Genomic DNA, 57,387 nt, shown 5'->3' on the forward strand with positions numbered 1-57,387 from the left:
CCGCTGCCGGGCAGTCCGGTGATGACGACGACGTCGCCCGGTCCGAAGGTCAGCCCGCGCGGGCCGGAGCCCGCGCGGTCGCGCAGATCGCGGACGCAGGCACCGGGGGCAGTCCGTTCCTCATGGCGGGTCCCGGAGGTCGGCGTCTCCGCCTGGCGGGTCCCGGAGGTCGGCGGCTCCACCCGGCGGGCCCCGGAGTCGACCCGCTCCGCCCGGCGGGCGCCCGAGGTCGGCGCGTCCTCCCGGCGGGTCCCGCGGGCCGGGGACCCCGGCCCGCGGGGCGCCGCGATGGCCGGGGGCGTCGCGGTGCCCGGGGTCGCAGCGATGCCCGGAGTCGTCGCGATGCCCGGAGTCGTCGCGTATGCCGTCGTCCTGTCCACCGTGATCGTCCTCCCCTGGGGGTCAGGAAGTCCCGTCCCCATCGAGTGTAAAGAGAAGGTAATGCGGAACAGGGGGTGACGGTGTCGCCGTTCTGCCACGGGCCGGTAACGGACGGGGCCCTGCCGCTCCCGGGCGAGGCGTGCAATGATGTGCCCGCCAACTGCATACCGGCCGCTTGAATCCGCGCGGGAGAGTCCCGGTCCGTACGTCGTCCGACGTACGTCCCCCGGGCGCCGAAGGAGCAAGTCCCTCCCTTGAATCTCTCAGGCCCCGATACCGCGCGGGCGAGGCACATCTGGAAAGCGGGCCGCCCCGGGCGGCCCCACCCAAGGTGCAAGCCGTGACATCCCCGCCCGGCGGGGTCATGGCGAACCTCTCAGGTTCCGATGACAGATGGGGAGGAACGACCTCGCCCGCCCCTCCCCCGCCCGGCCCCGCTCGCGCGAGGGGACCCATCGCCCTGGGAGCACAACCGATGAGCAGCAGCCCCCTGCGCCGTACCGCGCTCGACGCCCTGCATCGTTCGCTGGGCGCGACGATGACCGACTTCGCCGGCTGGGACATGCCCCTGCGGTACGGCTCCGAGCGCGACGAGCACCTCGCCGTCCGGACCAGGGCGGGTCTCTTCGACCTCTCCCACATGGGCGAGATCACCGTGTCCGGCCCCGGCGCGTCCCGGCTGCTGGACCACTCCCTGGTCGGCAACATCGGCTCCGTCGGTGTCGGCCGCGCCCGCTACACCATGATCTGCCGGGCCGACGGCGGCATCCTCGACGACCTGATCGTCTACCGGCTCGGCGAGCAGGAGTACATGGTCGTCGCCAACGCCTCCAACGCGCAGGTGGTCCTGGACGCGCTGGTGGAGCGGTCCGGCGGTTTCGACGCCGAGGTGCGCGACGACCGGGACGCCTACGCCCTGATCGCCGTCCAGGGTCCCGAGTCCCCCGGCATCCTGAAGTCCCTCACCGACGCCGACCTGGACGGCCTGAAGTACTACGCGGGCCTGCCCGGCACGGTCGCGGGCGTTCCGGCGCTGATCGCCCGTACCGGCTACACCGGCGAGGACGGCTTCGAGCTGTTCACCGCCCCCGAGCACGCCGAGAAGCTGTGGCGGGCGCTGACCGAGGCGGGCGCCGCGGTCGGTCTGACCCCCTGCGGTCTGTCCTGCCGGGACACGCTCCGCCTGGAGGCGGGCATGCCGCTGTACGGGCACGAGCTGACCACCGCGCTGACCCCCTTCGACGCCGGGCTCGGCCGGGTGGTGAAGTTCGAGAAGGAGGGCGACTTCGTGGGGCGCGAGGCGCTCCTCGCGGCCTCCGGGCGGGCGGCGCAGAACCCGCCGCGGGTCCTGGTCGGCCTGGTCGCCGAGGGGCGTCGGGTGCCGCGGGCCGGGTACCCCGTCACCGTCGGCGGCGAGGTGGTCGGCGAGGTCACCTCCGGGGCGCCCTCCCCCACCCTGGGCCGTCCGATCGCGATGGCGTACGTGGACGCCGCGCACTCCGCGCCCGGCACCGCCGGTGTCGCGGTGGACATCCGGGGCAGCCACGAGCCGTACGAGGTCGTGGCGCTGCCGTTCTACAAGCGCCAGAAGTAGACGCTGGGCCGCCCGGACGGGGCTCCGTGCCCTCCCGGCGCGCTCACGCACGTCCCAGCAGTCCCCCCTTCACCACCACTCCCGCGCGTACAGGAGAATTCAGGCCATGAGCAACCCCCAGCAGCTGCGTTACAGCAAGGAGCACGAGTGGCTGTCGGGCGCCGAGGACGGCGTCTCGACGATCGGCATCACGGAGCACGCGGCCAACGCGCTCGGCGATGTCGTCTACGTGCAGCTCCCGGAGGTCGGTGAGACGGTGAGCGCGGGCGAGACCTGCGGCGAGCTGGAGTCGACCAAGTCGGTCAGCGACCTCTACTCCCCGGTCTCCGGCGAGGTCACCGAGGTCAACGAGGACGTGGTGAACGACCCGTCGCTGGTGAACTCCGCGCCCTTCGAGGACGGCTGGCTGTTCCGGGTGCGCCTGTCGGAGGAGCCCGCCGACCTGCTCACCGCGGACGAGTACACCGAGTTCTCCGGCAGCTGAGGAAGGCAACCATGTCACTTCTGAACACGCCCCTGAACGAGCTGGACCCGGACGTCGCCGCCGCCCTCGGCGCCGAGCTGCACCGCCAGCAGTCCACCCTCGAGATGATCGCCTCGGAGAACTTCGCCCCGGTCGCGGTCATGGAGGCGCAGGGCTCGGTCCTCACCAACAAGTACGCCGAGGGCTACCCGGGCCGCCGCTACTACGGCGGCTGCGAGCACGTCGACGTGGTCGAGCAGATCGCCATCGACCGCGTCAAGGAGCTCTTCGGCGCCGAGCACGCCAATGTGCAGCCCCACTCGGGCGCGCAGGCCAACGCGGCCGCGATGTTCGCGCTGCTCAAGCCCGGTGACACGATCATGGGCCTGAACCTGGCCCACGGCGGGCACCTGACCCACGGCATGAAGATCAACTTCTCCGGCAAGCTCTACAACGTGGTCGCGTACCACGTGGGCGACGGCGGTGTCGTGGACATGGACGAGGTCGAGCGCCTCGCCAAGGAGAACCGGCCCAAGCTGATCGTCGCGGGCTGGTCGGCGTACCCCCGGCAGCTGGACTTCGCCGCCTTCCGCCGGATCGCGGACGAGGTCGGCGCCTACCTCATGGTCGACATGGCGCACTTCGCCGGTCTGGTCGCGGCGGGCCTGCACCCGAACCCGGTCCCGCACGCCCATGTCGTCACCACCACCACCCACAAGACGCTGGGCGGCCCCCGCGGCGGTGTGATCCTCTCGACGGCCGAGCTGGCCAAGAAGATCAACTCCGCGGTCTTCCCCGGCCAGCAGGGCGGTCCCCTGGAGCATGTGGTCGCCGCCAAGGCGGTCGCCTTCAAGATCGCGGCGAGCGAGGACTTCAAGGAGCGCCAGCAGCGCACCCTGGACGGCGCCCGCATCCTGGCCGAGCGCCTGGCCGGGGACGACGTCCGGGCCGTGGGCGTGGACGTCCTGTCCGGCGGCACCGACGTCCACCTGGTCCTGGTCGACCTGCGGAACTCCGCGCTGGACGGCCAGCAGGCCGAGGACCGCCTCCACGAGGTCGGCATCACGGTCAACCGCAACGCGATCCCGAACGACCCGCGCCCCCCGATGGTCACCTCGGGCCTCAGGATCGGCACCCCCGCCCTGGCGACCCGCGGTTTCACCGCCGAGGACTTCGCCGAGGTCGCGGACGTCATCGCCGAGGCGCTCAAGCCGTCCTACGACGCCGAGGCGCTGAAGTCCCGGGTGAAGGCCCTCGCCGACAAGCACCCGCTCTACCCGGGTCTCACCCCGTAAGTCACCTTCCGGCCGGCACCGCGCACACTGGTAGGAGGCGCGGTGCCCGGCCGGGCCCAGCACCACCCCCGTATTGAGGAGTACCCCGTGGCCATATCGGTCTTCGACCTGTTCTCGATCGGCATCGGCCCGTCCAGCTCCCATACGGTCGGCCCGATGCGCGCTGCACGCATGTTCGCCCTGCGGCTGCGCAACGAGGGCCTGCTGGAGTCGGCCGCCACCGTGCGCACCGAGCTCTACGGCTCCCTCGGCGCCACCGGACACGGCCATGGCACGCCCAAGGCGGTGCTGCTCGGCCTCGAAGGCTCCTCGCCCCGCACCGTCGACGTCGAGAACGCCGACCGGCGGGTGGAGGACATCAGGACCACCGGGCGCCTCCGGCTGCTCGACGAGCACGAGATCGCGTTCTCCTTCGACGACGACCTGGTACTGCACCGCCGCAAGGCGCTCCCCTACCACGCGAACGGCATGACCCTGTGGGCGTACGACGCCTCGGGCGCCGAGCTGCTCAGCAAGACGTACTACTCCGTGGGCGGCGGCTTCGTCGTGGACGAGGACGCGGTCGGCGCGGACCGCATCAAGCTCGACGACACCGTACTGAAGTACCCCTTCCGCACCGGCGACGAGCTGCTGCGCCTCACCCGGGAGACCGGTCTGTCGATCTCCTCCCTGATGCTGGAGAACGAGCGGGCCTGGCGCACGGAGGAGGAGATCCGCGCGGGCCTGCTGGAGATCTGGCGGGTCATGCAGGCGTGCGTGGGCCGCGGCCTGGCCAAGGAGGGCATCCTGCCCGGCGGCCTGAAGGTGCGCCGCCGCGCGGCCGTCACCGCGCGCCAGCTCCGCGCCGAGGGCGACCCGCTGGCCCGCGCCATGGAGTGGATCACGCTCTACGCGATGGCCGTGAACGAGGAGAACGCCGCGGGCGGCCGCGTGGTCACCGCCCCGACAAACGGCGCCGCGGGCATCATCCCGGCGGTGCTGCACTACTACATCAACTTCGTGCCCGGCGCCGACGAGGACGGAGTGGTCCGCTTCCTGCTCGCCGCGGGCGCGATCGGCATGCTCTTCAAGGAGAACGCCTCCATCTCCGGCGCCGAGGTCGGCTGCCAGGGCGAGGTCGGCTCGGCCTGCTCGATGGCCGCGGGCGCCCTGGCGGAGGTCCTCGGCGGCACCCCCGAGCAGGTCGAGAACGCGGCCGAGATCGGCATGGAGCACAACCTCGGCCTGACCTGCGACCCGGTCGGCGGCCTGGTCCAGATCCCGTGCATCGAACGCAACGGCATGGCAGCGGTCAAGGCCGTCACGGCGGCCCGCATGGCCATGCGCGGCGACGGCTCCCACAAGGTCTCCCTCGACAAGGTCATCAAGACGATGAAGGAGACCGGCGCGGACATGTCCGTCAAGTACAAGGAGACGGCCCGGGGCGGGCTCGCGGTGAACATCATCGAGTGCTGACCCGGATGGGCCCTGCCCAGCGCCTTCATGTCTTTCAGCGCTGTCGGGGCCTTCCTTGCTCCTCTGACGAGAAAGTCCCCGGGATCTCCCTGAGACAGACGTGAAAGTCCCTGGGACGTCCCTGTCGCGTCCCCATCTCGAAGCGGGGCGCGGCACCCGAAGCCAGCCATGCCGCCGCAAGCGTCGTGCCCTGCTTTGTGACGCGCGATTCGAGTCGCATCATCCGCTGCTTGACCGTCCGCTCGCGCACCGCTCACAGATCCGCCCGCGAAGCGGCCCCGTGAACTCCAGAGATCAGATGCGTCGATGGCACTTGCCTTGCCACGGATGACGCCAGTCAACGAGGTTCTTCTTCGCATCGATCTGCGACCGCGGACATGCCCGGTCGGCCGCTTGACGCGCAGTCCCTTTCCCGTTCCCTGGCAGCCCCTGAGACGTCGTTGGGATGCCCTCCGGCAGGTGATCCATCAGATAGCGCTGAGGACCCGATACTCCACCCCCGCGGAGCACGCCGCAGAGACGTTCGCGTCGCCGGTCCCGACCACCGCCAATTTGCGAATCTCGAGCGGGAGCGCATGGCGCCCCCGAAGCACCAGACGCTGACTGCCGCGTCGAGGGTCCTTTCCGGTCGCCCCAGGGCGGGTTCCAGTCAACGGCTCGCCACTCCGGGGCATATACATGACACGCTCCATATGATCACAATCCGCTACTAAGTGATCACCTTGAGCTTCATGTTGCAGTTAGGGAAGGCAAAGTGACCGGTTTAGAAACGCGCGTGAGGCTTATTGTCGGGTTCGTCGTCGCCTGGTCGATGTTGTTCACGGGAGCTGCGACGGCACTTCCAGCAGTCGCACCTCAGGTGCAGGCCATGCCTCCTGCTGTGCCCGACGCCCATGGCTCAAGGCAGGCACACGAGCAAAGACCTATGACGCTGGCGCAGCGCCATAGGCAGGTGATGAACGAGCGTTACAGTGCACCATATCGGGGCACCAAGGCCGCCCGGCTGACTGTGTCTGAGGGGGTGGCGCAGGCCAACAAGGCCTCTACCCGGGCACGCGCGTCTTGTTGACGTGCGGCATCAGGTCAAGGTGACCTGGATCGTTCAATGCGGCACGAACCAGAAAACCTATGACCTGGGCCAGACGGTCACGGCTTCCTCGGGTGCTTGGGCTGCGCTCAACCCAGGCCATGAGCAGGTCGTGAGCTTCAGCGCGGTCGTCGATCCGGTCTTGTGCGCCAATGTTTCCGATTATTGGACCAACTTCTTCGTGATGCCCCGGGCCACTGTGGTGGACGAGAGTGATGGCGGCACAGGCGGCGTCGACACCCCCATGTATCTGGCATCGGACATTCCCGAGTCGCAGACATATGGCTGCGCCTCGGACTGCTCATCGTCGAGCACCGCCTTCGCGCAGCCGCAGGCGCAGCGTGGGGCGTCTGTGAACACCGCGACGGGGGCGTTCTCCGGTACGTACACCGATATGCAGCAGCCTTCTGTCGGTGGGGGTCTGGATCTTTCGCGCCGTTACAGCTCGGACAACACCGCTTCCGGTTCGCTGGGGGCGGGGTGGTCGGTGCCGTGGGATGCCCACCTGGCCGTGGATGCCAGCGGGAACGTCACCTACACATCCGAGACGGGTGCGACATACCCGTACACCAAAGCGCCGGATGGATCGTTCACCGCTCCCATGACCACGCGGTCGGTGCTGGCGTCCCGGTCTGATGGCACGTACACGCTGTCCACGCCGGACAAACGGACGCTGAGTTTCGATGCTGGCGGCCATCTGGCGTCGGTGAAGAACCGCTCCGGGCAGGGCGTCACCTACGGCTACACGGGCGGTCACGCCGCGTCGGCGACTGACTCTGCCGGGCGAACGTCGACGCTGACCTACAGCGGCAGTCTGCTGTCTGAGGCGAAGCTGGCTGACGGCAGGCACGTCGACTACGGCTACACAGGCGGCCGTCTGACGAGCGTTACCGGGACGGACGGTAAGCAAGTCGCCTACGGCTACGACACTCAAGGCCGCCTCAACTCCGTACAGGACGCCGACGGGCACTTCCCGGTACGCAACACCTACGACACCCAGGGCCGGGTCAGCTCGCAGCAGGACGCTCTGGGGAACAGCACCGCGTTCACGTACAAGTCCGGTGAGACCGACACGACGGCCCCGGACGGCGGGGTGTGGACGGACATCTACGCGCACAACTACCTGCTCGTCCAGTATGACCCGTTCGGCAACCGCACCTTCAACAACTATGACGGCTCGGGAAACGTCAGCAGGATCTCCGACCCGCTGGGCCACGCCACCTCGTACAGCTACGACAGCAGCGGTCTGCTGAAGTCGCAGACGTCGGCATCCGGGAACACATGGCAGTACAGCTACGACACCAGCAGTAACCTGACCAAGGTCACGGACGCCAACGCGCACGCCACCTTCTACACCTACACGACCGGCAACCTTCTGGCCTCGGTCAAGGACGCGCTCGGCAACACGACGTCCTACACCTACGACTCGGCAGGCCGGATCTCGTCGGGAACGGATCCGCTGAAGAACGCCGCCACCTACGGCCACGACACGGCCGGTGACCTGACCTCCGTCACGACGCCGAGCGGCGCCACGGCCACACAGGCCTTCGACGCTTCGGGCCGACTGGTCAGCAGCACCGACCCACGGGGTAACGCTTCCGGCGCGAAGGCGTCCGACTACACCACCGGCTACACCTACGACGACGCCGACCGACTGCTCACCGTCACCGATGCGAACGGGCGTACTACCAAGCGTAGTTACGATGATGCCGGGAACCTCACCTCGCTGACCGACGCGGCGGGAAAGGTGACCTCCTACGGGTACGACGCGGCCAACCGCGTCACCAGCGTCGCCGATCCGGCCGGAAGCTCCACCCGGCAGTCCTACGACGCCATGGGCCGCCTGATATCCGCGACTGACGCAACCGGCGGTACCACCACTTACACCTACGACAAGGCTGGCCGCACGGCGTCGATGACCACGCCGCGAGGCAACGCCCAGGGGGCCACTGCCTCCCAGTACACCTGGACGTACGGCTACGACGCGGCAGGCAACCAGACCTCGGTCACCGACCCCGCGGGTAACACCACCACCACTTCCTACAACGCCGAGAACCGGCCAGCCTCCGTCACCGACCCGCTCAGCCACGTCACGCAGTACTCCTATGACGGGGTGGGCGACGTCCTGCGGGTGACCGACGCCCTGAACCGGACGACGACCAGCACCTACAACGCTGACAACCAGCTCGCCACCGTCAAGGACGCAGCGAGCCACACCACCACCTACAGCTACGACGCCGACGGCCGACTCGCAGCGGAAACCTCACCGCTGGGCGATAAGACCACCTACGCCTATGACGCCGACGGCCGCCTCAGCGACACCGTCGAGCCCCGCGGCAACGCCTCCGGCGCTGACCCGACCCAGTACACCTGGCACACCTCCTACGACGCGGCTGGCAACGCCATCAGCCAGAAGGACCCGCTGGGCAACAACGCGACCCGCACCTACGACGCGGTCGGCAACCTCACGGCAGCCACCGACGGGCGTGGCAAGAAGACCACCTACGCCTACGACAGTCTGAACCGCCTGACGACCGTATCCACGCCCGACAGCAGTACCACCACACTCGGTTACGACGCCGTGGGCGACATGACCTCACGCGTGGACGGCAACCAGCACACCACCACCTACGCCTACGACAGCAACGGACGCCTGACCAAGGTCACCGACCCGCTCAAGCGGTCCACGTCCTACGCCTACGACGCCGACGGCAACCGGACCATCGTCACCAACGCGCGCGGCAAGACCATCACCACCGCCTACAACGGCCGCGACCTGCCCACAGGGGTGACCTTCTCCGACGGCACGCCCGCCGTCGCCTACACCTTTGACGCGGCAGGCCGCATCGCCACCCTCGCCGACGGCACCGGCACCCGCACCCTGACCTACGACGCCGACAACCGGCCCCTAACCATCACCTCGCCTGGCGCCACCAACCCCTTCACCTACACCTACAACAACGACGGCACCGTCAAAAGCCGTACCTACCCCGACAGCTACGCCACCAGCTACACCTACGACGCCGACGCACGTCTGACCGGGCAGACCACCGGCGGCAAAGCCATCACCTACGGCTACGACGAGGCCGGCAACCTCACCTCCACCAAGCTGCCCACCACCACCGCAGTCACGGAAGCCCGCACGTATGACCGGGCCGGGCGGCTCGCCACCGTCTCCGACGGCACCGGCGTCCGCCAGCTCACCCGCGACCCCGACGGCCGACTCACCGCGGACACACCGACCACGGGCCTGGCCAACCGATACAACTACGATCCCGCAGGCCGCCTGACCCGCACCTGCACCGATGCAACCACCAGCACCTCATGCCTGGGCGGCACCACCGGCAGCACCTACGCCTACGACAAAGCCGGCAACCTCACCACCGCCACCACCGGCAGCAGCACCACCACCACCGCCTACGACGCCGCGAACGAACTCACCACCATCGCCGCCACCGGCAAGAGCACCGTCACCGACACCTACGACGCCGACGGCAACCTCACCAAGGACACGAGCGGCAGCTACACCTACGACGCCCTGAGCCGCATCGCCTCGGCAACCCTCGGCTCCAACACCTACGCCTTCACCTACGACGCCGACGGCAACCGCACCACCACCAAGAAGGACGGCACCCTCGACCGCACCACACGCTGGGACGTCAACAACCCGCTCCCGCAGATCGCGACCGACACCAACGCCTCCGGCGCGCTGATCGCCGACTACACCTACAACCCGACCGGCGCTCCCGAGACCCTCCACAACACGACCAGTACCTATTCCCTCCTGCACGACCGCCAGGACTCCATCCGCTCCGTCCTGGACGCCACCGGAGCGACAACCTCCACCAGCAGCTACACCGCCTGGGGCCGGGCCACCACCACCGGCACCGGGCAGACCAGCCCCTTCGGCTTCACCGGCCAGTACACCGACCCCTACCTCAGCGGCCGACTCGCCCTCCGCGCCCGCAGTTACGACCCCACCACCACCCGCTTCGCCACCACCGACCCCGTCATCGCCGACCCGGCAAACCCGACCTCCAGCGCCTACGCCTACGCCAACGACGACCCCGCCAACCAATCCGACCCCTCAGGACAGTGCCCCGAGTGCGTCAGCGCAGGCATCGGCGCAGCACTTGGCGCCGTCATCGAAGGCGGCGCCTACTCCTGGCAACACCGCCACAGCGGCTTCACCTGGGGCGGCCTCGCCGTCGCCAGCGGTGAAGGAGCCATCACCGGCGCCGCAGCCGGCCTCCTCATGCCCGGCGCAGGCAACGCCGTCGCAGACGCCTTCGAACTCACCGGAGCCCGCGCATTCGCCGCCTCGGCCTCGGTCAACGCAGCCGTCGGAGCAGGCTTCACCTGGGCCAGCAACCAACTCCATTGCCAGCCCACCACCCCCGGCGACCTCCTGTTCGGCGCCGCGGGGGGAGCCGCCAGCAGCCTCTTCGAACCAGCCCTCAACTGGCTGAAGAGCAACCGGCTCTTCATGCCGTCCGTCATCGTCTCGGCGCACACCGATCCCAATGCCCTTAGGCTTCTCTTCCGGACGCTGGGTGAGGGAGAGACAGCCACATACATTGCCCGGCCTGGGGCCAATCCCAACATCGAGCCGTGGGAACACGTCGCAGGCTGGGGCCGGGCAGAGTCACCGTGGATCTCACTGACCGGCAACGAGAAGGTGATGTACGGAAGGTACGGAACGCCCACAGCTCAGTATCCTCAAAACGGATCGTGGGGGTACGTAGCCATCAATCGCGATGCGCTCACCGGCATCACCCACGATGCTGCGGCAAACCTGCCGACTCCACAACACATCACTGATATGGGACTGTACCCGGCAGAGGACGCGCGACGGGACTCAGAGTTCCTGGTGAAGGACTCAATCAACCCCGACGCTATAGTCAAATCCTGGCCTGCCGGTACAAGCCAAGAGGAAATAGCGAGAGATATCCGTGAACTACGAGGATACTGAGAGGGGAGTTCGGTGATAGCAGCAGGCTGGAGACTACTCCAGGACGGAGAAGTCGTATGCACCTTGCACTATCTGAGATCCGACCAGCCGTTCTTCATCTGCCGCGTCGAACCCTCGGCTGCTTGGTCATCCATCAAGCCGTACTTCGATGAGCTGTCGGCGGTTCCCCGCCCGGACAAGGATGGCCTCCGAACCGCGCAGGCGCTGAAACGGATTCGCGCCCTTCAGCTCGTCTTGGAGGATGCGGAAAGCGGAAGCACAGTCGATCGGTACTATCTCTCCATTAATGGAGATGTGGCTACTCTTCGGATCAGTACTCCCTGAAGGAGTTCATCATGACGGAAGGCGCTACTCGATGGCGCCTTCCATCATGGATTCCACCAGTGGAGTACTGCGGGACCGAGACGCATTTTGGGGACCGAGAGACGGGGAGGCATCTCTCGGAGTCCTGTCGCTTACCGAAATCGATCACTATTCAGATCCGAGGCAACAAGGCGAACTTCCGCTACTGAGTGCCAACTGCCCCATGACTGGCGACCCGGCCAGTGGGGGTCAGTGGCCGAGGCGGGACATGGCCTGTTCCGGGTAGCGGCCGCCGGCCACCGCGCCGTCCGGTACCGCGTTCCGCAGCAGCTCACGGTGTTCCTTGGTCAGGGTCACGTCGCAGGCCGCCGCGTTCTCCTCCAGGTAGCGCCGCTTCTTGGTACCGGGGATGGGGACGATGTCGTCGCCCTGCGCCAGCAGCCAGGCGAGGGCCGCCTGCGCGGGTGTGCAGCCGATCTCGTCGGCGGCCCGGTGCACGGCCTCCACCAGCGTCAGGTTGTGCCCGAGGTTCTCGGCGGCGAACCGGGGCCAGCGCCTGCGGTTGTCCCCGCTGCTCAACTCGTCCACCGACGTGATGCTCCCGGTGAGCATGGCGCGCCCGAGCGGCGAGTACGCCACCACCGAGATGCCGAGCTCCCGGCAGGTGTCCAGCATGTCGCCCTCCACCACGTCCCTGGTGAAGAGCGAGTACTCCAGCTGGACCGCGCTGATGGGGTGGACGGCGTGGGCCCGGCGCAGGGTGTCGGCGCCGACCTCGCTCAGGGCGAGGTACCGGATGTCCCCCGCTTCCACCAGTCCGGCCATCGCACCGACCGTCTCCTCGATGGGCGTCTCGGGGTCGCGGCGGTGCATGCAGTAGAGGTCGATGTGATCCACGCCGAGGCGGCGCAGCGAGGCATGGCAGGCGGTCCGTACGTACTCCGCCGAGGTGTCCACCCCGTCCACGCGGCCCGACTCCGGGTCGTGGCGCAGCCCGAACTTCGTGGCCAGCACCACGCGGCTGCGCTCGGAGGCCCGGCGCCGCAGCCAGGCGCCCAGGAGTTCCTCGTTGGCGCCGCGCCCGTACGCGTCCGCCGTGTCGAGGAAGTCGACCCCGAGATCGAGGGCGCGGTCCAGGGTGCGTTCGGACTCGGCGGTGTCCGGGACGCCGTAGGCGACGGACATGCCCATGCAGCCGAGCCCCACGGATGACACCCGCGGTCCGTGCGTGCCGAGCGTGCGGTATTTCACCGGGAACTCCTTCTGTGGGAGGGGAGGTTCGCATAAGCCCGGGCCACGCTCAGCAGCCGGGCGACTTCCGCGCCGTAGTCGCCGCTCCTGCTCACGTACGGCTCCACGGCGGACGGCCTCTCTCCGGCCTTCGGCGCGCAGCCCTCGCGCTTGGCGCGCAGGGCCTGACGCACCACCGCGGCCTGCGCCTCCGCCTGGAGGGCCTCCCCCGACAGGCCCGCCTGCCGGGCACGCCGACCGGCGCGCGCGCTGATCTCCGGGTCCATGTAGGGCCGCAGGGCGAGGAGTCCGTCCTGGATCTCGACGACCTCGCGGTAGAGGCGGTAGCTGATGTTGCCCGGCAGGAGGCGGGCGAGCGGGGCGGAGCGCCGGGGCTCCAGGACGACGTGCGGATACGCCTCGGTCACGGCGCGCCACAGCCCGTACAGCCGCTGGTAGTTGACGAAATTACGCATCCTGCGGTGCCACTCCGAGGCGGCCGGCCCCCACGAGGGCATGGTCAGCCCCACCGCGAGGAAGGAAATCCCGATGCCGTTGGCCAGAGGTGTGATCAGCTCCCAGTTCAGCGGATCGAGGCCGAACTGTTCGGCGAGCACCGCGGACAGGCGATGGATGCAGTAGACGAGATACGCGGCTGCGCCGATCCCGGTGCAGTACAGCCCCCGGGACAGCCACTGGCGCCCCGCCACGCGGCGGAAGCGTTGGCACAGCCGGATGATCTCGACCATTCCGGAGCCGAAGGCGCTCACGTACACCAGCAGGTAGACGGCGACCGGCGGCCGGCGCGCCTCTTCGAGCAGATAGTGGGTGTCCCGCCCGCCGCCCTTCGAACCGGCGACGCACCACATCGTCACCATGACGGCGGCGCACAGCCCGCTGATGACCAGCCGTCCGACGGCCTTGCGGCGTGCCTCGGCAGGCGGATGCACCCAGTGGGCGATCGCGATGAGGATGGCCGCGCTGGACGCCACTCCGCCGAAGAGGTGGATACCGAGCGCGCCCAGATTGGGAATCCCGGTACGGGCGTCGACGGCCGCCGACACGGCCGGGGTGGACAGCGCGAAGGACGCCCCCTTGCAGGAGAAGGCGATGAGCAGGGCCGAAAGCGCCGGGTCGCCGGAATGGGTGCGTATGGCCCGCACCTTGTAGAGCAGAACCAGCAGACATATCGCGGTGCAGAGGGGAAAGACCACACCCTTCACATCGTTCATTCCGTTGGCCTCAGCGACTGGGCGATCCGTGCGACGGTGGCCGCGTCGCCGGAGGGCACTGCCCAGGTGAACTCCATCGGAGGGCGGGTGACCCGCTCCAGTATCAACGAGCCGACCATTTCGGCCGCTTGCTCGTCCTCGGTGGAGTAGGCGGTACGGCCCAGTATCTCGATCACACGCTGGACGTCGAGGTGGGGGAAGAGCAGGGCCATGCTCTCCGGTTCGGGCTTCAGCGGGTCGGAGTGGGCACACAGCATGTGCGCCAGCTCGTGCGCGATGATGTGGTCCTGGTGGAACGGCGTGGTGTCGGCCTCGACGACGATGATGTCGACGGTGTCCGTGGCCAGCCATATTCCGCACGGCTCGTCCGCGCCGAGCACCATGGGCATGACGTGAATGAGGCGGTCGCGCCGACGGCTCTGCTGGTCGATGAGCGTGGAGATGCCGCTTCCGGTGGGCAGGTCCAGGCGGTCGAGGAGTTCTTCGGCCGTACGGTGCAGCCTCCTGAACCTCCTGCGGTCGGACCACCAGCGGGACAACCGGGATATGTCGAACACCGTTACCGCCACCGCCTGCCGCCGCCCGCAGGAGAGTCCAGGCGGCCTTCTCTGCGGAGAAGCGGTTCCCGGATCCGCGCCTGCGGCATGCGTCCTCCAAGCCCGTGGAAGTCCTTGGCCCGCACCAAACAATTGAGCCCCGGGATCCTACCCGGCGCCGTCGGCTCCCGCCCGGAGACGATGACCGGGCCCCGGCCTCGCCCGGCGTCGTCTGCGCTACTCCTCGACGGGTGGCAGACCCTGGAGTTTTCTTATCTCGTCCAGCACCGACATCACCGCGGTCAGACTCTCGGGCGGGAGCCCCGCCGCGCGCAGGGCGATGGAGCGCACTCCGGCCTGGTGCAACTCGTCCAGCATGGCGAGCTGGTTGAGGGCCTGGTCCGCGGAACCCTGGTCGAAGAAGTACGCGGACTTCACTCCGAAGAAGCGGGCCAGCGCCGCCAGCAGTTCGGGGGACGGGCGCTCCCGCTTCCCGTTGCGCAGGGCCGACAGATAGGCGCCACTGACCCGGAGTTTGGGGTTCGCCTGCTTGAGCCGGGCGGCCACCTCGTCGTTGGTCCACGGACGCCCCTCAGGGCGACTCGACCGGAAGAGGCGGTCCAGACGCTCGGCGAGCAGCGATTCGTTCTTCTCCGCAGCCATTCCCACTCTCCGTGGTGAGCGACGTGTGCCAGGGAAGGCACCGGACTACTCGGCCCGACCTGCCTGTGGTGGGCATCACAATAGGGGAGGCGCCCTTGCGGGCGGTACTCCCAAATCGTCTACTGGTTTTCATCTCTCAACTGCCAGTTGAAGCAGAGCGAGGAGGGCACATGACCGTCCAGACGCCTACGGAGACGTTACTCGGCAGCCTCACCACCAGGGAGCAGCAGGTCCTCGAACTCGTCGCCGACGGCAGGTCCAACCTGGCGATCGAACGGGAACTGCGCCTGCGACCCAAGACGGTCGAGGCACATCTGCGGAGTCTGTTCTGCAAGCTCGGACTGGAGCAGAGCCCCTATGAACACCGCAGGGTCATGGCCGCGGTCACGTACCACGGCCACCGTCCCGCCGCGTGACGCGGCGCCGGAACGTGCTGCGCGTTCTCGGCCTGAGCTGCGCCCTCACCGTCGTCGCGGCGACGGCAGGGGGTGACATGCCCGGGGGCGGACGGGCCGCGTCCGAAGGCTTCCCCGCCGTGGAGGCGCGGATCGTGACTCTGGTCCAACAGGTGGTGCGAACAGGCGGGTTCACCGTCGACCCGCGTCGGGGATCGGCCCCCACCACGGGATACGCCGTGGCGACCGGGCGCTCCACCGCGCGCGTGGAACCGGCGGCCGCCTTCTTCGACGGCGACGGCCCCCAGGCTCTGCGCACATACCTGCTGGACCACGCCGCCGCGCTCACCCGGGATCCGGAGCTGATGCTCGGTGCCTGGTACGACCGCGCCGCGCGACGCGTCGTGCTGAGCCTGGTGCGCATCGTGTCCGACCGGGCGGCGGCGGTGCGGTGCGGGCGGTCGCGCCACCAGCGCTCCGTGTACGACCTGACGGCACGGCGGGAGGTGCCCACGGGGCTGCCCATGTCCTGACCGCGCTTCACGGTGCGGTCTTCAGCTGGGTGTGGAACTCCTTCGCCAGCCCGGTCAGCCACTCGACCTCCTCGTCGAAGTCCCGGTCCTGCGACACCGGCACGAACCCGGTCCGCAGGTCCGCCCGGTGCAGCACGGCGAGCAGCGCGGACCTTCCCCGGCCCATGCAGGGGGGCGCCGCGCGGTCGTCACCCGCCGACGCCGCATGCAGGGCACGACGGGCGTCGTGGATCTCGATGACCCTGCGGTGCAGCCAGAAGTCGATGCGCCGCAGGCGCAGCCGGTCGGCGAGCCTGGACGGCGGCGGGTCGAGCGCGACATCCGGGACCTCGTCCTGGAGGGCCCGCCACAGCGGGTAGAGATGCCCGTGCGTCCGATAGGCCCGCACCCAACGGGCGGCCGAGGACAGCCGCTCACCCACCGTGGGCAGCACCCAGCCGATCAGCGAGAGCATCGAACCGATGTCCCCGCACAGCCACACGGTCGGCTCCATCCCCCGCAGGTCGTAGCCGAGGGGGCCCGCGGCGAGGTCGGTGACGCGCAGCACCGCGTAGCAGAGGATCAGCGCCCCTCCGACGGCGGTGGTCACCATGCCCCGGCGCAGCCAGGTGCGGTGGGAGATCGCGGCGTAGCTCCAGCAGTGCCGCACGACATCGGCCTGGCCGACCAGGCAGGCCAGCGTGTAGAGGACCAGATACGGTGCTTGGAAGAGGCGGTGGGCGTAGGCGAGGTAGAAGTCCTGGAACCGCTCCTGGCGGGGAGCGAACGCGAAGAAGGTCACCACATAGGTGGCGATCATGACGAGTCCGAGAGCGAGTCGGCGCCGGAACCGGCGTCGCGCCGTGTTCGTCGGGTACGTCCAGTGCACCAGCAGGTACTGCTGGGCGATGGTGAGGCCGAGCACGCTCACACCCGAAGCCATTCCCGCGCTGTTGCTGAGACCGGTCCACCGGTCGATCACCACGTACACCGGCGGCAGCAGGAAGAGGTAGCTCGCGGCGGACAGACCGACGTAGACGCAGAAGACAACAGCGGCGGTGTCGCGTGCTCTGAACGGCAGCACCCACACCTTGCACAGGAAAATCGTGGCGCCGACCACCAGGCACGCCAGGTGCAGCGCGTTGGTCACTCGGCGCTCCCGCCGCCGATGGAGAACAGCTGCTCGAGCCGGTGCAGGATGCCCTGCGACGCGGGGTCGGGGGCGGACGGTCCCTGCGGCAGGCGGGAGTTCATGCGGCAGAGGATCACCGAGGCCATCACCTCCGCCTCCCGTTCGTCGCCGTCGGTGTAGGTGGTCCTGTGCAGCATCTGCTGGACGAGCCGGGGGTCGAGATCCGGGAAGACCCGGGCGGCGGCGGGTGTCCCTGCCCAGGGGCATCTCCCGGGTGTGCTCGCACAGGATGTGGGCGAGCTCGTGGGCGATGATGTGTTCCTGATGGGTGCGGCTGGTCTGCGACTCGTGGATCACGACGTCCAGGGCCGGAAGTGCCAGCCAGATCCCGGACGGCCGGTCGGCACCCAGTTCGGTCGGGATCAGGTGGATCGGCCGGTTGCGCGTACGACTGAGGTGTTCGACAAGTCCGGTGATGGTGAAGGGTGCCGGTACCTCCCAGTTGGTGAACCGCGTCTCGCACGTGCGCAGCAACTGCCTGATCGCCCGCGCATCTGCCGACTGCCCTGCCCTGGCCACGAATTTCATCGAGCGTGCGCTCCCTCATGAGACACGCGCGACAGATCGACGAAACGCCGTTGCGGGGGACGGCATGCCCTCGGGGAACCCGCTCGGCCCGACTGGCCGGGCGGATGCTCCGACGACAACCCGCGCCCCTGACGCACCTCGCCAGTCCCCCGGTTTCCGTGACGACCGCGCGCACATGCCCTTTCGAAGAGTGCAATGCTGCCAAAGGGCGTCTGCGCCAACAAGGCGTCCCGGTCACACAGGCTGGAAACATTCGTTCGCCTGGGCGACTTGCACGACTGCTCTCATTCCGGCGGCCTCACCACCCGCCGTCGCGCAGGTGACGCGGCCATATCCCCTGTTTGCCGGGAGCGAGGACGCCCGCCGGGTCGAGCGCGTCCTTGATCTTCTCGCTCAGGCGCAGCAGGGCGCCGTCGTTGTAGCTGAAGGTGGCGGCGATGTCGTCCATCAGCGCCGGGTGCACGCGGTACTCGCCATAGCCGAGATCCGCCGCCTCCTTGATGAGGGTCCGGCACAACTCCAGGGTCGTCAGACGGTCTTCGGGGAGGGCGGTGTCGAACATCAGCATGCAGATGTGGTGCATCTCGCGTCGCCCGACGATGAAGTTGCCCATGTAGTCCTTGCCCGCTTCGCGACATCGGTCGCGGGCCAGTTCGTACTGGCGCATCGCGTCCTCACCGGTGGCCGGCGAGACGGGGGCGAAATCGATGTGGCCGCCATTGTCGTGCCACTGGAGGATGTCGTACGTCTCCAGGTTGGGCAGGCCCGCCATGATCTTCGCCCGGGTGGCGAGCACCGGGCTCGGATGCTCCCCCGCGAAGTGGAAACCGGCGCCCGGGATACCGGAGAAGGCGTCCCGGATCACGGACCAGGTGGCGGCGCGTACGGCGTCCGGGCCGTACAGGGCCCCGTAGTAGTTCCAGCGCCCGATGCCGAGATCGTCCGCGATCCGCCGGGCCACGCTGTCGGGGACCGGGCCCGGGCCCGGGTGGAACGCGGAGCGGGGCCCCACAGCCGCGGCGTCCAGGAGCAGGCTGCGCAGCGTCGGCACATGCGTGATGGTGCCGTCGAGGCGGAGCGGGCGCAGCGCGTCGACGAAGGGGCCGAGGTCCTCCTCCCTGGGCAGCGTGATCATGTACGCCTGATAGCCCGCGGGCCTGGGCATCAGCCACACACCGATCTTCGTCACGATTCCGAAGTTCGACTGGGTGAACATGGGGTCGAACTGCGGCCCGTAGCCGTACTTGAAAAGTTGCCAGGTGTTGCTGCCCGGGAGCGCGCCCATGCCGGTCCTGACCACGTCCCCGTCGGCGAGCACCACCTCCATACCGCATTGGACGGACAAGTGGTCCCCGTACGGGGTGTAGCCCACCCCGCGTTCCAGCGTGTTGCCGACGATGCTGCCCCACGCGAGGTCGGGCACGTCGAGCATCAGCCGGCTGCCGTGCTTCTCCAGGTGTTCGTACAGGTCGAAATAGGTGACGCCCGGCTCCACGAGTGCGTAGCCGAACGTCTCGCTGACGTCCAGAATGCGGTTCATCCGCCGGAGGTCGACCACCACCGCGCCGGGCAGCCGAGGTGCCGCGCCGCCGAATCCGAGGTTCTTCCCCGTGGAGATCGGTGACAGCGGGAGGCCGAGCGAGGTGGCGGTCCGGACAATCGCCTGCACCTCTTCCACGGTGTGCGGAAGCACCGCGGCCGACGGGCTGAAGTGACCGGCTTCGACGATGGGGAACGGGTCCCGGTACGGGGCGAGTTCGGATTCCTCGGCGAGTACCCACTTCTGGCCGAGGACGTCCCGCAGGGAGTTCAGCGCGGACGTCAGGTCACTGTCGCTGAACCGGGGCGGAAGGGGCTTGGTCATCGACGGGGCTCCTCTGTCATGACGAGGTATCGGTGAGCTGGGCCGGTGAGTTGCTCGACTCGGCGAAGGCGGTCACGGTGACCTGGCGCCACACCCCCTTGACCATGAACGGGTCCTGTGCGACGTACCGTTCGACCGTCTCCCGGTCCTCGGCGCGCATCAGGATCAGGCTGCCGACGGGACGGTCGCCGTCGTCGGACGTGAGCATTCCGTAGAAGACGGGTTCCACGATTCCCGAGCGGAGCCCGGCCGAATGCTCCGCCCTGGCCTCCTGCCTGATCTCCAGAACGTCGTCGGCGTCAAGACAATGGACGGCCCAGAGCATCGGAATCACCTTTGCTGACGAGTGAGCGGAAGGGTGAGGCTAACCCCCACGCAGCCTCGGTACATCAGGGCTGACCCTTACTCCGGATCGCGGGAGATGGCCCAGTAGGCGCAGAAGAAGGCTCCGAGGAGTGCCACCGCCGCGCAGACGAGGGGGATGGAGCGAAAGCCCGTCGTGGACAGCAGCGCACTGCCCGCCGCCGCTCCGAGCGCCGTTCCCAGATACATGGAGCTGCTGTTCCACGCCAGGAGCGAACCGCTGTGCCGCGGGTAGGACGCCACCAGGTGAGCCTGGTACGAGGGGAGACAGGGGTAGGCGCAGAGGGCGAAGAGGAAGAGCGCGCCCATCAGGAGCGGTACCGGGGCGCGCACCGCCAGGTCGAGCAGGAGCATCATCACGGCGACCAGAGCGAGACTGGTGGTGGCGACACGCCTCGCCCCGTACCGGTCCGCCAGCCTGCCGCCGCCGAAGCTGCCGGCGACGGCGCCGGCGCCGAAGACGATCAGCGCCAGGGCCACGAGGCCCGTCGAGAGCTTGGCCTCCTGGCGCAGCCCGGTGCCGAGGTAGGTGTAGAGGGCGTAGACGGCGAAGGCCCACAGTCCGGTGACCGTGACCGCCCTGGCCCGGGTGAACAGTCCGAGGGCGGCGGCAGCGGGGGCCGCTCCGGCAGCCGGCTTCGGCGTGTCGGGCCACACGGCCAGGTTGACAGCAGCGAGGACCGCTGCCGGGAGGGCGAGGATCACAAAGACGGCGCGCCAGCCCCACACTGCGGCCAGGGCGGTGCCGCTCGGTGCGCCGGTGGTCAGGGAGATCAGAAAACCCGCCACGGCGGTGGACATCCACACACCCCGTTTGTGGGCAGGGGCCGCTGCACCCACCAGTGCGTAGACCGAGGGGCTCACGGCGGCTGCCGTCAGTCCGGCCAGCACCCGGGCCAGCAGGAGCACCGCAAAGGAGGGCGCAACCCCGGTCAGGACGTTCGCCAGCGCGAAGCCGACGAGACCTGCGGCCAGCACCTTGCGGCGTCCGATCCGGTCGGCGAGGGAGCCGAAGACGGGTGCTCCCAGGACGTAGACGACCGAGAAGACGGTGACGGCGCTGCCCGCGGCGCCCGGTGAGACGTCGAAGTGCCGTGCGATGGCCGGCAACAGGGGGGACACCACGAACAGATCGGTTCCCACGATGAGCAGGGTGATGAAGCCGACCACCAGAGTGCCGCGACCGCCGTCCCGCCGTGCGGGAGGAGGGGGTGCTAACCGCTCTGTGTCCGGGGGGGTGTCTGCACGGGAAGCTCGCATAGTTAGCACGCTAGCTTATATCTTTCTGAGAAGCAATTTACCAGGAAGGTACTTGCCGGGAAGGCAGCTGTTAGCCTGGGGAGCGTGGACCGTGACGACGCCATCGATGTGCTGCTCCGACAGTGGCAGCAATCGCCGTACGAACTTCCACTCGCCTCCATGGCCGTGGGCAAGCGGATCACGCGGGTGGCGCGCAACCTCGAACAGCGCCTCGCCGAGGTGCTGGAGGAGTTCGACCTCGATCCCGGCGAGTTCGACGTGCTCGCCACACTGCTGCGCAGCGGGCCGCCGCACGAACTGGCCCCGGCAGCGCTGAACCGCTCGCTGCTCATCTCCTCCGGCGGCCTCACCAAGCGCCTCACCCGGCTCGAGAAGCGCGGATTCGTCTCCCGCAGGCTCGACCCCGACGACCGCCGCTCACTGCTGGCCGCGCTGACCGGGCAAGGCCTCGCGGTGGCGGGCAAGGCCGTTGTCGTCCACGCGCAGGCCGGGGCGGGCCTGGTCGACCCCCTCTCGGACGCCGAACAGGCCCAACTGGTCCTGCTCCTCAGGAAGTTGCTGCTGCACCAGGAGAGCTGAGGCCCCCGATGTGCCAGAACTTCAGCTCCAGGAACTCCTCGATGCCGTGGTGGGATCCCTCCCGGCCCAGGCCCGACTCCTTCACTCCACCGAACGGCGCCGTCTCCACGGACAGGAAACCGGTGTTGAGCCCGACCATGCCCACCTCCAGCGCCTCGGTGACCCGCCAGGCCCTGGCCAGGTCCCGGGTGAAGACGTAGGCCGCCAGCCCCGAACGGCTGTCGTTGGCCAGGTCCACGGCCTCCCGCTCGGTATGGAACGACGCCACCGCGGCCACCGGCCCGAAGGTCTCCTCGCGCATGACCCGCATGGCCGGAGTGACCCCGCGTAGCACGGTCGGCTCGAAAAACGTCCCCCCGGCCCGGTGTGGACCGCCCCCGACCATCACCTCCGCACCCTGGGCCACGGCGTCGGCCACATGGTCCGCCGCCTTCGCCAGTCCGTCCGCGTCGATGAGCGGCCCCACGTCCACACCGGGCTCATCACCGCTGCCGACCGTGAGCCTGCCCACGCGCTCGGCGAACCGCTCGGTGAACTCCGGGTACAGGTCGTCGTGGACCAGAAACCGATTGGTGCACACACAGGTCTGTCCGCTGTGCCGGAACTTCGAGAGCACCGCCGCCTCCACCGCGGCCTCGGGATCCGCGTCCGGGAAGACCAGGAAGGGGGCGTTGCCGCCCAGTTCGAGGGACAGCTTCTTCACCGTGGGCGCGCACTGGGCCGCGAGAAGTCTGCCCACCTCGGTGGATCCGGTGAACGACAGCAGCCGCACGGCCGGACTCTCGCACAGGGCCCGGCCAATGGAGGGCGCGTCCCCGGTGATGACGTTGAGGACACCGGGCGGTATCCCGGCCTGCCGGCCGAGCTCCGCGATGGCCAGTGCCGACAGCGGAGTCTGTTCGGCGGGCTTGACGACCGCGGTGCAGCCGGCCGCGAGAGCCGGTGCCGCCTTGCGGGTGATCATCGCCGCCGGGAAGTTCCAGGGCGTGACGCACCCGACGACTCCGATCGGCTGCCGCAGCACCACGATCCTGCTCTCCCGGGTCGAAGCCGGGATCACCTCCCCGCGCACCCGCTCCGCCTCGGCGGCGAAGAAGGTGAGAAAGGACGCGGTGTACGCGATCTCGCCGCGCGCCTCGGCCAGCGGTTTGCCCTGCTCACGGGTGAGGATCCGGGCCAGCCGTTCGCGGTGCTCCAGGAGCAGCGCGGCCCAGCGCGAGAGGACCGCGGCACGCTCCTTCGCGGTGCGGGCACGCCAGGCGGGCAGTGCCGCCTCGGCCGCGCGGATGGCCGCTTCCGTCTCGCCGGTGGACATGAGAGGCACCGAGGCGATCACCTCACCGGTCGCCGGATCGGTGACCGCGAAGGTCCGTCCGTCGTCGGCACCGCGCCACTCGCCGTCCACCAGACAGGCGTCCTGGAGCAGTGGTTCCTCGTCCTCGAGTGTGTCCGTGTCGGACCTGGGGGTCTTCATGGGCTCCTTCCTCGGCCAGGCGGTGCAAGAGGTGCGGGGGTTTCACGGCTCCCTAGGGGCGGATCAGCCGACAGCCGTGCGCGTCGGCGAGTTCCGCGATCTCCGGCTGGTCGGAGACGAACACGGGGTGGCCGACCTCGGCCAGCATCGGCAGGTCGGACCGGTCGTCGCCGTACGCCCAGCAGGCGGCGGCGGACGCACCCGAGGCGTCGAGGAACGACCGGACCGCCTCCGCCTTGCCGCGGCCGATGGTCTGGGGTGGCACGATCCCGCCGGTGTAGCGGCCGTCCCTCACCACCAGCCGGGTCGCCAGCATCCTGGACACACCCAGCTCCTCGGCGATCGGCCGCAGGATGTCCACCATCGAGCCGGACACGAAGACCACCTCCTGCCCGGCCGCCTGGCGCTCCCGCAGCGCGCGCAGCCCTCCGGGCAGATACAGTCCGCCGTCCCGGTGGCGCGCCTCCTCGTACCAGCGCCGGGCGAGCGCGGCCACCTGCTCGGGGCGCCTGCCCCGGAAGGTCTCGTAATACGTCCGGTTGATGAACTCCCTGGGGCGGCCCCGCGCGAGGTGGAGCCGTCGGCCCGCCTCGTACTTCTCCGCACGCCACCGCCCCAGAACAGAGGGGAGCAGGCCGGTGTGCGTGTAGTAGTAGTACTGGAAGCTGAACATTGTCTTCAGCCGTACGAGCGTGTCGTCGACGTCGAAGAACGCGTAGGTCCCCGTACCCGACCGCGCGTTCGTCACGGCTTGGTCGCTCCGACGGCGAATCCGGTGAACGAGGCGAAGAACATCCCCTCGTCCGCGGCCCGCAGGAGCGGCCGCCACCACTGTTCCAGTTGCTCGGGCGACAGTTCGAGCTGCCCGCTCTCCTGGGCGCTCCTGAGCCGGCCGGCAGCGAGTGTGCGGAAGAAGTCGAACGGCATGACCACGGTGAGCGGCGTGACCGTCACGTCCCTGAGGCCCCGGACCCGCATCCGGCGGAACAGCTGACGGCCGCTCCACTTGTTGCGGTGGCCGTCGGAGAAGCAGCGCATGGCCCGGCGGGTGGCCTCGGTGTCCGGGTGGTCGACGATGGTGGTGTCGAAGTCGTAGTCGAAGACGGCGATCCTGCCGCCGGGCCGGACCACCCTGATCAGTTCGTCGATCGCTGTCTCGATGTCCTCGCAGTGCATCAGGACGAGCTTCGCGCGGGCCGCGTCGAAGGAGTTGGCGGGGAAGTCGAGACCGCTCAGGTCCGCGACCCGGAACTCGACGGGCAGGGTCGATCCGGCACTGCGGCGACGCGCCTCGTCCAGCATGGCGGTGCTCAGGTCCGTCGCCACGACCTTGCCCTGCGCGCCGACCAGGCCGGCGACCTCCCTGGCGTCGTCCCCGGTGCCGCAGCCGACTTCCAGCACAGTCTTGCCGCTCAGGTCGCCCATGACGGAGGCCAGTTCGTCCTTCATGGCGCGGTACTCGGGGAGGCCGTTGGCGATGTCCATGAAGTCGATGAACCAGCGGCTGTCCGGGGCCGTGTCCACGGTTGTGAAGTTTCCGATGTTTCCGGTGGCGCTCACGGGTGGCTGACTCCTTGTTCGATTGAGTGAGGGATGGCGGGTGGCACTGCTCGGGCGCGCAGGCAGTCGGCCGTCGCCTGGCGCGCCGCCATGGCTTCCTGTTTGTCGGCGAGCCGTTCGGCCACGACGCGGAAGCGGGCCTCGATCTCGGCCGCGACGGCGCCCGACTGGCGCACGCGGACCATGGAGTGGAAGCGGTGCTGCACGGCGCTCGGCTCGTGCTCCAGCACCTCGTAGACGAGCGTCGCGGGCAGCGGGAACACAAACCCGTGGAACGACGCGCGGAAGGTGTCGACCACGAATCTGGCAGGGTCGAGACCGGTGGGAAAAAACCTCTCGGTGACCGCTGTCCAGGCCTGCCGGGCTGCCTCGGTCAGCGCCACCGCGGGGACATGGCGGCCCGTCAGGTGGTCCTCCAGGGTCTCGCACCGCTCGTCGAGCACGAGCGGAACCTCGTAGTGGTCCCCGGACCGCTCCGGTTCGCCGACCATCACGTTCCTCATCCGCCGCTTGTGGGTCAGCTCCAGTGGAGCGGGCGTCGCGGTCGGCCAGTGCTGGTCCATCTCTGCCAGCAGTTCCGCGGACAGCCCCTGCCCCGCCACCAGGTCGAGGCCACCGGTCCCGCCCGCCGCCAGATATTCCCGCAGGGCGGAGGCCGCCATGGTGCCCGGGGTGCGCAGGAACTCCTCGAAGCGGTCACCGACGACGACCAGGGTCTGCCCCGGCGGCTCGGACATCTCGTTCTCCCGCTGCGTCATACGCGGCGAGCGGCCAGAGCGCGCTCGTACACGCCCGCCAGGTCGTCGAGGTACCTGACATCGGAGAGCACCACGTCCTCCGAGAAGGGATCCGCCCCGGTGGCCGCCTCGAGTTCGATGACCAGCCGGGCCAGCATGAGGGAGGTCAGGCCCAGGGCGGCCAGCTCCTCCTGGCCGGTCGGTTCCGGGAGGTCCGGCGCCTCCTCGCGCAGGATGCCGGTGACGAGCTGGTGCACAAGGGTGCGGACGTCGGTGGTCTTCAGCATGTGATCCCTCCGTCGACGACGATGGACTGGCCGGTGATGAACCGGGCTTCGGGGGAGGCGAGGAAGAGGACGGCGTCGGCGACCTCCCGCGCGGTGCCGAGGCGTCCCAACGGGGTCCGCCCCTCGATGCGTTCACGCTGCTGCTCGGGCACGTGCGACGTCATGCCGCTGTCGAAGAAACCCGGGACCACGGAGTTGACCCGGATGTTGAACGAGCCCAGCTCGCGGGCCAGGCTCCGCATGAAGCCGTCGACACCGGCCTTCGCCGCGGCGTACACCGACACCCCGCGGAAGCCCCTGATCGCGTTGATCGACGACACGTTGACGATGGCTCCGCCACCCTGCCGGACCATCGGCTTCGCGCAGCACTGGGCAAGGACGACGGAAGCCGTCAGATTGACCGCGATCAACTCCGTGATCTTGGTAAGCGGGGTGGTGAGGAGAAGGCCCTCATGGAGTTGGCCCGCGTTGTTGACCAGGAGGTCCAGGCGGCCGAACCTGTGCTGCGCCTCGGCGGCGAACGCCCGCAGCGAGTGGGCGTCGGTCAGATCGGCGCGGCCACGCAGCAGACGGTCCGTGTCGCGGCCGTGGTCGGCGTCCGCGTCCCGGTCGGCAGCGGGGTCACGGCTGAACGTGGCTACCCGCCACCCGTCGGCGAGCAGACGTTCGACCAGCAGTCGGCCGAGCCCGCGGCTGCCACCGCTGACCAGGGCGACCGGGCGTCCCTCGGCGGCCCCGTTCACCGGGGAGCCCTGATCTTCTTGAAGCGGTCCGAGTACTGGTGCTCGGCCGAGACCACCACGGAGAGCGGCACCTTGTACGGCTCCAGACGGCTGCGGCAGTGTTCCCGTACGCGAGCCGAGAGCTGTGCGGGGTCCTCCTCCTCGACCAGCCGGACGGTGGCCTTCACGACCATTCCCGTCACCGGGCTCGGCAGACCGCACACCGTGGCCTCGGCGATGTTGTCCATCTCCAGCAGGACACTTTCCACCTCGCCCGGATACACCTTTTCCCCGCCGATGTTGATCAGTTCAGATTTCCGGCTGAGGATGCGCAGATAGTCTCCGTCCACTTGGACGATGTCCTGGGTGTTGAAATAGCCGTCCTCGTCGAAGTCGGCCGATGCGTTGAGGTACCCGAGCATGGCCATGTCGGAACGTATCCAGAGCACGTCGTCGATGACCTTGTAGTCGAACCCGGATTTTCCGAGTTCCAGCCACAGGGAATCATCGCTGCGCGACCGGGTGGGCACGATGCCCAGTTCGGACAGCCCGTATGTCTGCTTGAGCCGGACATGCGGCAAGGCGTGTTGAAGGCGCCGCAATGTGTGCGCCGGCATGGGCTCCGTGCCGTATGTGATGAGTTCGAGCGATCGGGTCGAATACCTCTCGTGGGCGCGGGAAATCAGCGCCAGGTTGAGGAAGGTCGGCGATGTCGGCAGTACGTTCACCGAATCCCGCTCAATGGCGGAGAACACTGCTTCAGGAGTCCGCTCGGGAATGGTGATGAGCGTTCCGCCCTGGCTCAGGGTGTGCAGGAACGTGTTGATTCCGCCGATGTGGTCGAGCGTGAGGAAGCACATCGTGCGCTTCGACTTGCCCCGCCTGGGGGCGCCGTAGCGCCCCAGCACCTTGGAGAGATCGAGCACGGAGGCCTTGCTGCGCCCCGTGGTACCCGAGCTGAAGAGTACGAGCCCCCCATTCGCCGTCCGCCTGAGCCGCTCGTACAGCGGATGGGAGGCCGCGATCCCGGTCGGTGTGATCACGGGGGTGCCGTCGGGGCCCGTGCCGACGACCTTCTCGACCTGCGCCAGGTCGAGGAATTCGGCCCGTTTCGCGGTCGGCAGGGGAGCGAGCGGTACGACGATCGCCCGGCGCGTCATCAGCGCGAGGAGAGCGGCACATGACGCGGGGGTGTAGGCCGCTTCCATGCAGATCACTTGCCCGGGGAACACATCCTGGCGATCGAATTCTCCGGTCCAGAAATCGACCGCTTCACACAGGTCTGCATAGGAGTGGGCGGACCCGCAGAAAACCAGCGCTTCGCTTCTGCTGAAACTCCTCAGAACCTCGAGGAATGGATGATTCATCTGACTTCCCGTCGGCCGTAATTTCCGTCGGTCTTTCACAGTTGAATCTTCTCAACTGACAGTTGAGTTTGTTGTGCGGGAGTCTACTACGCAACGCGGAGCGCCTGTCAACAGCGTTCGGCCGGGGAATGGGCGGAAGGACAGGGGGAATTGAGGGTTAACCCTGAATGCGGGGGACCTGAAATGCCCGGGGACCGGCCGTGGCGCGGCCGGTCCCCGGGGGGTGGGTCAGACCGGGTGGATCGTGCCTGCGTAGCGCTGGATGAAGCGGGTGCCGGTGGAGGCGGTGAGGGTGAGGTCGTAGCGTCCCTCGTCGGTGGGCCAGGTCAGGTGGGTGCGGGTGTGGGGCTCGACCTGGACGGTCTGTTCGCGGCCGCCGAAGTCGTTCGGGGTGAGGGTGAAGGAGACCTCGGTGCCGCCCGTGTTGCGGAGTTCTATGTCCAGGGCGGAGTGGCGCGGGGTCGCCGTGGCCGAGGGGACCGCGACATCGGTCTGGTCCGCGCGGACGATCGTGCCGGAGAAGCGGCGGACGAAGCCGTCGGCGCCGTGGACGGAGAAGTCGTAGCGGCCGTCGGTGGCCGTGGCGTCCCAGACGTAGGTGCGGGAGGAGCGCGGGGGGACCGTGAACGGGGTGCCGGTGAAGGGCAGGGCGGTGTTCGGCAGCACGGTGAAGTGGTAGCCGACGCTGCCGTGGTTGGTCAGGGTGCAGGTGACCTTGCCGGTGGAGCGGTCGACGGCCACCTCGGCCCAGGGCAGATACGGCAGCGCGCGGTGCGGCCGGTGTCCCGGTTCCTGGCCGGGCATGGACTGCTGGTCGGGGATCCTCACCGCGGGCAGGGAGTTGCCCGCGTCCGCCTTGGCCATCAGGGCGACCGTGTCGGGCAGGGCGGGGATGCTGTAGTCGGGCCTGGTGAAGTCGAAGCAACTGGTGAGGTCGCCGCAGACGGTGCGCCGCCAGTCGGAGATGTTGGGCTCGTGCACCCCGGTGACCCGTTCGAGGAAGCGCAGCACCGACGTGTGGTCGAAGACCTGGGAGTTGGCCCATCCGCCGCGGGACCAGGGCGACACGACCCAGAGCGGGACGCGGCTGCCGAGGCCGATGGGCTTGCCGTCCGCGAACTCGTCCTTGGTGCCGGGCTCCGGGAACGGCGGGATGACATGGTCGAAGTAGCCGTCGTTCTCGTCGTACATGAGGAGGAAGACGGTGTGCTTCCACACGTCCGGGTTGGAGAACAGCGACTGGAGCGCGGTGTTGACCCAGTGGGCGCCGTAGTCGGGGCTCGCCGCCGGGTGTTCGCAGAAGAGGTACGGCGCCACCAGCCAGGAGACCGTGGGCAGGGTGCCGTCCTTGCAGTGCTGGTCGAACGCCGTCAGGTCCCACTTCGTCATGGCGTTGACATAGCGCGGGTCGTCCTTGGGAAACGCGTGGAACTGCTTGAAGTACGACAGCGCGTTGTCGTCGTAGTCGCCGTTGCGGTCGTCGGAGCCGTCGGGATTGTGGTAGACGCGCCAGGTGACGCCCGCCTGTTCGAGGCGTTCGGCGTAGGTGGTCCAGTCGGCAACCGGGTTGTCCGTGACGGGGGTGTTGTCGGTCCAGGGGCCGGTGGTGCCGTCGGTGCCGGGGCCGGAGGTGCCCGTCCACAGATAGAGGCGGTTGGGGTCGGTGGGGCCGTTCAGGGAGCAGAAGTAGCCGTCGCACAGGGTGAAGGCGTCGGCCAGGGCGTACTGGTAGGGGATGTCCTCGCGGGTGAAGTAGCCCATGGTGCGCTCGCCCTTGGCGGCGACCCACTTGTCCATCGCGCCGCCGTTGACGGCGGTGTGGCCAGTGTCCCAGTCGTGCGGGAGGCCGCCCGCGTTCTGCGCGTTGTACTTCGTGGTGTCCATGCGGAAGGGCAGCAGATGGCCCTCCTCGCGGCTCCGGTCGGGCTGGTGGAACACCGGGTCCCCGTCGGACAGGACACTGGCCTGCCGGTCGGCGAAGCCGCGGACCCCGCGCAGGGTGCCGAAGTAGTGGTCGAAGCTGCGGTTCTCCTGCATCAGGATGACGACGTGCTTGACGTCGGCGAGGCTTCCGTGCCGGGAGCCCGGGGCCGCGGCCTGGGCGGTGCCCGGGAGTCCGGCCGCGACGGCGGCGGCTCCGGCCGCGGTGGTGCCGATGAAGGCGCGGCGGCTGATCTCAGTCATGGGAGGAGGTCCTTCGGGTCGTTCGGGGGCTCATGCGGAGGGCTCGCAGGTCCCGGGGTCAGCCGCGGGCGGCCAGGGAGAAGGTGACGACGGCGGCCGCGTGGTCGGAGGGCCAGCCGTTGGCGGCGGTGTCCGGCACCGGGCGGGGCCAGCCGGTGCACAGGCTGTGGGCCTCCAGCACCTTCAGCCGTCCCGCGTACTGCACCTGGTCGATCCGGTCCTGGGGTTCCGCGCCGCCGCCGTCGTGCCGCGGCCTGACGGGGGACCAGGTGATGCCGGGCGTCTTCGCCGGACTGGGGTGGGCGGCACGGTAGGCGTCGACCAGGCCCGCCTTCTCCAGGGCCTCGGTGACCGGCCAGCGGACCCGGCCCACTCCCCCGTGCGCGGCGGCCGTGCGGTTCGTCCAGTCGAGGTGGGAGGGCGAGGCGAGTCCGCCCGCCAGCACCAGGGGCGTGCGGGAGGCGAGGTCCGGTCGCAGGGCGGCCACCAGCGCCTGCGTCTGCGCGTAGCGCCTGGTCCCCCGCTCGGCCGCCTCGGCCTGTGCGGGCGTCCGTCCGGCCAGCACCGCGTAGGGGCCGTAGTCGGCCTCGTCCAGCTGGACCGTCCAGATCCGCACCGTGCGGCCGCCGGGCAGGTGCAGGGTCGCCGCGGCGGCCGGGAGCGCCGCGGCGGGCGCGACGGTGTCGCTGAGCGGGTAACGGCTGACGATGCCGAGGCCGTCGGCCTGATGGGCGTCCCAGCCGAGCGCCGCGGCGAGGTTCTCGGCCCCGTGGTCGCCGCACTCCTGGAGCGCCACCACGTCCAGGCCCTGGGTGAGCACGAGCCGCAGCTGCTTCTCCAGGAAGCCGTCCGTGTGGGCGCCCGCGTCCCAGAGGTTCAGGGAAGCGGTCTTCAGCCGCAGCCGGTCCCGGGCGGACCGGACGGGCACCTGGACGGTGACGGTGTCGGTGCCGGTGGCGCTGTCGGTGACGGCGACCGTGATCCGGCCGGGGCGCCGGGGCGCGAGGTGCGGGACCGTACCGGACACGGTGCCGTCCGCGGTCACCGACAGCCAGGAGTCGCCCCCGGCGCGGGTGAAGGACGCGCTGCCCGCGGCGTTGCCCTCGGGCCGGATCCACAGGCCGCCCAACGGCACCGCGACCTCCGTGCCCGGGGTCTGCGGTGCGGTGGTGAGGGCGTCCACGGCGGCGTGCGGGCGGGGGATCACCGGGCGCACCGCGAAGCTGAGCGGCTGTGTCCTGGCGAGGATGCCGTAGCCGTCCTTGGCCAGCAGATAGGCGGTGTACGGGCCGCCGGTGAGGCCCGCGGTGTCCAGGGTGATGTCGCCGGTGGCGGCGGGGGTGTACTGCCAGGCGAGGGCGGAGCCGTGGCCGGGCTGCCGGTCGCCGTCGTAGAGGCCGATCCAGTTCTTGGCGTCGGGTGTGTTCGTCGTCCAGTGGAAGGAGAGCCTGTCCCCCTCGTGCGGGGCGGCGCCGGTCAGGGTGAGGGAGTCGGCGACGGGGGCGCCCGCGAAGCTGAACGGCTCGGTCCTGGCGAGCACGGTGTAGCCGTCCTTGGCCAGCAGATAGGCGATGTAGGGGCCGCCGCCGAGGCCGGAGGTGTCCAGGGTGGTCTGCCCGGTGGTGCCGGGCACATAGCTCCACACCAGGGAGCTGCTGCCGGTGGCGGGCTGCCGGTCGGCGGGGTAGACGCCGATCCAGTTCTTGGGGTCGGGGGCGTCGGTCGCCCAGGTGAAGGCCAGTCTGTCGCCGCGCTGCGGGGGCGTCGTGGAGCCCAGCGCGATGCTGCTCCCGGACGCGGCGGCCTGTGAGAGGGATGACACGGTGTTGGGTCCTCTCCGCCCCGGGGCCGCGGTGACGGCACCGGGTGAGCAAAGTTGTCTAGATAACTTCGCTCACAGGAAGCCGTCCTTCGGCGTCCGCCCCATGAACGCGAGATGGCCGCCGCCCGGGGATCAGAGGGAGATCTGACGACTCGCACCGCGGGCCGAAAGGGCGGTACAGGAGCGGGAGATGGCCATTGAGCTGCGGCTTTACTGGAACAGGGTCGGCCTGTACAGCATCTGGACACCCCCTGCGCCGCAGGCCACCGAAGGGGCGCGCCCGGGGTCCCGGCGCGCGGGCGCCCTGCGGGCGGGCAGCGGTGCTGTGCACAACGGGGGCCCGGTGTGGCGCCGGGGGCCGACGGGCCGCGACTGATGTTGCCCCCGGGGCTACCCCGCGGTAACCCCTTCCCTCTACGCTGCCGCCAACTCGGTGCCGACAAGAGGGAGTTGGGATATGCGCACAGTGAGACGGCTGGCGGCGCTCGTGGGTGCCGCCGCCCTGCTGGCGGTGGTACCTGCGCACGCCGAAGCAGCGTCGCCCGCGCTGTCCGGGACGACGGCGATCGGCACCCACAACGCGTACGACAAGGCCAAGTACACCTACTTCGCCCAGGCGTTGGACTCCGGTGCCTCGCTCCTCGAACTGGACGTCTACGTGGACAGCCTGACCCACCGGTGGCGGGTCAGCCACAGCAACCCGCTCGGCAACGACAACAACTGCGAGGCCGCCAAGACCCCGGGCGACCTGTACAGCAAGAGCCGCAACCAGGATCTCGGCAGCTGCCTGGACAACATCGCGGCCTGGAACCAGCTCCACCCCGACCACCCCCCGATCGTGTTCAAGGTCGAGATGAAGGTCGGCTTCAACGACAAGGGGGGCATGGGTCCGGACGAGTTCGACACCCTGGTGTCGCAGAAGCTCGGCAGCAGCGTCTACCGGCCCGCCGACCTGCTGGGCGGGACGTACTCCTCGCTGGACGCGGCGTCGAAGGCCAACGCCTGGCCCTCCCGCGACTCCCTGCGGGGCAAGTTCCTCTTCGAGCTGATCCCCGGCACGGTGGAGCAGGCCAACCCGTTCGACCACTACTGGACCGACGAGGAGTACGGCGACCATCTGCGCGATCTGTACGCGGCGGGCAGGATCGGTGCGGCCGAGGCCTTCCCTGCCGTGCTCGGCGCGGCGAACGGGGATCCGCGCACCAGCCGCTACGACGCCTCGATCCGCCCCTGGTTCGTGTTCTTCGACGGGGACGCGGCGGCCTATCTCAACAACGGCTACGACACGGCCTGGTACGACACCAATCACTACTTCCTCATCATGACGGACGCGGCGGGCGTCGCCCCGGCGATCTCGTCCACCAGCCCTACGGACGCCGAAGTCGCGGCGCGGCTCGCACTGTTGGCGGCGCACCACGCCAGTGTGATCACCTCCGACTGGTCGACGAAGTCACCTTCCGTTCTCGGTTCGGTGACTGTTCGAGGCTGATCGACGGTTGTTCGAGGCTGACATCCTCGCAGAGCGGGCATAGCACCTGTATCAGGGAGAACCACGCAGCGATCCCTGTCCCCCACGAGTACTTCAGGGAGCCCCCCATGCTGCAAGGAATAGATGTCAGCGCCTACCAGTCCTCCGCCTACGACACGAGTGGCCTCTCCTTCGTCTTCATCAAGGCGACGGAGGGGCATTCGTATGTGAACCCCAAGCTCACCGCCCAGACCAAGACCGCCCGCGATGCCGGTTGCGTGGTCGGTTTCTACCACTTCCTGTGGCCCGGCGATCTCGCGGCCCAGGCCCAGTACTTCGTCAGTAAGGCGCCGGAACAGGCGGGCGACATACTGGCCGTGGACTGGGAGACCACCGGCGACGGCACCCGTGCGAGCAACGCCGAGAAGGACAGCTTCATCCGCCAGGTGAAGAGCCTGAGGCCGGCCAACCGCGTCGTCCTGTACACCAACCGCGCCTTCTGGCTCAACGTCGACACCACGTCCTACGCCGGGGACGGCCTGTGGATCGCCGACTATGTGACGGCGGGCAAGCCCCGCATCCAGGCGGCGTGGCGCTTCCACCAGTACACCTCGGACCCGGTGGACAAGGACGTCGCCAACTTCACCACCAAGACCGCCCTCAAGCAGTGGGCCGCGGGTTCCTGACCGCGCCCCCGACCCGGCGGCCACTCACGTGCGAGCGGCCGCCGGGGCCGTACCACCGTCGGCGTCGTCGCCAGGGTCTTTCGTTTGGATCGGGCCGGATCAGGGCGCGGTGCCAGGGCCCGCGAGCCCGGCCCGATCCACACGAGAGGCCCTTAGCCGCGGAACTCCGGGGTGCGCTCCGGCGATGCCTGCGCCAGGGCCTTGGTGACGGCGTCGGCGCCCGCCTGGAGGCCGTAGACCGGGGTGGCGGGCTGCTGGCGCCAGGAGTCGTCGATGCCGCCCGAGTCGACCGTGTCGAAGCCCAGTTCGTCGATCAGGGCCCGTACGGTGCGCTTCGCCGCCTCGTCGTCACCCGCGACCGGGAGCGCCATCCGCCCGGGGTCGCCCGCCGGGCGGCCGCGGTCCAGGATGTCCTGGGCGTAGGTGCCGTTGAACGCCTTGATCACGGGGTGGCCGAGGTGCCGTTCGGTCCAGCGGCTCTCGGTGAGGCCCTCGTCCTCGATCCCGGGGATCCTGCCGTCGCGCTCCCTGGGGTAGTAGTTGCCGGTGTCGATCACCGCGACGCCCTCGGCCGCGCCGTCCAGCAGGCCCTGGGGCAGCTCCGGTACGGCCTTCAGCGGGACCGTGACCACCACGACCTCGGCGCCGCGGGCCGCCTCCCCGACCGGTACGGGTGTCGCACCCGTCTCCTCGGCCAGCGCGGTGAGGGTGTGCGGACCGCGGGAGTTGGCCACGGAGACGTCGTGCCCGAGTGCGGTGAGCCGCCGGGTGAGATTGCCGCCGATGTTGCCCGCGCCGATGATGCCGATCTTCATGACTCGCCTCGCCCTTCAGGGGTAGATGCTCGTGCATACATCCTTGGGCAACGGCAACCTCCACGGGGGCCGGGCTATTCCTGCCCGGGGCCGGACGGGTGGTTCCCGTGGCTCCCTCCGGCCGCGGGCTCCCGTCGGCGCCCGCGACAGCGCGAAGGCGCCCGCCTCCGAGGAGGGCGGACGCCTTCGTACGCGATGTGGGCGCTCCGCGCGCCCGGACACCTCACTTGCTCAGGTACGTCCAGAACTCGTCGAACGACAGGACCTTGTCGCCGTTGAGGTCACGGGACCTGATCACGGCCTCGGCCACCGTGTCGGTGACGTTCCAGTCGCCTCCCTGGGCCAGGGCCGACTTGAACTCGGCGGCGGTGATGAAACCGTCACCGTCCGCATCGATCCGCTCGAACTGCTTGCGTGCTTCCTCGATGTCCGCCACCGATCCGCCCCTTCTTGGTGCCTTTGCCGCCGTACGGCCGTCCTACTGACGGAGGTCAGATTAACGGTCCGGACGCGCTTCCCGTGCCGCGGCCGTCCGGGCGGCCAGGGGCGGCGGCCCGGAGCGTCAGCGGTAGACGCCCGTGTGCCCCAGCGAGTAGCGGCCCGGCTGGGGGAAGACGGCGAGGCCGTGCGGGCCGCTGCCCACCTTGATCCGGGCCAGCTGCTTCCCGGTGCGGGTGTCGATGGCGTAGACCACGGAGTTGTACCGGCCGGACAGCCACAGCACCGTGCCGTCCGTGGAGACCCCGCCCATGTCGGGGCTGCCGCCGCCGGGCAGCCGCCACTTGGCGGTCAGCTTGTTCTTGGGGAAGTCGAAGACGGAGATGGTGCCCTCGCCGCGGTTGGAGACGTACATCTCGCGGGAGTCGCGGCTGACGTAGAGTCCGTGCGCGCCCTTGCCGGTGGCGAGGAAGGTCGGCTTGGCAAAGGTGTCGCCGTCGAGGATCCACAGTCCGTCGGCCACCATGTCGGCGATGTAGAACTTCCTTCCGTCCGGGGAGATCTTGACGTCCTGCGGCATGGCCCCGCGGAACGCCAGCTTCTGCTGGCCGATCACCTCCATCTTGGCGGTGTCGACCTTGAGCAGCTCACCGCTGAACTCGCAGGAGACGATGAAGTAGCGGCCGTCCACCGAGAAGTCCGCGTGATTGACGCCGTAGCAGCTCACCGGGACGGTCTTGACCACCTTCATGGTGTGCGCGTCACGGAACACCAGCTGGCGGTCCATGGAGGCCATCACGATCGCGTACTTGCCGTCCGGGGTGAAGTACAGGTTGTACGGGTCGTGCACGGCGACGGACTTGCCGGGCTTGCCGGTCTTCGGGTCGATGGGGGTGAGGGAGTTGCCCAGGTCGTTGTTGACCCAGAGGGTCTTCAGATCCCAGGACGGCACCACGTGCTGGGGCTGGCGGCCGACCCGGAAGGTGTCGATGACCTTGTACGTCGCCGGGTCGATGACGGTCACGGTGTCGGAGTTGGTGTTGGGGACGTAGACCCGGGACGGGAAGTCCTTGACCGTCTCCGAGAGCCGTCCCGGCCGGTCGGCGGAGTAGATGTCGTTCGGTTCGAGCACCGGCGGCATGCCCGGCAGGACCCGTACGGCGCTCTGCTGCCGGGACCGGTCGACGGGGACCTTGGAGGCGAGGGCCTCGTCCTTGTGGGAGGATCCGCCGGTGCAGCCGGCGAGCGCGGCAAGGGCGGCGCCGGCGATCAGTACGCGCGTGACGGGCGAGAGGTGCATCAGCTCAGCAGCTCCGTGGTGGTCACCGCGGCGAGGCCGCGGCGGTCGAGTTCATGGAGGATGTCGGGCAGGGCGACGACCGTGTCCGCGTAGCCGAAGTGCATGCTCACCACCGATCCCTTGCGGATCTCGTCGGTGACCTTGCGGGTGACGGCCGGGGCGCCCGGGGAGGTGTAGTCGAGCGAGTCGACGTCGTACGACAGGACGTGCGGGTAGCCGATCTCATGGGCCAGCCGTTCCACGAGCGGGCTCGCCCGTGGGGCGCGGGAGGGGCGGAACCAGGTGCCGATGGACCCGGTGAGGCGCCGCAGCCGGTCCGCGCACTCCTGGATCTCGGCCCGGGCGTCGGCCTCGGACATGCTGTTGATGGTCAGATGGTGCTCGGTGTGGTTGCCGAGGTCGTGACCGCCCCGCAGGATCCGGCGGGCCATCCCGGGGTGTTCGTCCAGCCAGGTGCCCACCACCAGCACCGTGATCTTCGCCTTCGCGTGCTCGGCGGTGTCGAGGATCGCCGCGGCGGTGCCGGGGTCGCCCTGTCCGTGGAAGGTGAGCGCCACCCGGGGGCGGTCGCGCGGGCCGTTCGAGATCTGGCCGGGCTGACCCGGGAAGGCGCGCGGCGCGGGCCCCCGGATGGTGTCCCCGGACGAGGGGCTGCCCGCGGCGGCGGTGACGGAGAACGACGGGTGGACGGCGGTGGGGCCCGGGGCGCAGGCGGCGGTCAGGGCGCCGAAGGCGAGCCCCGCGCCCGCACGCAGCGCGGCGCGGCGGCCGGGCAACGGGCGTGCGGGGTCCGCCGGGTCCGGCGGAGGGGGAGGAACGGGCGTGATCACTCTCCCCATTTAAGGGCCAGACCGTGCCCAAAGCGGCGATTGCCCCGCTTGGCGGACGGGTGGGTCGCACCGGCACATGATCGGACGAAACCGCCCAGGTGTTCCGCCCGGGCGCGGCTCGCCCGCCGAAAACCCGTTGCGGGACCGCCCTCCCCGTCTGCGATAGTCGACCCTGTGACAGCCACCCATTGACCCGGGCACCGGTTCGTCGCGGGTGGCGCGGCCCACACCCCAAATCCGTGCCGTGCCACCGCAGGAGGCCCCGGCCGCCGGACGGCCGGGGCTTCCGCCGTACGCGCCATGCGATCCCGCCGTACGGCCCGCGCGGTCCCGCTGTACGGACCGCGTGGCCCCGCCGAGGGAGCGGGACCCGCCGGAAGGGCACGGCCCCGTCGAGGGGGCGCGGTCAGCGGTCGGCGGCTCGCATCTCGAACCAGGTCGTCTTGCCGCGCGGCAGCAGATCGACCCCCCAGCGGTCGGCGAGCCGGTCGACGAGGAAGAGGCCCCGGCCGCTGATGTCCAGGTCCTGCACCGGAAGCAGGCAGGGCAGCCCCCGGGAGGGGTCGCGGACCTCGACCCGGACCCAGCCCCGGCGCCGGTGCATCCGTAACCCGAAGGACCGCGCCCCGGTGTGCTGCACGGCGTTGCCCACCAGCTCGGAGACGAGCAGCACCGTGTCCTCGGCCATCCGCGGGGAGAGCCCCCAGTGGCGCAGGATCACGATCTGGGCGAGGCGGCGCGCGCGGGCCGCGGATTCCGGGCGGGACGGCAGCAGGACCTCCGCCTCGGCGGGGTTGCCGTACAACTCCAGTGCTTTGAACGCCTGTTCGTCCTCGATCGCAGGCGACCAGCGTGCCGCGGTCGCGCTCGCCTGCCGCCGCGGATGTTCCATACCCTCCAGCCCCGCCATGAGGCCATCATGACCGCCCGTGAGGCCGCCGGGAGGCGTTACGGGGGAACGCGGCACCGGGGGCCACCCGGTCCCCGTCGTCCGGTTGACATATGCCAAGCGCATACGGGACCCGGGTACACCCGGACTGAGCTGCGGGAACGTTCCTGTTGTGGGCGGGCACCACTGATGGGTGACGGGACAGCCTTAAGGTTGCCTTAAGGCTGTCATAATCCGCCCTTCCGGTGGATGTCCAGGTGGGATGCCGGTCAACTTCGTGTGGACGGGCGCCACTTGGGCGGGATGCGCCCGGCCGCTCAGACGAACTTCGCCTTGCCGGGGCCCTCCTCCACGAAGCTGCGCATGCCGCGCTCGCGGTCCTCCGTCGCGAACAGGCTCGCGAACCAGCTGCGTTCCACCGCGAGACCGGTCTCGATCCCCGCGTCGAGACCCGCGTCGACGGACTCCTTCGCGGCGCGCAGCGCGATCGCCGGGCCCTGGGCGAGCCGGGCGGCCCAGCCGTGCGCCTCGGCGTACACCTGCCCGGCGGGCACCACCCGGTCGACCAGGCCGAGCGACAGCGCCTCCCCGGCCTTCACCATCCGCCCGGTGAAGATGAGGTCCTTGGCCCTGGACGGGCCGACCAGCCGCGCCAGCCGCTGGGTGCCGCCCGCTCCCGGGATCAGGCCGAGCAGGATCTCCGGCTGCCCCAGCTTCGCGTCCTCGGCGGCGATCCGGTAGTCCGCGCAGAGCGCCAGCTCGCAGCCGCCGCCCAGGGCATAACCGGTGACGGCGGCGACGACCGGCTTGGGGATGCGGGCCACGGCGGTGAAGCAGTCCTGGAGGGCGCGGGCCCGCAGCACCATGTCCGCGTGGTCCAGGTCCTGCATCTCCTTGATGTCCGCGCCCGCCGCGAACACCTTCTCCCCGCCGTACAGGACCACGGCGCGCACGTCCTCGCGGCGCCCGGCCTCCTCGGCGAGTTCCCTGATCCGGTCCTGGGTGGCGACGTTCAGCGCGTTCATCGGCGGCCGGTCAAGACGCAGGGTGCCCACGCCCTCGGCTACTTCGAGATGCACAGTCATGCCCGCCAGGCTAACGGCCGCTCACGCGGGCGGGCCCGGCGCTCCCGCTCACCGCGGTGCACCGGGCCCGCCTCGGCGAGGGCCCCGGGGGCTACTTGCTCCAGTCGGCCCAGGGCAGGTTCCAGCCGTTGAGCCCGTTGCCGGGATCGACCGTCCGCTCGTGGGAGTTCTTCACCACGACCACGTCACCGGTCATCGAGTGGTCGTAGAACCAGGCGGCCGGTGCGGACGGGTCGGAGCCGCCGCGCACATCGCGCAGTCCGACGCAGCCGTGGCTCGCGTTGTAGTTGCCGAAGGCGTCGCCGCCCCAGTAGTTGCCGTGGATGAAGGTGCCGGAGTCGGTCAGGCGCTGGGCGTGCGGGACGTCCTTGATGTCGTACTCGCCGCCGTAGCCGACGGTCTCGCCGTTCATCCGGGTCACCGCCAGGCGCTCGCTGATGACCATCTGGCCGTTCCAGGTGTCGTAGCCCGGCTTGCCGGTGGTGATGCCAAGGGTCCTGACCACCTTGCCGTCCCGCCGGACGGTCATGGTGTGGGTCTTGGCGTCGACGGTGGAGACCTGGCTGCGGCCGATGGTGAAACGCACGGTCCTGGTCTGCTTGCCGTAGACGCCGGGGCGGCCCTCGACGCCGTCCAGGGCGAGTTTCACGGTGACCTCGGTGCCCGGCTTCCAGTAGTGCTCGGGGCGGAAGTCGAGGCGGTCGTTGCCGAACCAGTGGCCGCGGACCTCGACGGCCGGCCGAGTCGTGACGGCGATGGCCTTCTCGACGTCCGCGGGGTGGGTGATGCCGCGGGAGAAGCGGACCGAGAAGGGCATGCCGACACCGACGGTGGTGCCGTCGTCGGGCTGGTAGACGCCGACGAAGGTGCTCTTCGGGGTGAGGGTGGTGAAGGAGGAGTCCCGGGTGGCGGCACGGCCCGCGGAGTCCTTCGCGACGGCGTGCACCCGGTAGGTCGTGGCGGTGGCCAGCGGGGCGGCGGGCGTCCAGGAGGTGCCCGCGCCGGATATCGCCCCGGCGACCGCGCGGCCCTTGCCGTCCTCGACCCGGACCTCGGTCAGCCGGCCCTGCACGGACGTCACCCGCAGGGCGCCCGCGGTGTCCACGGCCCTGGCGCCGTTCCCGGGGGCTATGGTCACGACGGCCGCCGACGGCTTGCCCGCGCCCGCGCCCTTGCCGCCGCCGGTCCCCGGCCCCGACGTCCCTCCCCCGCCGCACGCGGTGGCGGTCAGCAGGAGGGTCCCGCAGACAAGGGACGCCAGAGCCGTCAGGCCCGTACGGCCCCGCCGCGCCCCCGCCGCCCGCGCTCCAACCGACGCCCCCGATATCGGTCGCCCGTTCACGTTCGTTCTCCCCTCGCACGGCCCGGCCGGGCCCGCACACCCCGAAAGTCGCCGCGTCCCGGACCCGGGCCTGCCCGTGCCCCGCGCGCGCCTGGCGCAAATCAATCACACGGCCCGCCCTGATGACTCCCCGCGATGGTCACCGTTCAGTCCCAACTTCGGGCGCGCGCGGGGGCATCGGGGGCAGCCGGGCGCACACCCCCGCGAACCCCCGCGATCTGCGAGGGGGGCTACCGCACCGCGCTGCCCGCCGTCCACCGGGCCCAGCTCATGTTCCAGCCGCCGAGGCCGTTGTCGGGAGCGACCGTCCGGTCGTCGCTGTGCACCACCTCGACCACGTCGCCGATGAGACTGCGGTCGAAGAACCAGCCCGCGGGGGTGTCCGGGCCGCCGCCCTTGACGTCCCTGAGGCCCACACAGCCATGGCTGACATTGGTGTGCCCGGGGGCGTTCGGCGCCCAGTAGTTGCCGTGCACGAAGGTGCCGGAGTCGGTCAGCCGCAGGGCGTGCGGGACGTCGGGGATGTCGTACTCGCCGCCGAAGCCGACGGTCTCGCCGTTCATCCGGGTGACCTCCAGCATCTCCATCACCACCATCCTGCCGTTGTAGGTGGTGGTGCGGGGCGCGCCCGCGGTGATCGGCAGGGTGGCGATCAGCTTCCCGTCGCGCCGGACCTGCATGGTGTGCGCGGCCGCGTCGACCAGCGAGACCTGACTGCGGCCGACGGTGAAGGAGAACGTCTTGTACTGGAGGCCGTAGACGCCGGGCGCGCCCTCCACGTCCCGCAGCCGCAGGGCGACGGTGACCCTGGTGCCGGGCCGCCAGTACGCCCGGGGCCGGAAGTCGAGGCGGTCCCCGCCGAACCAGTGCGGACGGATCTGCACCGCGGGCCGCGCGGTCACCCGGATCGCGCGCTCGACCGCGGCCCGGTCCTCGATCCGCCGGTTGAACTGGAGGGACACGATCATCCCGGTGCCCACGACCGAGCGGTTCTCGGGGGTCACGTACCCGATGAACCGGTGGCCGGGCACGAAGGTGGTGAAGGCGGCGTGCCGGGCGGAGCGGCGGCCGCGGCCGTCGTGGGCCACCGCGTCGACGGTGTAGCGGGCGGCTAGGGAGAGGCGGTCGTCGTCGGGCTGCCAGACCCGGCCGTCGGCGGAAAGGTGGCCCCGGACCGGGGAGTCCTGCGCGTCCTGGGACCTGACGACGGTCACCGACTCCAGGCGGCCGTCGGACACCCGCACCCGCAGCCGCCGTCCGGCGCCCACGGCCCGGCTGCCGTCGTCGGGTGAGACCCGGATCAGGTCCCGGGGCCCGGGCGGCTTGCCGAGCATCTCGTCGAATCCGTGGGAGGTGCAGCCGGTCAGCAGGACCGCCCAGGTCAGAGCGGCAGCCAGGGCGGCTCCGGCGCGCCGCGCGTGCGTCTGTACGTGCATCACGCCGGGCCCAACGACCCAGGTCCCCCGGGGAAACGTGAGTGCGAGCCACGCTCTGGGCAGAACAGTGGGGAGGACGACGCGACGGGAGGCCGCGCCCGTGGGCCGCAGGGGCGTGGAGGCCGGGAAAGGGCGGGTTGCCGCGCGCCCTTTCCCCCGTGTCGCCCCGACGAGCCGCGGGAGGCCGAACGTGTCGAGCGCAGCCGAGCAGGAGGCAGTGCAGAAGGAGCGGGCGGACGGGGAACGGTCCGCACGCCCGGCCGCCGTGCTCAACGGCAGGCGCCGCCGGGTGCCGTCCGTGCCGGTGTGGCCGGGTGCGCCCACCCCCCTCGGGGCGCGCTTCCGCACGGGCCCGGACGGGGCCGCGGGCACCAACTTCGCGCTGTGGGCGGGGGGTGCGGAGGGGGTGGAGCTGTGCCTGTTCGACGGGCGGGGGGCCCAGAGCCGTGAGACGCGGGTCGCGCTCACCGAGCTGACCCATGAGATCTGGCACGGCTTTGTGCCCGGTGTGCTGCCCGGGCAGCGATACGGCTTCCGGGTGCACGGCCGCTGGGACCCGTGGACGGGGGCGCGCTGGAATCCGGCGAAGCTGCTCCTGGACCCGTACGCGCGGGCGGTGGACGGGGACTTCACGCTGCCGCCGGAGGTGTACGGGCATGTGCGGGACTGGCCGGACCAGCGGGTCGCGGACACCGTGCGCGACGACCGGGACTCGGCTCCGTACGTGCCCAAGGGCGTGGTGGTGCACGATGACGACGACTGGTCGGACGACCGCCGCCCGAAGACCCCCTGGGCGGACTCGGTGATCTACGAGCTGCACGTCCGCGGCTTCACCCGGCTGCACCCGGGCATCCCGCCCGAACTGCGCGGCACCTACGCGGGTCTGGCGCACCCGGCGGCGATCGAGCATCTGGTGCGGCTCGGGGTGACCGCGGTGGAGCTGCTGCCCGTGCACCAGTTCGCCCACGAGGACCATCTGCTGCGGCGGGGCCTGACGAACTACTGGGGCTACAACTCGATCGGCTACTTCGCCCCGCACGCGGCCTACGCCTCCACCGGCACCACCGGCCAGCAGGTCGGCGAGTTCAAGCGGATGGTGCGGGCGCTGCACGCGGCCGGGATCGAGGTGCTCCTCGACGTGGTCTACAACCACACGGCGGAGGCGGGCGAGCGGGGTCCGACCCTGTCCCTGAAGGGCATCGACAACCGCGGCTACTACCGGCTCGGGGCCGGGGGGCGCGGCTACGCGGACTACACCGGCTGCGGCAACACCCTGCATGTGGTGCAGCCGCAGGTGCTGCGGCTGATCACCGACTCCCTCAGGTACTGGGTGACGGAGATGGGGGTGGACGGCTTCCGCTTCGATCTGGCGGCGGCGCTGGCGCGGTCCATGCACGACGTGGACATGCTCTCCCCGTTTCTGGCGGTGATCGCCCAGGACCCGGTGCTGCGCCGGGTGAAGTTGATCGCGGAACCCTGGGACGTGGGCGCGGGCGGCTACCAGGTCGGCGCGTTCCCCCCGCTGTGGACGGAGTGGAACGACCACTACCGCAATGCCGTACGGGACTTCTGGCGCGGTGCGCTGCCGGACGTGCGCGACCTCGGCTACCGGCTGTCGGGCTCCAGCGACCTCTACGCCTGGGGCGGCCGCCGCCCGTACGCCTCGGTCAACTTCGTGACCGCGCACGACGGTTTCACCCTGCGCGACCTGGTGTCCTACGGGCGCAAGCACAACGAGGCCAACGGCGAGGACAACCGGGACGGCTCCGACGACAACCGGTCCTGGAACTGCGGCGCCGAGGGCGGGACGGAGGACGGGCGGGTACGGGCGCTGCGCCGACGGCAGCTGCGGAACCTGCTCACCACCCTGCTGCTGTCGACGGGGGTGCCGATGCTGGTGGCGGGCGACGAGATGGGCCGCACCCAGCACGGCAACAACAACGCCTACTGCCAGGACAACGAGCTGGGCTGGGTGGACTGGAGCCTGAAGGACGACCCGGAGTGGCGGGAGCTGTTCGAACTGGCCGCGCGGCTGATCGCGCTGCGCCACCGCCACCCGGTGCTGCGCCGCCGGGCGTTCTTCTCCGGGCGGGCCCATTCGGCGGACGGGCTGCGGGACCTGGCGTGGTTCACGGCGCGCGGGGAGGAGATGACGGAAGGCGACTGGTACGCGCCCGCGGCCACCCTCGGCCTGTATCTCTCGGGCCGCGACATACCGGGCCGGGACGGGCGGGGGGCGCCGGTCGTGGACGACAGCTTCCTCGCGGTCCTGCACGCGGGGCAGGGGCCGGTGGACTTCGTGCTGCCGGGAGCGCCCTGGGCGGACCGCTACGAACTGGTCGTGGACACCTCCCGGGAGGACCAGGCCCGCCCGCCGGGAACCCTGCACCGCGCGGGCACCACGACGACGGTGCCCGCCCGGGCGGTGCTGCTGCTGCGGGTGGTGGACTGAGGGGACTGAGGGGTGGTGCGCGGAGGGGGCGCCGTTCGTTCCTGCGACCGTGACGCAACTCACCGCGTCCGGGGCTCCGTTGACGTATTTTGCGGAGGACGGCGTTGTCGGTTCCGGCGGCGGCGGGGCACTGGACGAGGGCGGAAGGAACACCTTGAGCGGCACCGTGGCGCGTGGCACCGGCGAGGTCCGGCTGTTCGGATTTCATCATGCCGGGGGGTCGAGCAGTGTGTTCCAGCCCTGGCGGCGGCTGCTTCCGGACGGGTGGGAGCTGCGGGCGCTCGACGCGCCCGGGCACGGGACCCTCATGGGGCAGCGGCCGATCGACGATCTCGACGCCCTGCTCGCGCACTTCCTCGACGTCGTGCCGGACGAACCGGAGGTCCCCTACGCCTTCTTCGGGCACAGCATGGGCGGCATCGTCGCCTATGAGCTGACCCGGAGGCTGGTCGCGGAGGGGCGGGTGCCGCCCGTCTGGGTCGGTGTCTCCGCCTGCCGGGCGCCCGGCACCCCGCTCACCGCCGTCCGGCACACCCTCGACGACGAGGGGCTGCGCCGCCATGTCGCCGCTCTGGGCGGAACCCCCGCGCAGCTGCTGGAGAATCCGGCCCTGTGGGGGATCTTCAGCCCGCTGATCCGGGCCGATCTGCGGCTGGTGGAGACCTGGCGCTCGGCCGCGGGGCGGGAGCTGCGGGTGCCGCTCTCGGTGTTCGGCGCACGGGAGGACTCCGCCGTACCGACGGAGCAACTGGCCGCGTGGGCGGGGCAGTCCGCCGCCTTTCTCGGCACCCGGCTGTTCGACGGGGGCCACTTCTACTTCGTCGCCGACCCCGCTCCGCTGCTCACCGAGGTCGTACGGGATGTGCGGACCGCGCTGGACGCCGCCGCGCAGCGGGTCGGATGACCGCTGCCGTGGCCTGCCGGGTGTGGTGGGCCGGGTCCGGTGACCACCGGCCGGAGCTGGATGCCCTGCTGGGGCCCGCCGAGGCGGTGCGCCGCGAACGGTACGCGCGGGCGGCGGACCGGCGCCGCTTCAGCGTGTCCGCGGCGCTGCTGCGGCTGGCCGTCGCGCGGGAGCTGGGGTGTGCCGCGCGGGATGTGCCGGTGGTGCGGGAGTGCCCCGACTGCGCCCTGCCGCACGGCCGTCCCCGGATCGAGGGGCAGGGGCCGCTGCATGTCTCGGTGTCGTACGCGGGAGAGGCCGTCGCCGTCGCGGTGAGCAGGGGCGCGGTGGTCGGTCTGGACGCGGAGGCCGGTCCGGACGCGGCGGAGGCGCCGTCCGGCGGGCCGCCCACGCGGCGGCGGTTGGCGCTCGAACGGGCGCTGCGGCCGGAGGAGCGGGCGGAGGTGGGTGCGGCGCCCGAGGAGGCGCGGCCCGGAATGCTGGTGCGGTGGTGGACGTACAAGGAGGCCGTTCTCAAGGCCACCGGGGACGGGCTGCGGGTGCCGCCCACGGACATCGGGGTGAGCCGCCGGACCGGCGGGGCACGGCTGACCGCCTACCCCGGCCGCCCCGAACTCCTCGGCGACGGAACGGTGTTGCGGGACGTCGGGACCCCGGCGGGGTGGCTCTCACCTGCGGCCGTGGCGTCGGTGGCGTTCTTGGTGGATCGTGGGACCCGTGTCGATCACGTACGGGGGGAGGACGGCCGGGTGCTCCTCGGCGCCGCCGTACACCCGTGAGCGCCGCCGCACGGCGCCGAGGCCGCTCCCCCACCGCACCGGCACCACCGCACGGCACCACCGAGGGGAGACACGCTGTGACAGGACTCAGGCCGCGGCTGACGGTCGTGGGAAGCGGAGGACAGCCCTACCGGGAGTACTCCTTCGCCTCGCTCGTCGCGGAGTACGAGGTGACGGCGGTGCTGCCGTCGCCTCCCAGCTGGCAGTCCCGATATCTGGCGGATCACCGGGTGGCCGACTGCACGGACCCGGGCGCGATCGCCGCCGCGGTGTCCGAACTGGCCGGTCCGGACGGGCAGAACGCCGTCTTCACCTGGGACGAACTGGTCCTTGAGGCCACCGCCGAGGCAGCCGCGAAGCTGGGGCTGACGCATATGTCGCCCGCCGCGGTGGCCCGGTGCCGGGACAAGTATCTGACGCGGTCGCTGATGGCCGGGGCGGGGCTGCCCTCGCCCCGGCACCGGCTGGTGCGGTCCGCGGACGAGGCGGCGCGCACGGCCGCGGAGTTCGGCCTTCCGGTGGTGGTGAAGCCGCGCTCGCTGGCCGGGAGCATCGGGGTGGTGCGGGCCGGGGACGAGGCGGCGGTCCGGGCGGCGTTCGAGCTGGCGTCCGGGGCGGCGTACGCCACGCTGCCCGCCGGGGAGGGCATCCTCGTCGAGGAGTATCTGGACGGCCCCGAGATCAGTGTGGACAGCGTTGTCTTCGACGGCGAGGTCCGGTGTGTGCATGTGGCGCGCAAACGGCTCGGTTTCGCGCCGTACTTCGAGGAGGTCGGCCATCTGGTGACGGCGGTGACCCCGCAGTCGCTGCCGCCGGAGGCGGTGGAGCTGGTGGAGGCCGCGCACCGGGTGCTCGGGGTCGACTTCGGTGTCACCCACGCGGAGGTCCGGCTCACCCCGGCCGGGCCCCGGCTGGTGGAGCTGAACGCGCGGCTCGGCGGTGATCTGATCCCTCTGATCAGCCGGATGGCCACCGGGGTGGACCTGGTGCGGGCCGCCGCGGAGATCGCGAGCGGCCGGGCGCCCCGGATTCCCGGGGCGGCCGGGGAGGGGCCGGGCCGTACGGCGGAGGTGCGCTTCGTCTATCCCGCGCGGGACTGCGAGGTGCGGGAGGTCGGTCTCGACGAGGCCGCCGCGGTGCCCGGCATCGTGCACACCGCGGTGCTGGCCCCGCCCGGGACGCGGCTGCTGCTGCCGCCGAAGCAGCCGATTCCGCGGCTCGCGGCGCTGATCGCGGTGGCCGACGACGAGCAGGGCACGGGCCGCGCGCTGGACCTCGCCGAGCGGAAGGTGGCCGCGGACACCGTGCCGTTGGCGGACTGAGTGCGGGCCGCCGGTCCGGGAGCGGGGGCCCGCACGGGCCCGGTGGCTACGCGTTCCCGGCCGGCGCCTTGGCGAGGCGGGCGACGAAGAAGCCCTCGAAGGTCTCGGTGGGCGCCACCCGGACGGCGTTCTTGAGGCGCTCGTCGAACTTCATGCCCCGCCAGGAGGTGACGCCGGGCAGGAAGGAGGGCTCGGAGAAGTCCAGGGGCTCCACGGTGAGGTCCTTGTGCCGCTCCAGGTTCTTGCTGACCGGGAACTCGTTCTCCTCGGGGCTGAGGGTGCAGGTGGAGTACACCATGACCCCGCCGGGCCGCAGCAGCTTGTAGGCGGCCGTGATCATCTTGGTCTGGAGGAACTTGTACTTCTCGATGCGCTCCTCGGACCAGAACTTCAGGGAGGCGGGGCGACGCAGGTCGACACGCCCCTCGCCGGAGCACTGGACGTCCAGCAGGATGCGGTCGAAGGACTCGGCGGGCACCGACTTGTCGATGTACTGCGCGGGGTGCGTGGTCAGCTCCGCGTAGCGCACCCCGTACACCTCGGCCAGCTCCCCCATCTTGCGGGCACGGGGGGCGGCGCCGTCGTTGAGCCACAGCCGGCAGTCGTTGCCGACCCGCGCGGCGAGATGGAAGGCCTTGCCGCCGGGGGCCGCGGCCACGTCCAGCAGATCGTCGCCCGGGCGGGGCGCCAGCGCGACGGGCGGGATGAGGCTGGAGGCGTTCTGGAGGTAGACCCGGCCCTGGTGGGCCATGGCGAGGATGTCCTCGAAGCCGTCGTTCTCCGGCCAGAGGAAGGTGTGCTCGCACCAGTCGACCGGGAAGGCCTTGGGCGCCTTCTCCCGGACGGTCCGCAGCGTGTCCTGGTAGGTCTCCTCGTCGAGCAGCCGGTTGACGCGGATCGAGGTGGGACGGGCGCCCCGGAAGACCTCCTTGACCTCGGCCGGTCGGATCCGGAGGACCTCGGCCATACGCTGCTCGAACTGGCGAATGGTCCGCGCACTGGACACGACCGGGCTCCTTTCTGGCCGACCCCGCGGTCGGAACGGTCTTCGGGCCACCAGTCTCTCACTCGACGATGGCCCTCGGATCCGTGCCGCGGGACGGCCGGGAGCCCGGCCCTGCCCTGCGCCTACCCCCGCGCTCTACCCCTGCGCTCTATTCGAACGCCAGTTTGACGCGCTTCCGGGTCTCCTCGTGCAGCTCCTGGATCCGCTCGACGTCCGTGCAGTGGTAGAAGGCGTCGTAGGTGTACATCCAGCCCTCACGGGTGGCCTTGGACTCGTTGCGCCCCGGCACCCGCTGCCCCGGCTCCAGATACATCTGCTCGAAATCGAACTCCGGCTGGGCGTGCACCCAGTCGAGACCGGTGAACTCCTTGAAGATCCCGGACTCCTCGGCGTTGACGAAGACCCCGAGCAGGAAGCCCTCCTTGGCGCGCGGGTACGTGTGCGGCAGCGGCTCGCCCATCTGGAGCTTGCGCCCCATGTCCCGGACGTCGACATCGAGCCAGGCCATCAGGGTCTTGGCCACGCTGCCGCCGCCGATCCGCGGGTTCACCTCGATGATCGAGACCTGCTCGCCGTCCCACTTCAGCTCGATGTGGACGAAGGTGTCGTCCACCCCGAGCTTGCGCAGCGCGTCCTGGAGGATCACGCGGATGCGCTCCTCCTCCTCGGCCGACACGAACGGCGTCGGGCAGACATTGGCCGTCTCCAGCCGGAAGCCGCCCTCCTGGGCCCAGAGCAGCTTCTCCTGGATCAGCAGCGACACCAGCCGGCCGCTCTGCATGAATGCCTCGAACGACAGCTCGCGGCCCTCGCCGATGAACGATTCGAGCAGCACCTCGCTCCGCGGGTCCCACACCCGGGTCCCGTCGTCGAAGCGGTCGTGCGGATGGCCCTCGCGCAGACTCTCGAAGGTCTCGGCCAGCTCGTCGTAGGCGCGCTCCGGGTCCTGCACGATCTCCACGAAGGCGCTCGCGGTGCCCCAGACCGGCTTGATCACAAAAGGCACGCCGAGCCGCTCGACCACCGCGGCGGCGCTCTCGGGGGTCAGGTCCGCGGCCTTGAACACCTCGGTGCGCAGCGGCAGCGTGCCGCCCAGCACCTCGCGCAGCCGGGGCTTGATACGGCAGTTCAGCTGCCCCTCGAAGCCGGGGAAGTCCATGCCGAGGCGGCGTGCGGCGCCCAACTGCACGGGCCAGATCTTGTCGTTGATGATCGAGAACCGGTCGAGCCTGCCGCGGTAGGGACTCAGCGCCTCCACCACGGCGTCCTCGGAGAAGACGTCGGCGCAGACGGCCACTTCGTCGGCGCACTCCTCGTAGACCGAGGCGAACTCGGCGGCGCAGAGGAAGAGGACGCGGACGCCGTGCTCACGGAGACTTCGGGCGCGGTTTCGCAACTCCGGCCAGAGTTCCATTCCCGGAATGGACACCTCGACGAAATATCCCGTATCCACGGCGGAGTTGTGCTGGTCCATTGCATTCACGGTGGTCACGCTAACACCGGCCCGAAGGTGCGGCAAGGCTCGGCCGCGACTTCCCCGCAGCAGATGTGACGGAATGTCAAGTACTGTCCACGGAGGCCGTTCTCAGGGGTGGAGAATCTTGCGGGCCGCTCCTCCGGCCTCATAGGATTCCGAACGGCCAATGAAAGATGGGGGAGGTGGGCTTGTGAGCAGGACCGGGGCGGGCTTCGAGGATACCGGCGATACCGCGGTCGTTTCGGCCAGAGGCCTGAAAAAGCAGTTCGGCTCGTTCGAGGCGGTGCGCGGCATCGATTTCGAGGTGGCCCGCGGGGAGGCATTCGGCCTGCTCGGTCCGAACGGGGCGGGCAAATCCTCCACCATGCGCATGATCGCCTGCACCTCGCCCCGCACCGGGGGCTCCCTGCGGGTGCTCGGCATGGACCCGGAGACGCACGGTCCGGCGGTCCGGGCCCGGATCGGCACCGTCCCGCAGACCGACAACCTGGACATGGAGCTGACCGTCCGGCAGAACCTCCAGACCTACGGCCGGTACTTCGGGCTGTCCCGGACGCATGTGCGCGAGAAGGCCGTGGAGCTGATGGAGTTCGCCCGGCTCTCCGACCGCGCCGACGACGAGGTGCAGCCGCTGTCCGGCGGTATGAAGCGGCGGCTGGCCATCGCCCGGGGCCTGGTCAACGACCCCGAGGTGCTGCTCCTCGACGAGCCGACCACCGGACTGGACCCGCAGGCCCGCCATCTGCTGTGGGAGCGGCTGTTCCGGCTGAAGCAGAGCGGTGTGACGCTCATCCTCACCACGCACTACATGGACGAGGCCGAGCAGCTGTGCGACCGGCTGGTGGTGATGGACGGGGGCCGGATCGTCGCGGAGGGCTCCCCCGCCGCGCTGATCGAGCAGTACTCCACCCGGGAGGTGCTGGAGCTGCGCTTCCACCCCGGCACCCAGACCGGGTTCGTGTCCGCCGTGGAGGACCTCGCCGAGCGGGTGGAGGTGCTGCCCGACCGGCTGCTGCTCTACACCAAGAACGCCGACGCGACGGCGGCCCGGGTCGCCGAGCGCGATGTGCACCCGCTGTCCAGCCTGGTGCGCCGCTCCAGCCTGGAGGACGTCTTCCTGCGGCTGACCGGCCGGACCCTGGTGGACTGAGATGGCCACCGACACCCCCCAGCAGACCCTTGCCCCGGCCGCCCCGGCGACCGGCACCGTGGTCGGCCCCTGGCGGGCCATGGCGCTGCGCCTGGAGGTCCAGTGGTCCTGGTACCGGCGCTACTGGCGCGCCAACCTGTACTCCTCCGGTCTCCAGCCGCTCCTGTTCCTCAGCGCGATGGGCCTCGGCCTCGGCTCCCAGGTCAAGGACGGCTCCTTCCTCTGCGGCCACAGCTATCTCCAGTACATCGCGCCGACCCTGCTGGTCAGCGGCATCGTCGCGACCGCGGTGAACGAGGCGGGCCACCCGATCCTGTCCGGCTTCAAGTGGAAGCAGGACTACGTCGCGGTCGTCGCGACCCCCATCACGCCCCAGCAGCTGTACGGGGCGCAACTGCTGTGGATCGTCCTGCGCCTTGCGATCTCCGCGGTCCTCTACGGCCTGGCCGCCGCCCTCTTCGGGGCCTGGACCGGACCCGGGGTGCTGCTGGCGCTGCCGCTGGCGGTGTTCGCCGGGACGGCCTGTGCCGCGCCGGTCATGGCCTTCGCGGCCGTCACCCGCGGGGAGGGGCACGCCTTTGTCGCCCTCAACCGGTTCGTGGTGCTGCCGATGACGCTCTTCGCCGGCACCTTCTTCCCGGTCGACCGGCTGCCCCGGGCGTGCCTGCCCCTGGTCTGGATCTCCCCGATCTGGCACGGCAACGAGCTGGTCCGCTCGGTCACCCTCGGCCACCCGGCACTCTGGCCGACCCTGGGGCACACGCTGTTCCTGCTGGCCATGCTGGTCACCGGCGCGCTGCTCGGCCGCCGGAGCTTCTACCGCAGGCTGGTGATCTGACATGACCGAGCCGACCACCGCCATCCCGACCCCGGCGGCCGGTACCCCCGGTATTCGCCCGGCCCCCGACGGGCGGGGCGGACGCGGCGGCCCGCTGCTGCGGATCCTGCCCTCCAGCACCTACTCCGGGCTGTCCTTCCGGCTCGTCGAGCGCAGTGTGCTGCTGTACTCCCGGGCCTGGCTGGTGCTGGTGTCCGGGGTGTTCGAGCCGCTGTTCTACCTGCTGGCGTTCCGGGTCGGCTTCAGCTCGCTGATCGGCGAGGTGACCGGCCCGGACGGCCGCCCCATGAGCTATGTGGCGTTCGTCGCCCCGGCGCTCCTGGTGGCCTCCGCGATGAACGGCGCGGTCTACGAGACGCTGAGCATCTTCTACAAGCTGCGCTTCGACCGGCTCTACGACGCGGTGCTGGCCACCCCCATGGGCACGCTCGACGTGGCGATCGGGGAGATCTCCTGGGCGGTGCTGCGCAGCGGGCTCTACGCGACGGCGTTCCTCGGGGTGATGGCCGCGATGGGGCTGGCCACCTCCCCGTGGGCGCTGCTGCTGATCCCCACGGCGCTGCTGATCGCGACCGCGTTCGCGGCGATCGGCATGGTGTGCGCGACGCTGCTGAGGTCGTCCTCGCAGTTCGACTACATCCATGCCGTGGTGATGCCGATGTTCCTGTTCTCCACGACCTTCTACCCGATGTCGGTGTATCCGGCGTCGCTGCGCTGGCTGGTGGAGCTGTCGCCGCTGTACCACGGCATCGAGCTGGCCCGGGGGCTGTCCGTGGGGGTCCTGGACCCGACCATGATCGGCCACGCCGGGTTCCTCGCCGTACTGGCGGCGGGCGGGCTGTACATCGCCTCGCGGCGGATCGGGAAGCTGCTGCTGAGCTGAGCTGAGCGCGGGCACGGCGGTGCGGAGGGGGTGGCCGGGTCCCGGCCGCCCCCTCCGCCGTACCGCGGTCGCCGGAGGTGTCAGAGGCGCGCGGGCAGCTCGTACCACCGCACCGGGGGGTCGTCCGCCCGCAGCGGCAGCAGGAACCGGTCGATCTCCAGGTCCGCCAGGGGGTAGCGCTGGAAACCGTCCCGGAAGCGCTGGCGTATCCCCTCCGAACGCGGGTGGTAGTCGTCTTTCGTCAGCACCCGCAGAATGGCCGCCTCGGGCTGGAGCATGAAGAGGAAATGATCCTCGACGCCATTCATGTACCGCGAATGGTCATGCGGATAGCACGGCGCGAACACGCTGACGAAGCATTCCTCTCCGTCAAGCACGAAGTACCACTCGGGCCGGGTCGCGATTGCCGGGTCGAGACCCGCGGGCGCCGCCTCGGTGAGATTCCGGTGCAGGAACTCGACGAAATCCCGGAAAACCCGCGTCAGGTCCTCGAACGTGTCGCCGAATACCCGGGTGGGAAAGGCATAGACGAATCCGTCGAGGACGTCCCGGTCGAGTATCCGCAGGAAGCGCCGCACGGCGGGCAGGGACGCCCGCATGTTGTCCTCGAACGAGGACTCCTCGTCGTAGGACGGCGGTCCCCACAGCACCGACTTCGCGGCGAACGGGCAGAAGGTCTCCCGCTGGACGGGGCGGATGATCCGCACCGACTCCGCCCGGGACGGGTCGAACTCGGCCTCCACGGGCGCCGGTTCGCCGGTCCGGGTGCTCTCCAGCAGCCGCACCAGCTGTCCGCCCAGTTCCTCGTACGAGGCGAAGCCCGCGATTGCGGCCCGCAGCAGCGGGGGCAGCAGCCGGTGCAGGGGCTCCAGGTCCGGGTCGCTGCCCTGCCGGGCGTCGGAGCGGTGGAAGGCCATGGTCCGGCGCACCGCCTCCAGGGCGGCGTCGAGCCGGTCCGCCACCTCCGGCAGCGGCAGCGGAGCCGCGGACCACAGCGACGGCTCGGTCAGATCGGCGGGGCACAACGCCTCGTGGAAGGCGCCCTGGAGGGAGATGCCGTAGCTGTTGGCGAGGGCCGTGGCCGCGACCACCACCTCGGCGAGGTGCCGCCCCGCGGCGGACCGGCCGGCGGCATCGCCACCGGCCGTCCGCAGGGCGGCGACCCGGTCGCCGAGGTACACATCGGCCGGGACGGGCGCCCAGTACGGGCCCCGGTCCTCGACCATGCGGCGCACCGCCTCCTGGATGCGCGCGATGTGCGGCCTCACGCCCCCTTACCGTCCTTGCGGACCAGGAAGGGGCCGATGGCCAGGTGGTCGATCTCGGTCCCCAGGAAGGTGGCCAGGGCGTCGGCCGGGGAGCAGATGATGGGCTCCTGGTCGTTGAACGAGGTGTTCAGCACCATGGGAACGCCCGTCAGCGCTTCGAACTCGCTGATGATGCGGTGGAAGCGCGGGTTGACGTCGGCGCGGACGGCCTGGATGCGGCAGGTGTTGTCGACGTGCAGCACGGCACCCATCCGGTCGTGCTTGTCGGCCTTGGCCGGGTAGGCCATCAGCATGAAGTCGCCGGCGCTGGTCTCCTTCCCGATCTCGAACCACTCGGGTACGGCCTCGCTGAGCACGCTGGGCGCCAGCGGGCGGAAGTACTCGCGGTGCTTGACCTTGTGGTTGAGGTCGTCGCGCATGGAGCGGCTGCGGGGGTCGCCGATGATGCTGCGGTTGCCGAGCGCCCGGGGGCCCAGCTCCATGCCGCCCTGGAACAGGCCGATCACCTGGCCCTCGGCGAGCAGTTGGGCCACCCGCACCTCGAAGTCCTCGGGGCGCTCCACGACCAGGCCGTCGCGGGCGGCGAGTTCCTTCTCGATCTCCGCCTCGGTGAAGGAGGGGCCCCAGTAGGCGTGGCGCATCTCCTCGCCGCGCTCCTTGCCGAGGACGGCGTTCCACACATGGAGGGCGGCGCCCAGCGACAGTCCGCCGTCGTGGGCCGCGGGCTGGACGTACAGCTCGTCGAACGGGCCCTGCTCGAAGGCCACCTGGTTGGTGACGCAGTTGAGGGCGACACCGCCGGCCAGGCAGAGCCTGCTGGAGCCGGTCAGGGTGTGCAGATGGCGCGCCATGTGCAGGACCAGCTCGTTGGTCTTCTCCTGGAGCGCCGCGGCGATGTCGTGGTGGACGTCCTCCAGCGGCTCCTCGGGGCGACGCGGCCCGACGCCGAGCACGCTCTGCAGGCCCGAGGTGTCCGCGGACGGCGGGTAGTACAGGATGTCGCTGAACTTCAGCAGGTCGTGGCGCATGTCGAAGCCGCCGTCCTCGGTGGTCCAGGCGAGCTGGTCGAAGCCCTCCGCGAAGCGCGCCGGGTCGCCGTACGCGGCGAGGCCCATGACCTTGGCGGCGTCGTAGACCCCGAAGCCGAGGAAGACCGACGCCAGCTCCCAGAGGTAGCCGATGGAGGCCGGGTAGCGGACGCTCTGCACGACCTCCAGGGCGTTGCCCTTGCCGTGGTAGAGGCGGGTGGAGTAGGCGTCGTCGCCGAGCGCGTCGACGACCAGCACCGCGGCGTCCGGGAAGGCGGTCGCGAAGTACGCCGAGGCGCCGTGCGCGGTGTGGTGCGCGACCCAGTGGAAGTCGCCGGTGAAGCCCAGCTCCGCGAACTTCTTGGGGATGTTCGGCAGGGTGTCCAGGAAGAGCGACTGCTTCTCGGTGCTGTCCCAGGGGGAGGGCAGCCCGCCGTCCTTGACGGCCTTGATCTCCGCGGGGTCGGCCGCGCAGGTCACATGGTCCACGTCCGCCAGGGTGATCCCGGCCTTGTCCAGGCAGAACCGGATGGCGTTGACGGGCAGTTCGTCGGGGTTGTCGGCGCGCGCCTGCTTGCCGTGCTTCACCCGGTTGAAGCGCTCCTCCTCCGCCGCCGCGACGACGGTGCCGTCCTTGAGCAGAGCGGCCGAGGACTCGTGGTAGACCGAGTTGATGCCGAGGATGTACATGGGGGCTCCGATCGTGAGCGGTCAGACGAGGGGCTGGTAGGCGAGGCGCGGGAAGTAGTCCTCGCGGGTGCCCTCGCGGTGCACGTCCCAGGTGGCGCAGTGCAGGGAGCCGCCGTACTCGAAGACGTTGCGGAAGGGGACGGTGAAGACCTCGAAGCCGAGCTTGTCGAGGAGGTCCTGGAGGGGCTTCTCCTGCTCCTCGCAGATCAGCTTGGTCGGGGAGATGCTGAGCACGTTCATGGACAGCCACTTGGAGGACTGGCAGTACAGCGGCATCTCGTCGTTGCCGAGGACCGGCTGCGGGGCCTCCACCAGCTCCCAGTCGTTGTCCAGGAACATCCGCTCCTCGCCCTCGCGCAGCGGGCGCTCCGGGTTGGTGAGGATCAGGCCCGGGCGCAGCGGGACGAAGGTGCAGTCGATGTGCGAGGGGAAGAAGTCCAGCGGGAAGTGGACCGTGTGGACGCGGAAGCCGCGGGGCTCCAGGTGCCGCTTGAGCCAGTGGATGCCGGCCCGGTTGGTGGTCATGGACTCCTGGACCAGGATGTCGCGGCCCAGGCGGCTCATGTCGGCCGCGTCGAAGACGATCTCGTCCTGGTTGACGCAGAACTCGAAGGAGTGCATCCGCTCATGGCGCTGCTCGAGGGGCCAGTCCCAGAACTCCTCGCGGTACATCCCGTCGGCCATGGACGGCTTGGGCGCGGTGGTCCACTCGACGCGGGGGTCGGAGTTCCAGTACTCGTAGACCAGCTTGCGGTAGGGCTGGTACTCGAAGTACCGGGCGCGGCGGGACATGGTGGCTTCGATGATCTCGTTGCCCATGGTGATCATGACATCGCGCGGGCAGACCGCGCAGTACTGGTTCTCCACCTCGAAGTCGGGGGTGCGCACCGGGGCGGAGAAGTCGTGGGACTCGGGGCGGCGCACGGTGACGCCCTGGGACTGGAGCAGCCGGACCAGGCCGTCCAGTTCCTCGTTGGCGCGGTCGACGGCCTCCTTGGACTTGGGGCCGGTGGGGAAGGGGGTGTCGGGCGCGTTGCGGATGGCGGGGCGGCTGCCCGGCTCGGTGGGTTCGAAGGAGGCGTTGTCGGCGGAGCCGACCACCATCTCCCGCAGCGGGTCCCACTCGTTCCACGAGTTGACGATCAGCGGCTTGTCCATGAACGGGTACCTGTCTCCTGGTGTCGGGCGTGCGGGTGTCGGGACCGGCCGTGCGGGCTCAGTCGTAGGCCTTGGAGAAGAGATCC

General features: G+C 70.2%; 51 protein-coding genes and 1 riboswitch (2 of these 52 running past the window's edge). Of the genes, 18 read left to right on the forward strand and 33 right to left on the reverse strand.

Features of this window, described 5'->3' with window-relative positions; translation table 11 throughout:
• Positions 1-380 carry the start of an AAA family ATPase gene (locus tag ACIHAA_RS17435; RefSeq protein ID WP_399817905.1) on the reverse strand. It extends 526 nt beyond the left edge of the window, so the window shows 380 of its 906 coding nt (coding positions 1-380); its start codon is at positions 378-380; the stop codon falls past the left edge of the window.
• 177 nt (positions 381-557) lie between these two features.
• A riboswitch (glycine riboswitch) is annotated at positions 558-670 on the forward strand.
• Positions 671-856: 186 nt separating this feature from the next.
• Here ACIHAA_RS17435 and gcvT point away from each other — a divergent pair.
• The 5 genes from gcvT (at position 857) to ACIHAA_RS17460 (ending at position 11,247) form a co-directional block, all read left to right on the forward strand.
• Positions 857-1,975: a glycine cleavage system aminomethyltransferase GcvT gene (gene gcvT, locus ACIHAA_RS17440; RefSeq protein ID WP_399817907.1), complete on the forward strand. Its 1,119-nt coding sequence runs from the start codon at positions 857-859 to the stop codon at positions 1,973-1,975.
• Between the two features lie 106 nt (positions 1,976-2,081).
• A complete protein-coding gene (gene gcvH / locus ACIHAA_RS17445; RefSeq protein ID WP_399817909.1) occupies positions 2,082-2,459 on the forward strand; it encodes a glycine cleavage system protein GcvH in 378 nt (125 codons plus the stop codon).
• Between the two features lie 11 nt (positions 2,460-2,470).
• Positions 2,471-3,733 (forward strand): serine hydroxymethyltransferase, encoded by a 1,263-nt coding sequence (glyA, locus tag ACIHAA_RS17450; protein ID WP_399817911.1) that lies wholly within the window; start codon positions 2,471-2,473, stop codon positions 3,731-3,733.
• Positions 3,734-3,820: 87 nt separating this feature from the next.
• Complete coding sequence (locus ACIHAA_RS17455) at positions 3,821-5,188, forward strand: L-serine ammonia-lyase (protein ID WP_399817913.1); 1,368 nt, start codon at positions 3,821-3,823, stop codon at positions 5,186-5,188.
• 1,088 nt (positions 5,189-6,276) lie between these two features.
• Complete coding sequence (locus ACIHAA_RS17460; RefSeq protein WP_399817915.1) at positions 6,277-11,247, forward strand: DUF6531 domain-containing protein; 4,971 nt, start codon at positions 6,277-6,279, stop codon at positions 11,245-11,247.
• 552 nt (positions 11,248-11,799) lie between these two features.
• Here ACIHAA_RS17460 and ACIHAA_RS17465 read toward each other — a convergent pair.
• The 4 genes from ACIHAA_RS17465 to ACIHAA_RS17480 form a co-directional block, all read right to left on the reverse strand.
• Positions 11,800-12,801: an aldo/keto reductase gene (locus tag ACIHAA_RS17465; protein ID WP_399817917.1), complete on the reverse strand. Its 1,002-nt coding sequence runs from the start codon at positions 12,799-12,801 to the stop codon at positions 11,800-11,802.
• Positions 12,798-14,012: an MAB_1171c family putative transporter gene (locus tag ACIHAA_RS17470; RefSeq protein ID WP_399817919.1), complete on the reverse strand. Its 1,215-nt coding sequence runs from the start codon at positions 14,010-14,012 to the stop codon at positions 12,798-12,800. The genes ACIHAA_RS17465 and ACIHAA_RS17470 overlap by 4 nt, the downstream gene beginning before the upstream one ends.
• Positions 14,009-14,569, reverse strand: coding sequence for a ParH-like protein (locus ACIHAA_RS17475; protein ID WP_399817921.1), 561 nt, complete (start codon positions 14,567-14,569; stop codon positions 14,009-14,011). The genes ACIHAA_RS17470 and ACIHAA_RS17475 overlap by 4 nt, the downstream gene beginning before the upstream one ends.
• A gap of 216 nt (positions 14,570-14,785) precedes the next feature.
• Positions 14,786-15,211 (reverse strand): helix-turn-helix domain-containing protein, encoded by a 426-nt coding sequence (locus ACIHAA_RS17480; protein WP_399817923.1) that lies wholly within the window; start codon positions 15,209-15,211, stop codon positions 14,786-14,788.
• 170 nt (positions 15,212-15,381) lie between these two features.
• On the opposite strand from ACIHAA_RS17480, the gene ACIHAA_RS17485 reads away from it, so the two are divergent.
• Positions 15,382-15,627 carry a response regulator transcription factor gene (locus ACIHAA_RS17485; RefSeq protein ID WP_399817925.1) on the forward strand — a complete coding sequence of 82 codons (246 nt, stop codon included), beginning with the start codon at positions 15,382-15,384 and terminating at the stop codon, positions 15,625-15,627.
• Positions 15,624-16,139, forward strand: coding sequence for a hypothetical protein (locus tag ACIHAA_RS17490; RefSeq protein ID WP_399817927.1), 516 nt, complete (start codon positions 15,624-15,626; stop codon positions 16,137-16,139). The genes ACIHAA_RS17485 and ACIHAA_RS17490 overlap by 4 nt, the downstream gene beginning before the upstream one ends.
• Positions 16,140-16,146: 7 nt before the next feature.
• Here the strand turns inward: ACIHAA_RS17490 and ACIHAA_RS17495 are convergent, their stop codons facing one another.
• From ACIHAA_RS17495 to ACIHAA_RS17515, 5 genes are all read right to left on the reverse strand, one after another.
• Positions 16,147-17,268 carry an MAB_1171c family putative transporter gene (locus ACIHAA_RS17495; protein ID WP_399817930.1) on the reverse strand — a complete coding sequence of 374 codons (1,122 nt, stop codon included), beginning with the start codon at positions 17,266-17,268 and terminating at the stop codon, positions 16,147-16,149.
• Positions 17,265-17,447, reverse strand: a complete 183-nt coding sequence (locus ACIHAA_RS17500; RefSeq protein WP_399817932.1) for a hypothetical protein — start codon at positions 17,445-17,447, stop codon at positions 17,265-17,267. Before ACIHAA_RS17500 ends, ACIHAA_RS17495 begins: the two co-directional genes overlap by 4 nt.
• 689 nt (positions 17,448-18,136) lie before the next feature.
• Positions 18,137-19,702, reverse strand: coding sequence for an FAD-binding oxidoreductase (locus tag ACIHAA_RS17505; RefSeq protein WP_399817934.1), 1,566 nt, complete (start codon positions 19,700-19,702; stop codon positions 18,137-18,139).
• A gap of 16 nt (positions 19,703-19,718) precedes the next feature.
• Positions 19,719-20,027, reverse strand: coding sequence for a YciI family protein (locus tag ACIHAA_RS17510; RefSeq protein WP_399817936.1), 309 nt, complete (start codon positions 20,025-20,027; stop codon positions 19,719-19,721).
• A 77-nt stretch (positions 20,028-20,104) separates the two neighbouring features.
• On the reverse strand, positions 20,105-21,325 hold the full coding sequence (locus ACIHAA_RS17515; RefSeq protein WP_399817939.1) for an MFS transporter: 1,221 nt from the start codon (positions 21,323-21,325) through the stop codon (positions 20,105-20,107).
• An 84-nt stretch (positions 21,326-21,409) separates the two neighbouring features.
• Between ACIHAA_RS17515 and ACIHAA_RS17520 the strand changes: the two genes are divergently transcribed.
• Positions 21,410-21,904 carry a MarR family winged helix-turn-helix transcriptional regulator gene (locus ACIHAA_RS17520; protein WP_399817941.1) on the forward strand — a complete coding sequence of 165 codons (495 nt, stop codon included), beginning with the start codon at positions 21,410-21,412 and terminating at the stop codon, positions 21,902-21,904.
• Here ACIHAA_RS17520 and ACIHAA_RS17525 read toward each other — a convergent pair.
• From ACIHAA_RS17525 to ACIHAA_RS17565, 9 genes are all read right to left on the reverse strand, one after another.
• Positions 21,873-23,378 carry an NAD-dependent succinate-semialdehyde dehydrogenase gene (locus ACIHAA_RS17525; RefSeq protein WP_399817943.1) on the reverse strand — a complete coding sequence of 502 codons (1,506 nt, stop codon included), beginning with the start codon at positions 23,376-23,378 and terminating at the stop codon, positions 21,873-21,875. The genes ACIHAA_RS17520 and ACIHAA_RS17525 overlap by 32 nt on opposite strands.
• A gap of 52 nt (positions 23,379-23,430) precedes the next feature.
• Complete coding sequence (locus tag ACIHAA_RS17530) at positions 23,431-24,126, reverse strand: HAD family hydrolase (protein WP_399817945.1); 696 nt, start codon at positions 24,124-24,126, stop codon at positions 23,431-23,433.
• Positions 24,123-24,938, reverse strand: coding sequence for a methyltransferase domain-containing protein (locus ACIHAA_RS17535; RefSeq protein ID WP_399817946.1), 816 nt, complete (start codon positions 24,936-24,938; stop codon positions 24,123-24,125). Before ACIHAA_RS17535 ends, ACIHAA_RS17530 begins: the two co-directional genes overlap by 4 nt.
• The gene (locus tag ACIHAA_RS17540) at positions 24,935-25,675 is read right to left on the reverse strand and encodes an AfsA-related hotdog domain-containing protein (RefSeq protein WP_399817948.1); all 741 of its coding nucleotides are present in this window, start codon (positions 25,673-25,675) and stop codon (positions 24,935-24,937) included. The genes ACIHAA_RS17535 and ACIHAA_RS17540 overlap by 4 nt, the downstream gene beginning before the upstream one ends.
• Before the next feature lie 17 nt (positions 25,676-25,692).
• Complete coding sequence (locus tag ACIHAA_RS17545; protein WP_399817950.1) at positions 25,693-25,962, reverse strand: phosphopantetheine-binding protein; 270 nt, start codon at positions 25,960-25,962, stop codon at positions 25,693-25,695.
• Positions 25,956-26,705 (reverse strand): SDR family NAD(P)-dependent oxidoreductase, encoded by a 750-nt coding sequence (locus ACIHAA_RS17550; protein ID WP_399817952.1) that lies wholly within the window; start codon positions 26,703-26,705, stop codon positions 25,956-25,958. Before ACIHAA_RS17550 ends, ACIHAA_RS17545 begins: the two co-directional genes overlap by 7 nt.
• On the reverse strand, positions 26,702-28,051 hold the full coding sequence (locus ACIHAA_RS17555; protein ID WP_399817954.1) for a long-chain fatty acid--CoA ligase: 1,350 nt from the start codon (positions 28,049-28,051) through the stop codon (positions 26,702-26,704). Before ACIHAA_RS17555 ends, ACIHAA_RS17550 begins: the two co-directional genes overlap by 4 nt.
• Positions 28,052-28,279: 228 nt before the next feature.
• On the reverse strand, positions 28,280-30,235 hold the full coding sequence (locus tag ACIHAA_RS17560) for a phosphocholine-specific phospholipase C (RefSeq protein WP_399817956.1): 1,956 nt from the start codon (positions 30,233-30,235) through the stop codon (positions 28,280-28,282).
• Between the two features lie 58 nt (positions 30,236-30,293).
• Entirely contained in the window at positions 30,294-32,057 is a 1,764-nt protein-coding gene (locus ACIHAA_RS17565) for an endonuclease/exonuclease/phosphatase family protein (protein ID WP_399817958.1), read from the reverse strand.
• Positions 32,058-32,247: 190 nt separating this feature from the next.
• Here ACIHAA_RS17565 and ACIHAA_RS17570 point away from each other — a divergent pair, with 190 nt between their 5' ends.
• The 3 genes from ACIHAA_RS17570 to ACIHAA_RS17580 all read left to right on the forward strand — a co-directional run bounded on the left by ACIHAA_RS17570 (position 32,248) and on the right by ACIHAA_RS17580 (position 34,211).
• Positions 32,248-32,433 carry a hypothetical protein gene (locus tag ACIHAA_RS17570; RefSeq protein WP_399817960.1) on the forward strand — a complete coding sequence of 62 codons (186 nt, stop codon included), beginning with the start codon at positions 32,248-32,250 and terminating at the stop codon, positions 32,431-32,433.
• 81 nt (positions 32,434-32,514) lie between these two features.
• Positions 32,515-33,546, forward strand: a complete 1,032-nt coding sequence (locus ACIHAA_RS17575) for a phosphatidylinositol-specific phospholipase C domain-containing protein (protein WP_399817962.1) — start codon at positions 32,515-32,517, stop codon at positions 33,544-33,546.
• A gap of 107 nt (positions 33,547-33,653) precedes the next feature.
• Complete coding sequence (locus ACIHAA_RS17580; RefSeq protein ID WP_399817964.1) at positions 33,654-34,211, forward strand: glycoside hydrolase family 25 protein; 558 nt, start codon at positions 33,654-33,656, stop codon at positions 34,209-34,211.
• 152 nt (positions 34,212-34,363) lie between these two features.
• Here the strand turns inward: ACIHAA_RS17580 and ACIHAA_RS17585 are convergent, their stop codons facing one another.
• From ACIHAA_RS17585 to ACIHAA_RS17620, 8 genes are all read right to left on the reverse strand, one after another.
• Positions 34,364-35,026 (reverse strand): NADPH-dependent F420 reductase, encoded by a 663-nt coding sequence (locus tag ACIHAA_RS17585; RefSeq protein WP_399817966.1) that lies wholly within the window; start codon positions 35,024-35,026, stop codon positions 34,364-34,366.
• Positions 35,027-35,249: 223 nt separating this feature from the next.
• A complete protein-coding gene (locus tag ACIHAA_RS17590; protein ID WP_399817969.1) occupies positions 35,250-35,462 on the reverse strand; it encodes an EF-hand domain-containing protein in 213 nt (70 codons plus the stop codon).
• A 126-nt stretch (positions 35,463-35,588) separates the two neighbouring features.
• Positions 35,589-36,764, reverse strand: coding sequence for a hypothetical protein (locus ACIHAA_RS17595; protein WP_399817971.1), 1,176 nt, complete (start codon positions 36,762-36,764; stop codon positions 35,589-35,591).
• On the reverse strand, positions 36,764-37,603 hold the full coding sequence (locus ACIHAA_RS17600; RefSeq protein ID WP_399817973.1) for a polysaccharide deacetylase family protein: 840 nt from the start codon (positions 37,601-37,603) through the stop codon (positions 36,764-36,766). Before ACIHAA_RS17600 ends, ACIHAA_RS17595 begins: the two co-directional genes overlap by 1 nt.
• 397 nt (positions 37,604-38,000) lie before the next feature.
• Positions 38,001-38,609 carry an ATP-binding protein gene (locus tag ACIHAA_RS17605; RefSeq protein ID WP_399817974.1) on the reverse strand — a complete coding sequence of 203 codons (609 nt, stop codon included), beginning with the start codon at positions 38,607-38,609 and terminating at the stop codon, positions 38,001-38,003.
• A 191-nt stretch (positions 38,610-38,800) separates the two neighbouring features.
• Positions 38,801-39,568 (reverse strand): enoyl-CoA hydratase/isomerase family protein, encoded by a 768-nt coding sequence (locus ACIHAA_RS17610; protein ID WP_399817976.1) that lies wholly within the window; start codon positions 39,566-39,568, stop codon positions 38,801-38,803.
• A gap of 91 nt (positions 39,569-39,659) precedes the next feature.
• The gene (locus ACIHAA_RS17615; protein ID WP_399817978.1) at positions 39,660-40,910 is read right to left on the reverse strand and encodes an Ig-like domain-containing protein; all 1,251 of its coding nucleotides are present in this window, start codon (positions 40,908-40,910) and stop codon (positions 39,660-39,662) included.
• Between the two features lie 230 nt (positions 40,911-41,140).
• Positions 41,141-42,346, reverse strand: a complete 1,206-nt coding sequence (locus tag ACIHAA_RS17620) for an Ig-like domain-containing protein (RefSeq protein ID WP_399817979.1) — start codon at positions 42,344-42,346, stop codon at positions 41,141-41,143.
• A 190-nt stretch (positions 42,347-42,536) separates the two neighbouring features.
• Here ACIHAA_RS17620 and glgX point away from each other — a divergent pair, with 190 nt between their 5' ends.
• The 4 genes from glgX (at position 42,537) to ACIHAA_RS17640 (ending at position 47,803) form a co-directional block, all read left to right on the forward strand.
• The gene (gene glgX, locus ACIHAA_RS17625; RefSeq protein WP_399817981.1) at positions 42,537-44,798 is read left to right on the forward strand and encodes a glycogen debranching protein GlgX; all 2,262 of its coding nucleotides are present in this window, start codon (positions 42,537-42,539) and stop codon (positions 44,796-44,798) included.
• Positions 44,799-44,952: 154 nt separating this feature from the next.
• Positions 44,953-45,702 carry a thioesterase II family protein gene (locus ACIHAA_RS17630; RefSeq protein ID WP_399817983.1) on the forward strand — a complete coding sequence of 250 codons (750 nt, stop codon included), beginning with the start codon at positions 44,953-44,955 and terminating at the stop codon, positions 45,700-45,702.
• Positions 45,699-46,481 (forward strand): 4'-phosphopantetheinyl transferase family protein, encoded by a 783-nt coding sequence (locus ACIHAA_RS17635; RefSeq protein ID WP_399817985.1) that lies wholly within the window; start codon positions 45,699-45,701, stop codon positions 46,479-46,481. Before ACIHAA_RS17630 ends, ACIHAA_RS17635 begins: the two co-directional genes overlap by 4 nt.
• 77 nt (positions 46,482-46,558) lie before the next feature.
• Positions 46,559-47,803 (forward strand): ATP-grasp domain-containing protein, encoded by a 1,245-nt coding sequence (locus ACIHAA_RS17640; protein ID WP_399817987.1) that lies wholly within the window; start codon positions 46,559-46,561, stop codon positions 47,801-47,803.
• A gap of 46 nt (positions 47,804-47,849) precedes the next feature.
• Here the strand turns inward: ACIHAA_RS17640 and ACIHAA_RS17645 are convergent, their stop codons facing one another.
• Both ACIHAA_RS17645 and ACIHAA_RS17650 read right to left on the reverse strand, forming a co-directional pair.
• On the reverse strand, positions 47,850-48,809 hold the full coding sequence (locus ACIHAA_RS17645; RefSeq protein WP_399817989.1) for a hypothetical protein: 960 nt from the start codon (positions 48,807-48,809) through the stop codon (positions 47,850-47,852).
• A gap of 148 nt (positions 48,810-48,957) precedes the next feature.
• Positions 48,958-50,283, reverse strand: coding sequence for an acetyl-CoA carboxylase biotin carboxylase subunit family protein (locus ACIHAA_RS17650; RefSeq protein WP_399817991.1), 1,326 nt, complete (start codon positions 50,281-50,283; stop codon positions 48,958-48,960).
• 193 nt (positions 50,284-50,476) lie between these two features.
• On the opposite strand from ACIHAA_RS17650, the gene ACIHAA_RS17655 reads away from it, so the two are divergent.
• The 3 genes from ACIHAA_RS17655 to ACIHAA_RS17665 are packed head-to-tail and all read left to right on the forward strand — an operon-like array spanning position 50,477 to position 53,157.
• Positions 50,477-51,436, forward strand: coding sequence for an ABC transporter ATP-binding protein (locus tag ACIHAA_RS17655; RefSeq protein ID WP_399817993.1), 960 nt, complete (start codon positions 50,477-50,479; stop codon positions 51,434-51,436).
• 1 nt (position 51,437) lies between these two features.
• Entirely contained in the window at positions 51,438-52,274 is an 837-nt protein-coding gene (locus ACIHAA_RS17660; protein WP_399817995.1) for an ABC transporter permease, read from the forward strand.
• Between the two features lies 1 nt (position 52,275).
• On the forward strand, positions 52,276-53,157 hold the full coding sequence (locus tag ACIHAA_RS17665) for an ABC transporter permease (RefSeq protein ID WP_399817997.1): 882 nt from the start codon (positions 52,276-52,278) through the stop codon (positions 53,155-53,157).
• An 80-nt stretch (positions 53,158-53,237) separates the two neighbouring features.
• Here ACIHAA_RS17665 and ACIHAA_RS17670 read toward each other — a convergent pair whose 3' ends face one another.
• The 4 genes in view from ACIHAA_RS17670 to ACIHAA_RS17685 are tightly spaced (at most 58 nt apart) and all read right to left on the reverse strand, a layout consistent with a single transcriptional unit that may run on beyond the window.
• Positions 53,238-54,425 carry a YqcI/YcgG family protein gene (locus ACIHAA_RS17670; RefSeq protein WP_399817999.1) on the reverse strand — a complete coding sequence of 396 codons (1,188 nt, stop codon included), beginning with the start codon at positions 54,423-54,425 and terminating at the stop codon, positions 53,238-53,240.
• The gene (locus ACIHAA_RS17675) at positions 54,422-56,143 is read right to left on the reverse strand and encodes a carbamoyltransferase (protein ID WP_399818001.1); all 1,722 of its coding nucleotides are present in this window, start codon (positions 56,141-56,143) and stop codon (positions 54,422-54,424) included. The genes ACIHAA_RS17670 and ACIHAA_RS17675 overlap by 4 nt, the downstream gene beginning before the upstream one ends.
• A 21-nt stretch (positions 56,144-56,164) precedes the next feature.
• Positions 56,165-57,301: a glycine amidinotransferase gene (locus ACIHAA_RS17680; protein ID WP_399818003.1), complete on the reverse strand. Its 1,137-nt coding sequence runs from the start codon at positions 57,299-57,301 to the stop codon at positions 56,165-56,167.
• A gap of 58 nt (positions 57,302-57,359) precedes the next feature.
• On the reverse strand, positions 57,360-57,387 hold the 3' portion of the coding sequence (locus ACIHAA_RS17685) for an isopenicillin N synthase family dioxygenase (protein ID WP_399818005.1). The gene runs 998 nt beyond the window's last position; only the last 28 of its 1,026 coding nucleotides appear in the window; the start codon falls outside the window, past its right edge; it ends in the stop codon at positions 57,360-57,362.

It is taken from the genome of Streptomyces sp. NPDC052040, from assembly GCF_044548405.1.
Taxonomy (GTDB): domain Bacteria; phylum Actinomycetota; class Actinomycetes; order Streptomycetales; family Streptomycetaceae; genus Streptomyces.

Bases quoted from the DNA above. Each gene is read 5' to 3' on its own strand.
- ACIHAA_RS17675 (WP_399818001.1), bottom strand. From the start codon at position 56,143: ATGTACATCCTCGGCATCAACTCGGTCTACCACGAGTCCTCGGCCGCT.
- ACIHAA_RS17680 (WP_399818003.1), bottom strand. From the start codon at position 57,301: ATGGACAAGCCGCTGATCGTCAACTCGTGGAACGAGTGGGACCCGCTG.
- ACIHAA_RS17635 (WP_399817985.1), top strand. From the start codon at position 45,699: ATGACCGCTGCCGTGGCCTGCCGGGTGTGGTGGGCCGGGTCCGGTGAC.
- ACIHAA_RS17500 (WP_399817932.1), bottom strand. From the start codon at position 17,447: ATGCTGCACAGGACCACCTACACCGACGGCGACGAACGGGAGGCGGAG.
- ACIHAA_RS17515 (WP_399817939.1), bottom strand. From the start codon at position 21,325: ATGCGAGCTTCCCGTGCAGACACCCCCCCGGACACAGAGCGGTTAGCA.
- ACIHAA_RS17665 (WP_399817997.1), top strand. From the start codon at position 52,276: ATGACCGAGCCGACCACCGCCATCCCGACCCCGGCGGCCGGTACCCCC.
- ACIHAA_RS17605 (WP_399817974.1), bottom strand. From the start codon at position 38,609: ATGCGCTTGGCATATGTCAACCGGACGACGGGGACCGGGTGGCCCCCG.
- ACIHAA_RS17525 (WP_399817943.1), bottom strand. From the start codon at position 23,378: ATGAAGACCCCCAGGTCCGACACGGACACACTCGAGGACGAGGAACCA.
- ACIHAA_RS17510 (WP_399817936.1), bottom strand. From the start codon at position 20,027: ATGCTCTGGGCCGTCCATTGTCTTGACGCCGACGACGTTCTGGAGATC.
- ACIHAA_RS17545 (WP_399817950.1), bottom strand. From the start codon at position 25,962: ATGCTGAAGACCACCGACGTCCGCACCCTTGTGCACCAGCTCGTCACC.
- ACIHAA_RS17580 (WP_399817964.1), top strand. From the start codon at position 33,654: ATGCTGCAAGGAATAGATGTCAGCGCCTACCAGTCCTCCGCCTACGAC.
- ACIHAA_RS17650 (WP_399817991.1), bottom strand. From the start codon at position 50,283: ATGGACCAGCACAACTCCGCCGTGGATACGGGATATTTCGTCGAGGTG.
- ACIHAA_RS17600 (WP_399817973.1), bottom strand. From the start codon at position 37,603: ATGGGGAGAGTGATCACGCCCGTTCCTCCCCCTCCGCCGGACCCGGCG.
- ACIHAA_RS17575 (WP_399817962.1), top strand. From the start codon at position 32,515: ATGCGCACAGTGAGACGGCTGGCGGCGCTCGTGGGTGCCGCCGCCCTG.
- glyA (WP_399817911.1), top strand. From the start codon at position 2,471: ATGTCACTTCTGAACACGCCCCTGAACGAGCTGGACCCGGACGTCGCC.
- ACIHAA_RS17485 (WP_399817925.1), top strand. From the start codon at position 15,382: ATGACCGTCCAGACGCCTACGGAGACGTTACTCGGCAGCCTCACCACC.
- ACIHAA_RS17595 (WP_399817971.1), bottom strand. From the start codon at position 36,764: ATGCACCTCTCGCCCGTCACGCGCGTACTGATCGCCGGCGCCGCCCTT.
- ACIHAA_RS17560 (WP_399817956.1), bottom strand. From the start codon at position 30,235: ATGACTGAGATCAGCCGCCGCGCCTTCATCGGCACCACCGCGGCCGGA.
- ACIHAA_RS17660 (WP_399817995.1), top strand. From the start codon at position 51,438: ATGGCCACCGACACCCCCCAGCAGACCCTTGCCCCGGCCGCCCCGGCG.
- gcvT (WP_399817907.1), top strand. From the start codon at position 857: ATGAGCAGCAGCCCCCTGCGCCGTACCGCGCTCGACGCCCTGCATCGT.
- ACIHAA_RS17620 (WP_399817979.1), bottom strand. From the start codon at position 42,346: ATGCACGTACAGACGCACGCGCGGCGCGCCGGAGCCGCCCTGGCTGCC.
- ACIHAA_RS17540 (WP_399817948.1), bottom strand. From the start codon at position 25,675: ATGTCCGAGCCGCCGGGGCAGACCCTGGTCGTCGTCGGTGACCGCTTC.
- gcvH (WP_399817909.1), top strand. From the start codon at position 2,082: ATGAGCAACCCCCAGCAGCTGCGTTACAGCAAGGAGCACGAGTGGCTG.
- ACIHAA_RS17555 (WP_399817954.1), bottom strand. From the start codon at position 28,051: ATGAATCATCCATTCCTCGAGGTTCTGAGGAGTTTCAGCAGAAGCGAA.
- ACIHAA_RS17570 (WP_399817960.1), top strand. From the start codon at position 32,248: ATGGCCATTGAGCTGCGGCTTTACTGGAACAGGGTCGGCCTGTACAGC.
- ACIHAA_RS17470 (WP_399817919.1), bottom strand. From the start codon at position 14,012: ATGAACGATGTGAAGGGTGTGGTCTTTCCCCTCTGCACCGCGATATGT.
- ACIHAA_RS17480 (WP_399817923.1), bottom strand. From the start codon at position 15,211: ATGGCTGCGGAGAAGAACGAATCGCTGCTCGCCGAGCGTCTGGACCGC.
- ACIHAA_RS17610 (WP_399817976.1), bottom strand. From the start codon at position 39,568: ATGACTGTGCATCTCGAAGTAGCCGAGGGCGTGGGCACCCTGCGTCTT.
- ACIHAA_RS17505 (WP_399817934.1), bottom strand. From the start codon at position 19,702: ATGACCAAGCCCCTTCCGCCCCGGTTCAGCGACAGTGACCTGACGTCC.
- ACIHAA_RS17585 (WP_399817966.1), bottom strand. From the start codon at position 35,026: ATGAAGATCGGCATCATCGGCGCGGGCAACATCGGCGGCAATCTCACC.